49 protein-coding genes (2 of these 49 only partly in view) are annotated in these 56,297 nt (G+C 68.5%); 15 read left to right on the top strand and 34 right to left on the bottom strand.

The genetic code is table 11. The features are described 5' to 3' along the window. The 7 genes from infB to ACOYR3_RS10595 form a co-directional block, all read right to left on the bottom strand. On the bottom strand, positions 1-1,849 hold the 5' portion of the coding sequence (infB, locus tag ACOYR3_RS10625) for a translation initiation factor IF-2 (RefSeq protein WP_422846391.1). It extends 1,022 nt beyond the left edge of the window; 1,849 of the gene's 2,871 nt are visible here — the first part of the coding sequence; its start codon is at positions 1,847-1,849; its stop codon lies beyond the left edge, outside the window. Positions 1,850-1,873: 24 nt separating this feature from the next. Further along, the gene (nusA, locus tag ACOYR3_RS10620; protein ID WP_422846390.1) at positions 1,874-3,358 is read right to left on the bottom strand and encodes a transcription termination factor NusA; all 1,485 of its coding nucleotides are present in this window, start codon (positions 3,356-3,358) and stop codon (positions 1,874-1,876) included. Between the two features lie 85 nt (positions 3,359-3,443). Continuing rightward, positions 3,444-4,046 carry a ribosome maturation factor RimP gene (gene rimP / locus ACOYR3_RS10615; RefSeq protein ID WP_422846389.1) on the bottom strand — a complete coding sequence of 201 codons (603 nt, stop codon included), beginning with the start codon at positions 4,044-4,046 and terminating at the stop codon, positions 3,444-3,446. Positions 4,047-4,376: 330 nt separating this feature from the next. After that, positions 4,377-7,754, bottom strand: coding sequence for an SNF2-related protein (locus tag ACOYR3_RS10610; protein WP_422846569.1), 3,378 nt, complete (start codon positions 7,752-7,754; stop codon positions 4,377-4,379). A gap of 157 nt (positions 7,755-7,911) precedes the next feature. Further along, positions 7,912-8,313: a thioredoxin family protein gene (locus tag ACOYR3_RS10605; protein WP_422846388.1), complete on the bottom strand. Its 402-nt coding sequence runs from the start codon at positions 8,311-8,313 to the stop codon at positions 7,912-7,914. A gap of 47 nt (positions 8,314-8,360) precedes the next feature. After that, the gene (locus ACOYR3_RS10600; protein WP_422846387.1) at positions 8,361-9,641 is read right to left on the bottom strand and encodes a c-type cytochrome; all 1,281 of its coding nucleotides are present in this window, start codon (positions 9,639-9,641) and stop codon (positions 8,361-8,363) included. A 15-nt stretch (positions 9,642-9,656) separates the two neighbouring features. Beyond that, on the bottom strand, positions 9,657-10,439 hold the full coding sequence (locus tag ACOYR3_RS10595) for a c-type cytochrome (RefSeq protein WP_422846386.1): 783 nt from the start codon (positions 10,437-10,439) through the stop codon (positions 9,657-9,659). Between the two features lie 165 nt (positions 10,440-10,604). Here ACOYR3_RS10595 and ACOYR3_RS10590 point away from each other — a divergent pair, with 165 nt between their 5' ends. Together ACOYR3_RS10590 and ACOYR3_RS10585 are read left to right on the top strand one after the other, a co-directional pair. After that, the gene (locus ACOYR3_RS10590; RefSeq protein WP_422846385.1) at positions 10,605-12,074 is read left to right on the top strand and encodes a PLP-dependent aminotransferase family protein; all 1,470 of its coding nucleotides are present in this window, start codon (positions 10,605-10,607) and stop codon (positions 12,072-12,074) included. Between the two features lie 211 nt (positions 12,075-12,285). Continuing rightward, complete coding sequence (locus ACOYR3_RS10585; RefSeq protein WP_422846384.1) at positions 12,286-12,642, top strand: hypothetical protein; 357 nt, start codon at positions 12,286-12,288, stop codon at positions 12,640-12,642. Positions 12,643-12,673: 31 nt separating this feature from the next. Here the strand turns inward: ACOYR3_RS10585 and ACOYR3_RS10580 are convergent, their stop codons facing one another. The 9 genes from ACOYR3_RS10580 to ACOYR3_RS10540 all read right to left on the bottom strand — a co-directional run bounded on the left by ACOYR3_RS10580 (position 12,674) and on the right by ACOYR3_RS10540 (position 23,072). Further along, positions 12,674-13,243: a sugar O-acetyltransferase gene (locus tag ACOYR3_RS10580; protein WP_422846383.1), complete on the bottom strand. Its 570-nt coding sequence runs from the start codon at positions 13,241-13,243 to the stop codon at positions 12,674-12,676. Between the two features lie 82 nt (positions 13,244-13,325). Next, positions 13,326-14,489, bottom strand: a complete 1,164-nt coding sequence (locus tag ACOYR3_RS10575; protein WP_422846382.1) for a Gfo/Idh/MocA family protein — start codon at positions 14,487-14,489, stop codon at positions 13,326-13,328. A 52-nt stretch (positions 14,490-14,541) separates the two neighbouring features. Next, positions 14,542-15,552, bottom strand: coding sequence for a sugar phosphate isomerase/epimerase family protein (locus tag ACOYR3_RS10570; protein ID WP_422846381.1), 1,011 nt, complete (start codon positions 15,550-15,552; stop codon positions 14,542-14,544). Between the two features lie 250 nt (positions 15,553-15,802). Beyond that, entirely contained in the window at positions 15,803-16,786 is a 984-nt protein-coding gene (locus tag ACOYR3_RS10565; RefSeq protein ID WP_422846380.1) for a substrate-binding domain-containing protein, read from the bottom strand. Positions 16,787-16,988: 202 nt separating this feature from the next. Next, positions 16,989-18,050, bottom strand: coding sequence for an ABC transporter permease (locus ACOYR3_RS10560; protein ID WP_422846379.1), 1,062 nt, complete (start codon positions 18,048-18,050; stop codon positions 16,989-16,991). After that, positions 18,031-19,608: a sugar ABC transporter ATP-binding protein gene (locus ACOYR3_RS10555; RefSeq protein ID WP_422846378.1), complete on the bottom strand. Its 1,578-nt coding sequence runs from the start codon at positions 19,606-19,608 to the stop codon at positions 18,031-18,033. Before ACOYR3_RS10555 ends, ACOYR3_RS10560 begins: the two co-directional genes overlap by 20 nt. Continuing rightward, positions 19,605-20,843: an ROK family transcriptional regulator gene (locus ACOYR3_RS10550; protein ID WP_422846377.1), complete on the bottom strand. Its 1,239-nt coding sequence runs from the start codon at positions 20,841-20,843 to the stop codon at positions 19,605-19,607. The genes ACOYR3_RS10555 and ACOYR3_RS10550 overlap by 4 nt, the downstream gene beginning before the upstream one ends. A gap of 168 nt (positions 20,844-21,011) precedes the next feature. Next, a complete protein-coding gene (locus ACOYR3_RS10545) occupies positions 21,012-22,226 on the bottom strand; it encodes a protein kinase domain-containing protein (protein ID WP_422846376.1) in 1,215 nt (404 codons plus the stop codon). Positions 22,227-22,346: 120 nt separating this feature from the next. Then, positions 22,347-23,072, bottom strand: a complete 726-nt coding sequence (locus ACOYR3_RS10540) for a class I SAM-dependent methyltransferase (RefSeq protein WP_422846375.1) — start codon at positions 23,070-23,072, stop codon at positions 22,347-22,349. A 255-nt stretch (positions 23,073-23,327) separates the two neighbouring features. On the opposite strand from ACOYR3_RS10540, the gene ACOYR3_RS10535 reads away from it, so the two are divergent. The 5 genes from ACOYR3_RS10535 (at position 23,328) to ACOYR3_RS10515 (ending at position 27,629) form a co-directional block, all read left to right on the top strand. Beyond that, on the top strand, positions 23,328-23,816 hold the full coding sequence (locus ACOYR3_RS10535) for an Rrf2 family transcriptional regulator (protein WP_422846374.1): 489 nt from the start codon (positions 23,328-23,330) through the stop codon (positions 23,814-23,816). Beyond that, positions 23,779-24,741, top strand: coding sequence for an NAD(P)/FAD-dependent oxidoreductase (locus ACOYR3_RS10530; RefSeq protein WP_422846373.1), 963 nt, complete (start codon positions 23,779-23,781; stop codon positions 24,739-24,741). The genes ACOYR3_RS10535 and ACOYR3_RS10530 overlap by 38 nt, the downstream gene beginning before the upstream one ends. A 228-nt stretch (positions 24,742-24,969) precedes the next feature. Further along, a complete protein-coding gene (locus tag ACOYR3_RS10525) occupies positions 24,970-25,842 on the top strand; it encodes an AraC family transcriptional regulator (protein ID WP_422846372.1) in 873 nt (290 codons plus the stop codon). Then, the gene (locus tag ACOYR3_RS10520) at positions 25,839-26,843 is read left to right on the top strand and encodes an alpha/beta hydrolase family protein (protein ID WP_422846371.1); all 1,005 of its coding nucleotides are present in this window, start codon (positions 25,839-25,841) and stop codon (positions 26,841-26,843) included. The genes ACOYR3_RS10525 and ACOYR3_RS10520 overlap by 4 nt, the downstream gene beginning before the upstream one ends. 213 nt (positions 26,844-27,056) lie before the next feature. After that, entirely contained in the window at positions 27,057-27,629 is a 573-nt protein-coding gene (locus tag ACOYR3_RS10515) for an AAA family ATPase (RefSeq protein WP_422846370.1), read from the top strand. A gap of 15 nt (positions 27,630-27,644) precedes the next feature. Here the strand turns inward: ACOYR3_RS10515 and ACOYR3_RS10510 are convergent, their stop codons facing one another. After that, the gene (locus tag ACOYR3_RS10510; protein ID WP_422846369.1) at positions 27,645-28,598 is read right to left on the bottom strand and encodes a DMT family transporter; all 954 of its coding nucleotides are present in this window, start codon (positions 28,596-28,598) and stop codon (positions 27,645-27,647) included. Between the two features lie 297 nt (positions 28,599-28,895). Between ACOYR3_RS10510 and ACOYR3_RS10505 the strand changes: the two genes are divergently transcribed. The 3 genes from ACOYR3_RS10505 (at position 28,896) to ACOYR3_RS10495 (ending at position 31,530) form a co-directional block, all read left to right on the top strand. Further along, positions 28,896-29,243: a putative quinol monooxygenase gene (locus tag ACOYR3_RS10505; RefSeq protein ID WP_422846368.1), complete on the top strand. Its 348-nt coding sequence runs from the start codon at positions 28,896-28,898 to the stop codon at positions 29,241-29,243. Between the two features lie 90 nt (positions 29,244-29,333). Next, entirely contained in the window at positions 29,334-30,215 is an 882-nt protein-coding gene (locus ACOYR3_RS10500) for a LysR family transcriptional regulator (protein WP_422846367.1), read from the top strand. Between the two features lie 157 nt (positions 30,216-30,372). After that, positions 30,373-31,530 (top strand): zinc-binding dehydrogenase, encoded by a 1,158-nt coding sequence (locus ACOYR3_RS10495; RefSeq protein WP_422846366.1) that lies wholly within the window; start codon positions 30,373-30,375, stop codon positions 31,528-31,530. A 189-nt stretch (positions 31,531-31,719) separates the two neighbouring features. On the opposite strand, the gene ACOYR3_RS10490 is transcribed toward ACOYR3_RS10495, so the two are convergent. From ACOYR3_RS10490 to ACOYR3_RS10480, 3 genes are read right to left on the bottom strand one after another with little or no spacing between them, the layout of a single operon-like run. Beyond that, entirely contained in the window at positions 31,720-32,373 is a 654-nt protein-coding gene (locus tag ACOYR3_RS10490) for a DsbA family protein (protein WP_422846365.1), read from the bottom strand. A 3-nt stretch (positions 32,374-32,376) separates the two neighbouring features. Continuing rightward, on the bottom strand, positions 32,377-32,652 hold the full coding sequence (locus ACOYR3_RS10485) for a hypothetical protein (protein ID WP_422846364.1): 276 nt from the start codon (positions 32,650-32,652) through the stop codon (positions 32,377-32,379). Between the two features lie 18 nt (positions 32,653-32,670). Then, complete coding sequence (locus ACOYR3_RS10480; RefSeq protein WP_422846363.1) at positions 32,671-33,117, bottom strand: nuclear transport factor 2 family protein; 447 nt, start codon at positions 33,115-33,117, stop codon at positions 32,671-32,673. Between the two features lie 178 nt (positions 33,118-33,295). Here ACOYR3_RS10480 and ACOYR3_RS10475 point away from each other — a divergent pair, with 178 nt between their 5' ends. Continuing rightward, positions 33,296-34,189, top strand: coding sequence for a LysR family transcriptional regulator (locus tag ACOYR3_RS10475; protein ID WP_422846362.1), 894 nt, complete (start codon positions 33,296-33,298; stop codon positions 34,187-34,189). Positions 34,190-34,475: 286 nt separating this feature from the next. On the opposite strand, the gene ACOYR3_RS10470 is transcribed toward ACOYR3_RS10475, so the two are convergent. The 4 genes from ACOYR3_RS10470 to ACOYR3_RS10455 form a co-directional block, all read right to left on the bottom strand. Beyond that, positions 34,476-36,599, bottom strand: a complete 2,124-nt coding sequence (locus tag ACOYR3_RS10470; protein ID WP_422846361.1) for an alpha/beta hydrolase domain-containing protein — start codon at positions 36,597-36,599, stop codon at positions 34,476-34,478. 179 nt (positions 36,600-36,778) lie between these two features. Then, entirely contained in the window at positions 36,779-37,771 is a 993-nt protein-coding gene (locus tag ACOYR3_RS10465) for a Bug family tripartite tricarboxylate transporter substrate binding protein (RefSeq protein WP_422846360.1), read from the bottom strand. Between the two features lie 45 nt (positions 37,772-37,816). Then, positions 37,817-38,179: an AtuA-related protein gene (locus ACOYR3_RS10460; RefSeq protein WP_422846359.1), complete on the bottom strand. Its 363-nt coding sequence runs from the start codon at positions 38,177-38,179 to the stop codon at positions 37,817-37,819. A 176-nt stretch (positions 38,180-38,355) separates the two neighbouring features. Then, positions 38,356-39,720, bottom strand: a complete 1,365-nt coding sequence (locus ACOYR3_RS10455) for an acyclic terpene utilization AtuA family protein (protein ID WP_422846358.1) — start codon at positions 39,718-39,720, stop codon at positions 38,356-38,358. A 104-nt stretch (positions 39,721-39,824) separates the two neighbouring features. On the opposite strand from ACOYR3_RS10455, the gene ACOYR3_RS10450 reads away from it, so the two are divergent. Further along, a complete protein-coding gene (locus ACOYR3_RS10450; protein ID WP_422846357.1) occupies positions 39,825-40,718 on the top strand; it encodes a LysR family transcriptional regulator in 894 nt (297 codons plus the stop codon). Between the two features lie 81 nt (positions 40,719-40,799). Here ACOYR3_RS10450 and ACOYR3_RS10445 read toward each other — a convergent pair whose 3' ends face one another. The 4 genes from ACOYR3_RS10445 to ACOYR3_RS10430 form a co-directional block, all read right to left on the bottom strand. Next, on the bottom strand, positions 40,800-42,446 hold the full coding sequence (locus tag ACOYR3_RS10445) for an ankyrin repeat domain-containing protein (RefSeq protein WP_422846356.1): 1,647 nt from the start codon (positions 42,444-42,446) through the stop codon (positions 40,800-40,802). A gap of 61 nt (positions 42,447-42,507) precedes the next feature. Beyond that, complete coding sequence (locus ACOYR3_RS10440) at positions 42,508-43,938, bottom strand: ankyrin repeat domain-containing protein (RefSeq protein ID WP_422846355.1); 1,431 nt, start codon at positions 43,936-43,938, stop codon at positions 42,508-42,510. Between the two features lie 36 nt (positions 43,939-43,974). Then, entirely contained in the window at positions 43,975-46,164 is a 2,190-nt protein-coding gene (locus ACOYR3_RS10435; protein ID WP_422846354.1) for an ATP-binding protein, read from the bottom strand. Beyond that, entirely contained in the window at positions 46,161-47,390 is a 1,230-nt protein-coding gene (locus tag ACOYR3_RS10430; protein ID WP_422846353.1) for a hypothetical protein, read from the bottom strand. The genes ACOYR3_RS10435 and ACOYR3_RS10430 overlap by 4 nt, the downstream gene beginning before the upstream one ends. A gap of 434 nt (positions 47,391-47,824) precedes the next feature. Between ACOYR3_RS10430 and ACOYR3_RS10425 the strand changes: the two genes are divergently transcribed. Further along, positions 47,825-48,448, top strand: a complete 624-nt coding sequence (locus ACOYR3_RS10425; protein WP_422846352.1) for a lipocalin family protein — start codon at positions 47,825-47,827, stop codon at positions 48,446-48,448. 65 nt (positions 48,449-48,513) lie between these two features. On the opposite strand, the gene ACOYR3_RS10420 is transcribed toward ACOYR3_RS10425, so the two are convergent. The 6 genes from ACOYR3_RS10420 to ACOYR3_RS10395 are packed head-to-tail and all read right to left on the bottom strand — an operon-like array spanning position 48,514 to position 54,986. Next, the gene (locus ACOYR3_RS10420; RefSeq protein ID WP_422846351.1) at positions 48,514-50,154 is read right to left on the bottom strand and encodes an ABC transporter ATP-binding protein; all 1,641 of its coding nucleotides are present in this window, start codon (positions 50,152-50,154) and stop codon (positions 48,514-48,516) included. After that, positions 50,151-51,236: an ABC transporter permease gene (locus ACOYR3_RS10415; RefSeq protein ID WP_422846350.1), complete on the bottom strand. Its 1,086-nt coding sequence runs from the start codon at positions 51,234-51,236 to the stop codon at positions 50,151-50,153. Before ACOYR3_RS10415 ends, ACOYR3_RS10420 begins: the two co-directional genes overlap by 4 nt. Positions 51,237-51,261: 25 nt before the next feature. Continuing rightward, the gene (hepT, locus tag ACOYR3_RS10410) at positions 51,262-51,678 is read right to left on the bottom strand and encodes a type VII toxin-antitoxin system HepT family RNase toxin (RefSeq protein WP_422846349.1); all 417 of its coding nucleotides are present in this window, start codon (positions 51,676-51,678) and stop codon (positions 51,262-51,264) included. Further along, positions 51,668-52,087 carry a type VII toxin-antitoxin system MntA family adenylyltransferase antitoxin gene (mntA, locus tag ACOYR3_RS10405; protein ID WP_422846348.1) on the bottom strand — a complete coding sequence of 140 codons (420 nt, stop codon included), beginning with the start codon at positions 52,085-52,087 and terminating at the stop codon, positions 51,668-51,670. Before mntA ends, hepT begins: the two co-directional genes overlap by 11 nt. A 16-nt stretch (positions 52,088-52,103) precedes the next feature. Continuing rightward, positions 52,104-53,135: a microcin C ABC transporter permease YejB gene (locus ACOYR3_RS10400; RefSeq protein WP_422846347.1), complete on the bottom strand. Its 1,032-nt coding sequence runs from the start codon at positions 53,133-53,135 to the stop codon at positions 52,104-52,106. 45 nt (positions 53,136-53,180) lie between these two features. Continuing rightward, positions 53,181-54,986, bottom strand: coding sequence for an extracellular solute-binding protein (locus ACOYR3_RS10395; RefSeq protein WP_422846346.1), 1,806 nt, complete (start codon positions 54,984-54,986; stop codon positions 53,181-53,183). Between the two features lie 72 nt (positions 54,987-55,058). On the opposite strand from ACOYR3_RS10395, the gene fabI reads away from it, so the two are divergent. Next, entirely contained in the window at positions 55,059-55,859 is an 801-nt protein-coding gene (gene fabI, locus ACOYR3_RS10390; RefSeq protein WP_422846345.1) for an enoyl-ACP reductase FabI, read from the top strand. 6 nt (positions 55,860-55,865) lie between these two features. Beyond that, positions 55,866-56,297 carry the 5' end (the start) of a DNA ligase gene (locus ACOYR3_RS10385; RefSeq protein WP_422846344.1) on the top strand. The gene runs 498 nt beyond the window's last position, so the window shows 432 of its 930 coding nt (coding positions 1-432); the start codon lies at positions 55,866-55,868; its stop codon lies beyond the right edge, outside the window.

Raw genomic sequence — 56,297 nt, 5'->3', positions numbered from 1 at the left:
GCAGCACCTGCTCCAACAGTTCGTCGATGCCCATGCCGGTCTTGGACGACACGGCCACGAAGGGCGAATCACCGCCGTATTCTTCGGGCACCACTTCCTCGACCACCAGCTCCTGCTTCACGCGCTCGGGGTTGGCATCGGGCTTGTCGGCCTTGGTGATGGCGACCACGATGGGCACGCCAGCCGCCTTCGCGTGCTTGATGGCTTCCTTGGTCTGGGGCATGACGCCGTCGTCAGCCGCCACCACCAGGATGACGATGTCGGTGGCCTGCGCACCGCGGGCCCGCATGGCCGTGAAGGCCTCGTGACCGGGGGTATCCAGGAACGACACCATGCCGCGCGGCGTTTCCACGTGGTAGGCACCGATGTGCTGGGTGATGCCGCCGGCTTCGCCCGCAGCGACCTTGGCGCGGCGGATGTAGTCCAGCAGCGAGGTCTTGCCGTGGTCCACGTGGCCCATGACGGTAACCACGGGAGCGCGGGGCAGCACCTCGGCGTCCTGTTGGCCCACTTCGTCGTCGGTAAAGGCTTCCGGATCGTCCAGCGCCGCCACCACGGCCTTGTGGCCCATTTCTTCCACCACGATCATCGCGGTGTCCTGGTCCAGCGGCTGGTTGATGGTGACCATCTGGCCCATCTTCATCAGGGCCTTGATGACCTCGGAGGCCTTGATGGACATCTTGTGCGCCAGTTCGGCCACGGTGATGGTCTCGGGCACATGCACTTCCAGCACGCGCGCTTCCACCGGCGCGGATGCGTGGTGGTCGTCGCGCTGGTCGCGGTCGTTGCCGCGGCGGCCACGCGGGCCGGCGCGCCAGTTGTTGCGCCCCACGCCACCGCTGCTGTCGCCGCGGGTCTTGATTTCCTTTTTCTTGGCCGTGTCGTTGGCCCAGCTGGACGACAGCTTGGCCGACTTGACTTCCTTGCCGCTGCCGGGCGCACCACCGGTGCCGGCAGGGGCCGCCGTACGGCCGGTGCCCGTGCCCACGGCAGGCTTGTGCAGCGTGCCCTTCTTCGCGTCGCCCGCTGCGGCAGGCTTGGCGGCCGGCTTGGGCTCTTCGGGCTTCTTGGCCACCATGACCGACTTCTTGGGCGCGGCCATCATGGCGCGGATGGCCTCGGCCTCCGCCAGGGCCTTGCGGCGGCGCTCTTCCAGGTCGCGGGCGCGGGCGGCTTCCTCTTCGGCGCGGGTCTTGGCCTCGGCGGCGGCCTTTTCACGGGCCTCGGCCTGGGCGGCGGCGCGTGCGGCGGCTTCGGCAGCCTGCTCACGCGTCTGCTCTTCCTTCACGGCGGAGGCCTGGGCCTTCTTCTCGGCTTCCTGGGCTGCGTAGGCGGCCGCGCGCTCTTCGGCTTCGCGCTCGCGCTTTTCGCGCGCTTCGCGTTCCGCGCGCTTCTCGGCCAGCTCCGCCTCCTGGCGGCGGATCAGCTCGGCCTGGCGGCGGGCTTCTTCCTCGCGGCGGGCCAGGTCCTGGTCTTCGCTCGACACCATGGGCTCCTCCACGGCGGCTTCACGCGCTTGCGCTGCAGGCGAGGACGCCTCGGCGCCCTCATCGCGCTGGATGAACGTGCGCTTCTTGCGCACTTCCACCTGGATGGTGCGCGCCTTGCCGGTGGCATCCGCCTGCTTGATCTCGCTCGTGGACTTCTTCACCAGCGTGATCTTCTTGCGGTCTGCGGACGCCGTGCCGTGGCTGGCTTGCAGGTAAGCCAGCAGCTTCTGCTTGTCCGACTCGGTCAAGGCGTCGGAAGGGGCGGCCTTGCCCACGCCAGCGGCCTTGAGCTGGTCGAGCAGGGTTTCAGGCGATTTCTTGAGTTCGCTGGCGAACTCGGCGACAGTATTACTGGACATATATGGTTCGTGCCTCCCTGACCTTTACTCTTGCCCTGCGAACCAGTGTTCGCGCGCCTTCATGATCAAGGCCTTGGCATCCTCAGGAGACTGTCCGGTCAGGTCGGTCAGCTCATCAATGGCCAGATCGGCCAGGTCGTCACGCGTGTGCACTCCGCCCTCGGCCAGCTTGGTAATCAGCTCGGGGGTCAGGCCTTCCAGGTCCCGCAGGTCCTGGGAAACCGCGTCCACGCTTTCCTCGCGTGCGATTTCCATCGTCAGCAGGGCATCCTTGGCGCGGGCGCGCAGCTCGTTGACGGTGTCTTCATCGAACGCTTCGATCTCCAGCATTTCCTGCAGCGGCACATAGGCCACTTCTTCCAGGCTGGTAAAGCCTTCGGAAATCAGGATGTCGGCGATTTCCTCGTCCACATCCAGCTTTTCCATGAACAGCTTGCGGGCCGTGTCGGTCTCGTTGGCCTGCTTCTGGGCGCTCTCGGCGGCGTCCATGATGTTGATCTTCCAGCCCGTCAGGTCGGACGCCAGGCGCACGTTCTGCCCGCCGCGGCCGATGGCGATGGCCAGGTTTTCCTCGTCCACCACCACGTCCATGGCGTGCTTTTCTTCATCGACCACGATGGAGGACACGTTGGCCGGGGCCAGCGCACCGATCACGAACTGCGCCGGGTCCTCGGACCACAGCACGATGTCCACGCGCTCGCCGGCGAGCTCGTTGGTCACCGCATTCACGCGGGTGCCGCGCACGCCCACGCAGGTGCCGATGGGGTCCACGCGCTTGTCGTGCGAGAGCACGGCGATCTTGGCGCGCGAGCCGGGGTCGCGGGCGCAGGACTTGATCTCCAGCAGGCCCTGCTCGATCTCGGGCACTTCGTTGCGGAAGAGCTCGATCATGAATTCAGGCGCCGAGCGCGACAGGATGATGGGCGCGCCGCGCAGGGTCAGGTCCACTTCCATGATCATGGCCCGCACGCGGTCGCCGCTGCGCAGGTTTTCCTTGGGGATCATCTCGGAGCGGCGCAGGCGGCCTTCCACGCGGCCGGATTCGACAATGATGTCGCCCTTGTCCATGCGCTTGACGGTGCCGGTGAAGATCTTCTCGCCGCGCGACATGAAGTCGTTGAGCAGCATTTCGCGCTCGGCGTCGCGGATCTTCTGCAGGATGACCTGCTTGGCGGCCATGGCGCCGATGCGGCCGATGGGAACCGACTCGACGCCTTCCTCGATGTACTCGCCCACCTCGATGTCAGGGATGCGCTCTTTGGCATCCATGAGCAGCTCTTCGGCGTCGGGGTTTTGCAGGCCCGCATCGTCGGGCACCACCAGCCAGCGGCGGAAAGTCTCGTAGTTGCCGCTGTCGCGGTCGATGGACACGCGGATGTCCACATCGCCCTGGTAGAGCTTCTTGGTAGCCTGGGCCAGGGCGGACTCCACGGCGCCCAAGACCACATCACGCTCCACGTTCTTCTCGCGCGAAATGGCCTCAACCAACATCAACAATTCGCGATTCATGCGACGACTCTCCTGTTTCAATCACCTGAGGGCAGTGGCGGCATCCCGCAGCCCCACCCCGTCTATTCAGCAGCTCAAGCCAGGCTCAGGCCGGGGCTGGCCCCGCCTTGCCTGCACGTCCCTTGAAGTCCACGATGGGCGCCAGCCGGGCGTCCTTGAGCTCATCCAGGGTGAAGCCCAGCGCCTGCAACGGTGCGGGCACGCGCTTCTTGCTCACTCTTTGGCCGGGTTTCACCGGGGGCTCGTCGCTCCAGACGATCTGCCAGCCGCCGGTTTCGGCACGCTCGAGCGTGCCGCGAAATTTCTTGCGCGTGGCATTGACCTGCCCCGCCGCTGCGGCGCCAATGGGCGCCTTCAGGGTGATGTCGATGACCGAGCCCGCGAAGCGCACGAAGTCCTGTTCGTGGCGCAGGGGGCGGTCGATGCCGGGGGAGGACACCTCCAGGCGCTTGTACTCGACGCCGTCCACCTCCAGCGCAAACTGCAGCTGGCGTGTGACCTTCTCGCAGTCTTCCACCGTGACGAACTGTTCCAGGAGGGGCGCGGCAGGGGCTGCGGCCTCGGCAGCCGGCGGCGCCCACGGCAAATCGATGGTGATGCGCAGCAAGCCTCCGGCAGAGCGCTCGATCTCCACCAGGTCATACCCCAGGCCCGTCACGGTTTGTTCAACGATTTGCTGCAATGCCACTTACTTGCGTTCCGTCCCGAAAAATCACACAACTTGCGCCCACGGGCCCCAGGCCCACACGTTTGCGCAAATCCAAAACAAAAAACCCGATAACCCCCGGAGACCCGTCCCCGACAGCTTCGAGCTCCAAAAGATTGCGACCAAAAAAAACGGGCGGTTGGTACCCGCCCGTTTGGTCGTGAGGCTCTTATTGTAGCGCGTAACGCATTGATTTGCAAAGACAGTGCGCACTGCGAGCGCCGCAGGCTGTTGTTAACACGCCAGTGGGGCGGGCTCGCTGGCATGGGGCCAAGAGCCAAACGCCCGCGCGGGGTCTGCCAGGGCTTGTTGCTACAGCGACGATAGGGGCTGCAGCAGTTCGGCCAGGTCGCTTTCGGTAAACAAGGGCTCCTTGCGCGCCGCAGCCTCTCTGTAGAGGCTGCCCGCGAGCTGCGCCTTGCGCTCCTGCAGCGCCAGGATGCGCTCCTCGATCGTGCCCTGGGCCACCAGTTTCACCACCCACACGCTCTGCGTCTGGCCAATGCGATGGGCACGGTCGGTGGCCTGGCTTTCCACCGCCGGGTTCCACCAGGGGTCGAAATGGATCACGGTGTCGGCCTGCGGCAGGTTCAGCCCCACTCCGCCCGCCTTGAGGCTGATGAGGAACAGCGGCACCTGCCCGCTGGTGAACCGCTCGATGATCGCGTCGCGCTTTTGGCTCTGCCCCGTGAGCTTGACCCAGGGCATGCCCTGCTTCTTCAGCTCGGCCTCGATCAGCGTGAGCATGCTGGTGAACTGCGAGAACAGCAGGATGCGCCGCCCCTCGGCCAGCATCTCGGGCAGCAGGGCCATGAGCTGTTCCAGCTTGGCCGATGCCTTGACCTTCTTGGCGGCATCCAGCGGCACCAGCGCGGGATGGCAGCACACCTGGCGCAGCTTGAGCAAGGCGTCCAGGATGGTGATCTGCGACTTGGCAAGGCCCTTGGTCTGCAGCGCCTCGCGCACGGTTTTTTCCGTGCCCAGGCGGATGGTTTCGTACAGGTCGGCCTGGGCGCCGGCCAGCTCCACGAGCATCACCGATTCCACCTTGGGGGGCAGTTCGCCGGCCACCAGATCCTTGGTCCGCCGCAGCATGAAGGGCGTCACGCGGGCGCGCAGCTGCGCCAGGCGGGCGGTGTCGCCCTGCTTTTCGATGGGGTTGCGAAACAGCTCCTTGAAGCGCTGCTCGCTGCCCAGAAAGCCGGGCATCAGGAAGTGGAACAGGCTCCAGATTTCGCCCAGGTGGTTTTCCATGGGCGTGCCCGACAGGCACAGGCGGTGGCGCGCCTTCAGCGCGCCCACCACCTGCGCGGCCTGGGTGCTGGCGTTCTTGATGTTCTGGGCCTCGTCCAGCACCACCAGGTGCCAGGGCTGCGCCAGCCAGCGTTCGCGGTCGCGCTGCAGCAGCGAATAGGGGGCGATGACGAGGTCGTGCTCGGCCACCGCATCGGCCACGGCGTGGCGGTCCGCGCCGTGCAGCACCATGCAACGCAGGCCGGGGCAAAAGCGCGCGGCCTCGCGCTGCCAATTGCCCATCAGGCTCACGGGTGCGATCACCAGGGCCGGGTCGCTCAGGCGGCCCGCGTCTTTTTCGACCTGGATGTGGGCCAGCGTCTGCAGCGTCTTGCCCAGGCCCATGTCGTCGGCCAGCACCCCGGCCAGGCCGTGGGCGCGCAGGAACTGCAACCAGTTCAGGCCCTGCTGCTGGTATGGCCGCAAGGTGGCCTTCACGCCCGCAGGCACGGGCACTGTGGGCAGCGCCCGGGCGCCGCGCAGCTGCGCCACCAGGGCCTGCAGCGCATCGGCGCCCCGCCATGCCACGCCCTCGCCCCGCGCGCCCTCCCCCACTGCGGCGCTGGTGCGCAGCGCATCCATGCGCGAGAGCTGGAGGCTGTCGCTGCTGAAGTCGTGCGCGCGATCACCCACCAGGTCCAGCAGGGCCGCCATCCAGGGGCGCAGCACGTCGGTCGGCACCCGCACAAAACCCGGTGCGCCCACACCTGGCAGGTAGGCAAACGGCGGCAGCTGCGGCAGGCCCGTGGCGGGGTCGGGCGGCTGCTGGGCGGCGGCGGCGATCAGCATGGGCAGCAGCGGCAGGATGTTGTGGCGCACACCATGGACTTCGATGCCCAGCGAGAGCGCAAACCAGGGCGAGGCGGCCTCGTCCTCAGCTTCGCCACCGGGCTGCAGCGTCACCTCCAGGGTGTCGGCATGGGCGATCCAGCCATTCAATGCGCCATCCAGCGTCAGCTCAAAACCGGCCTCGCGCAACACCGAGAAGCCGTTGTCACACCAGCGCAGCCAGTCTTCCTGCGATGCGTCGCCGGGGATGCCGAACAGGCCGTCGTCCGTCCCCAGGAGGCCCAGGTCCATCAGGCGCTCGATGGCGTCCAGCTCCGCCGCCGCATCGCGCTGCAGCAGCACCTGGCCGCCATCGGCGCCCGGCACCAGCACCCGCAGGTCCTGCCCGGCCCACCAGCCCGCGTGGCCCTGGTAGTCAAAGCGCAGCTGCGCGGTGATGAGACCCAGGTCCGGCACCTCGGCCTCGGGCACAGGCGCCAGGTACAGGCGTGCCAGGGGCTTCACGCCCTGCACCCGCGTGAGGGGGCTGAGCACCGGCGGCAAGGGCAGCCAGCCGCCCAGGCGGCTGGCCACATCGGCATGGTGCTTTTGCAGCGCGGCGGTGCCCAAAGGCGGCGCTTGCAGGAGCAGTTGCAGCTGTGCGGCGCTCAGGCCCTCGGCCAGCACGGGGCCGCACAGGCCCAGGTCGGTGTCCAGGTACAGCGGCGGGTCGTTGGCGCACAGCGTGGCGCTGTGGCTGGGCAGGCGGGCGTGCAGGCGCCAGGCACTGTCGCCTGCTGCCTGGGGGGCCGGAGCCTCGTGCCAGGTCCAGGCAACGGACAGCGGCTCGCCCCAGCGCAACGGCGCGCCCACGGTGGAGCCGCCCGCATCGGCAAACAGACGGCCAGCGGCGGACGCCTGCTGCAGCGCCAGCAGGCCCACGGCGCCCTCCAGCACGCCCGACGGCGCGCCGCTGTAGGCCGAGTAATAGCCCACGCTGCGCGGCATGGCGCGCAGCAGTTGCAGCAGCTGGCGGTCGGCGTCGGTGGCGCGGTCGTACACCGCCTGGCCGGGGCCGGGCTGGGTGCGGATGGCCTTGGGCTTGGCCCAGCCGCCGGTGCGCTTGGGATAGGAGACGACGGCCTCGATCTGCAGCTGCGGCGCACCGGAGCGCGACCGGCCCACCGTCGAAAGCAGGTAGAGGTAGCGCTCCGGCGGGTGTGACCGCGCGCCCAGCGCGGACGGCGTGGCGTTGTCAACGGCAACGTCCCAATCGTTCAACCAGCGCAGCAGCCGGGCCTCTGCCTCGGCGCGCGGCTGGGCTGCCACGCGCTCCTGCATGGCCTGCAGCGCCCGCGCTGTCTGGGGCGAAGGCGAGGTTGCCGGATCTGGACGCAGTTGCGCGGCCTTCAGCGTCAGGGCGACGGCGTGCTTGCAGTCCTCTCCCACCGGGCAGGTGCAGTTGCCCGACCAGGACCGGACCTGGCCGTTGGGCGCCAGCACCAGCTCCACCGACGACTCGTACGGCTCAGGCGCGGTCCCCTGCACTTCGCCGCCGATGCGCCACACCCCTTCGCCGTCCGCATCCACCGTGATGCTGACAACGGCGGACTGCCGGAAAAGGCCCATGCCGCGCGACCAGGCGCCTTTGTCGCAGTGGGCCTGCAGCGAACCGATGGAAAGGGAAGGAGCGGAGGAGGCGGTCACCAATGCAAGAAAAAATGCCGCCAGCGCTTTAGCATAAAGCGCCGGCAGCTATCAAAAAATGAGCATTCAAGCCGCGGTGTTACCTACTGCGCGCGGCGCGCACCCGCTCGAACACGCCCTGCGCCTCGCCCCCCAACCCTGCGCCGCCCGGAGCGGCCGCCCGCAGGCTGGCCAGCAGCCGCTCCAGCACCGGCGCCTGCGGCAGCAGTGGGCCCAGGAACCGTGCGCGCTGGCCGTCGGCGATCAGCAGCGTGGGGAAGGTCTCCACGTCCAGGTCGCCCGCCAGGTCCGATTCATCCTCGATGTCCACCCATTCAAAACGCACCTCGGGATGCGCGCGGGCCAGTTCGTCGAACAGGGGACGATAGATGCCGCAGGTGCCGCACCAGGCCGCGCACAGGCATACAGCCCACCAGCCGCCGGGCGGGGTGGCCGCGGGGCTTGAGGGGGCGGACGGGGGCAGTGCGGCGGGGCTGGACATCAAACGGGCTCCTGGGGCGAACACGGCGGGCCCTTGCGCAAGGCCCGCTACAAGCCGCGCCGTTCCCGGGCGCGGTAGACCTCGATGGTACCCACCCCGGGCGCCTGGTTGCCCCACTGGTTGCGCACAAAGGTGGCGACGGCGGCGATCTCCTCGTCCGACAGCACCTGCTGGAAGGGCGGCATGCCGTGCGGGCGCGGGTTGCCCGCCGTGGCCGGCAGGTACCCGCCCTGCAGCACCACGCGCACCAGATTGGTCGGGTCGGCCAGGGTCACGGCGCGGTTGCCGGCCAGCGCAGGGAAGGCCCCGGGCTCGCCCTGCCCCTGCGCGCCGTGGCAGGCGGCGCAGCGCTGCTCGTACACCTTGGCGCCCCGTGCCATCGCCGCGGCGGGTGGCGCGGGCGGCGGCGCGCGCTCCGCCGGCGGCTGCTGCGGCAGGGCCTGCAGGTACACGGCCATGGCGCGGGCGTCGGCATCGGTCAGGTACTGCGTGCTGCGGAACACCACCTCGGCCATGGGGCCCAGCACCGCGCCCTGCGGGGCCACGCCGGTCTGCAGCAGCGCGGCCACGTCTTCGGTGCGCCAGTCCTTCACGCCGGCCTCATGCGCGGCGTTCAGCGCGGGGGCATACCAGTTCTGCACGGGGATCAGGCCGCCGCTGAAGGCCCGCGCGTCGCTGGTGGCGCCCAGCGCGTTGCGCGGCGTGTGGCAGGCGGTGCAGTGGCCCAGGCCGTTGACCAGGTACGCGCCGCGGTTGACTTCGGCCGTCTGCGTGGGCTCGTGCCTGGGAGCCCCGGGCGCGAAGAACAGTGCACGCCACACCCCTAGCGCCGCCTGCGTGCTGTACGGAAAGCGCAGCGCATGCGGCCGGTTGGGCTCGGCCACGGGCGGCAGGCTTTGCAGGTAGGCAAAGATGGCGTCCGCGTCCTCGCGCGTGACCTGGGTGTAGTTGGGGTACGGAAAGGCAGGGTACAGCAGCCGCCCGTCCTTGCTGCGGCCGTGGTGCAGCGCGCGCCAGAACTCGGCGGAGGTCCAGTCGCCCAGGCCGTGCGCCTTGTCGGGCGTGAGGTTGGAGCTGTGCACCACGCCAAACGGCGTTTCGATGCCGCGCCCGCCCGCATAGGGCGCGCCGCCCTGCGCGGTGTGGCAGGCCATGCAGTTGCCCACGCGGGCCAGGTATTCGCCGCGCTGCACCAGCGCGGGCGTGGACTGCAGGGTTTCGGTGGCGGGCAGTGGCTCCTCGCCGCGCAGGTTCAGCGTGACCAGCGCGGCGGCCGCGACGCCCAGGGCCGCCAGCACGGAAGAGATCGTCCAGAAGATGCGTTGCATTCCAGCCCCCCTCCCTCAGCGCGCCGCCACGGGCACATCGGCCACGCCGCCGCAGCGGGCGGGCATGGCGGCGGGGAGATGGTTCGCGGGCTTGCCGCCGGCCGGCACCGGCTGGGCCGCCAGCCAGGCGGACGCGGCACTGACCTCCTCGGGCGTGAGCTGGCGCGCAATGGCGGCCATGCAGTCGGGCGGCTGGGTGCGGCGCTGGCCGGTCTTCCAGGCGCCGAGCTGGCTGTTGAGGTAGTCGCGCGGCAGCCCCAGCAGGCCCGGGATGGACGGCGCCACGCCCGTCATCGCCGCGCCGTGGCAGGCCACGCAGGCCGGGAGCTTGCGGGCGGCGTCGCCCTGTTGCACCAGCTTGCGGCCCTGCTCCAGCATGGCGGGCGGGGCCTGCGGCGGCGGGGGCGGCGGATAGGGCAGGTCCAGCGCGGCAAAGTGCTCGGCCATCTCGCGCAGGTAGTCGTCGGTCAGGTGCTCGATGAGGTAGCCCATCTGCGGGTAGCTGCGCCGCCCGTCGCGGAAGTTGAGCAACTGGTTGGCCAGGTAGCCGGCCGGCTTGCCGGCAATGCGGGGGAAGTAGCCGTCGGGCGTGGCCCGGCCTTCCTTGCCGTGGCACACGGTGCAGGCCAGCACGCGCGAAGCCATGCCGCTGCCCACCGGCACCGCGGGCGCAGGCGCGCCCGCCGGCGACGGCGAAGACGGGGATGCGGACGAACCCGCCGGGGGCGCGGCCAGGGCCGCCGCTGCGGCCGTGGCCGCCAGGCCCAGGGCCAGCCAGCGGCACAGGAAATCGATCATGGGCAACAAAAAAGTTGGGGGCTAGGAGGACAAGAAAAGCCAGCCCGCACTCTACGCTGCCCCTCCAACCCAGTACAGATTCAGTTTCGAACTAAAAATACGGATCAGTTGCGCCCTGCCGTCCTACCCCCTCTTCTCCCTCCTCCCCGCCTTGCCCCACTTGCCATGAAGCGCTACGAACGCCACGCCGACGCGCTGGCCCAGCTCATCCACAGCGGCGCCCTGCGCCCGGGCGACCGCATGCCCTCGGTGCGCGAGGCCAGCCGCACGCGCGGCATCAGCCCGTCCACCGTGTTCGCGGCGTACTACCTGCTGGAGGCGCAGGGGCTGATCCACGCACGCCCCCGCTCGGGCTACTACGTCAACGGCAGCAACGCCCTGCCCGGTGCGGCCGGCGGCGAGCGCCCGGCCGAGCCGCTGCCTTCGCAGCCCGCCAGCACCTCCACCGGCGTGGCGATCAGCGACCTGGTGTTCGAGGTGCTGGGCCAGGCCCGCGACAGCGCCCTGGTGCCGCTGGGCTCGGCCTTCCCGGGGCCGGAGCTGTTTCCGCTGGAGCGGCTGGCGCGGTGCCTGTCCGGCGGCATGCGCCGGCTGGACCCAGCGAGCATCGTGCAGAGCCTGCCGCCCGGCGATGAGCGCCTGCGCCAGCAGATTGCGCGGCGCTACGGCCTGCACGGCACGCCGGTGGAGGTGGACGAGATCCTCATCACCAACGGCGCCATGGAAGCGCTGAACCTGTGCCTGGAGGCCGTCACCCAGCCGGGGGACGTGGTGGTGGTGGAATCGCCCACCTTCTACGCCGCGCTGCAGGCGCTGGAGCGGCTGAACCTGCAGGCGCTGGAGATCGCCACCCACCCGCGCGACGGCATCGACCTGGCCGCGCTGGCCGAGGCACTGCAGCGCCAGCCGCCCCGGCAGCCCATCAAGGCCTGCTGGCTGATGCCCAGCTTCCAGAACCCGCTGGGCAGCCTGATGCCGGAGGGCAAGAAGCGCGAGCTGGTCGCCCTGCTGGCGCGCCACGGCGTGCCGCTGATCGAGGACGACGTGTACGGCGAGCTGCACTACGGCCCCCAGCGCCCGCTGCCCGCCAAGGCATTCGACACCCAGGGGCTGGTGATGCACTGCAGCTCCTTCAGCAAAAGCCTGGCGCCCGGCTACCGTGTGGGCTGGGTGGCGGCGGGCCGGCAGGCCACGGCGGTGCAGCGCCTGAAGCTCATGACCACGCTCTCGGCCGCCACGCCCTCGCAGCTGGCGCTGTCCGAATACCTGGCCCAGGGCGGCTACGACCGGCACCTGCGCCAGCTGCGCCGCAGCCTGGCCGAGCAGCAGGCCACCGCCCTGGCCGCGGTGGCGGCGCACTTTCCGCCCGGCACGCGGGTGTCGCGGCCCGAGGGCGGCTACTTCCTGTGGGTGGAGCTGCCGCCCGCCCTCAACGCACTGCACCTGCACCGCCACGCGCTGCAGCACGGCATCAGCCTGGCGCCGGGGCAGCTCTTTTCGGCCGACCAGCGCTTTGCCCATTGCGTGCGCATCAACTACGGCCACCCGGCCCAGGGCCGCCTGGTGCCCGCGCTGGAGTGCGTGGGCCGGCTGGCGTCGGCGCTCCTGAAAGAGGAGCTGCCAGCGCTTGACTGATAAGCGCTAGCGCCCGTTTTTGACCAAAATCAACGCCTGCCACACAACGGCTTGCACCCCGCTGACAAAGCCCCGCCCTGTTGGTTGCGCCCAACCTCGGGTTCTCCCGGCTTTGGCATGCGGCTTGCAACGGCATACTGGCGCGCGCCCACCGGACGGACCCGCGCCCCCGCAGTGCACCGCTCCGCCCCTTCTCCTTGCCGTAATTTCAATGGCCCACCCGCCCCACTCCGTGCCGTTCCTGACCGTGGAAGACGAAGACGACTGGGTCGTCTCGTTCGCGCTGGGTCCGCTGGGCGCGCCGCGCCTCACGCTGGTGCGCACGCCGCACCTCGAATTCATGCTGCGCCCGGAGCAGCGCGGCGTGTCGGTGGGCGGCGTGGAAGCCGGCCAGCGCCCTGCCCTGCTGGTGGCCGTGCAGTGGGGCGCGCACCGCGTGGACGTGGTGTCCACCGCCCGGCGCTACAGCCTGGACATCAGCCGGGTGGACGGCGCCGCGCGCGCGGCCGCACTGCGCGTGCTGGGCAAGATGAACTTCGACCAGCGGTTCCAGCTCGGCAGCGCCTGAGCCGGCACCCGCACCAGCTCACACCCCCCACTCACACCACCAGCGCATCCAGCGGCCGCACCACCCGGCACGGATTGCCCGCCGCAAACACCCGCGCCGGCACATCGCGCGTGACCACGCTGCCCGCGCCGATCACCGCGCCATCCCCAATCGTCACGCCCGGGCAGACGATGGCGCCGCCGCCAATCCACACGTCCTCGCCGATGGTGATGGGCACGCCGAACTCCAGGCCCTTGGCGCGCTCCTGGGGCGACAAGGGGTGCGACGCGGTGTAGACCTGCACCCCGGGGCCCAGCAGCGTGCGTGCGCCGATGCGCACCGGCGCCACATCGAGCACCACGCAGTTGAAGTTGAAATACGCCCCTTCGCCGAGCGTGATGTTGTAGCCGTAGTCGCAATGAAAGGGCGGCGTGATGTACGCGCTGGCCGGCGCGCCGGGAACCAGCCGGCCGACCAGGTCCTGCAGGTAGCCGGGCGAATCGGCCCGCGCATGGTTGATGTCATGGCAAACCTGCCGCGCGCGCAGGCGGTCGGCGACGAGCTCCGGGTCGTTGGCGTTGTACAGCTCGCCGGCAATCATCTTGGATTTCTCGGTGGTCAAGGCAGGTCTCCCCGTTGCGCAGACAGGCCAGTGTCGTCCTCCCGCTGGCGCTGCGGCGTAGGACGCTGCCGCTGCCCGCCGGTTACCCCAGCGCCGTCCACTTGCGCTCGCTCGCGGCCGACTCCACCACCTTCTCGATGAAGTGCACGCCCAGTGCGCCGTCTTCCACGCGCGGGTAGTCGGCCGCCAGCGGGTCTGCAGCCACGCCCGATTGGCGCGCGCGGATGTCCGCCGCCACGCCCAGGTAGACGTTGGCAAAGGCCTCGATGAACGCCTCGGGGTGCCCCGCGGGAATGCGCCCGGCACGCAAGGCCGCCGGGCTGAGCCAGGGCGCGCCGCGGGTGAGGATGCGGCGCGGGCCGTCCACCGGCGAATGCACCAGGTGGTTGGGGTCTTCCTGCCGCCAGGTCAGCGTGCCCAGCGTGCCGGAGATTTGCAGCCGCAGGTCGTTCTCCAGCCCCGCCGCCACCTGCGACGCCACGATCATGCCGCGCGCCCCGCTGGCGTAGCGCAGCAGCAGCTGCGCGTCGTCGTCCAGCTGGCGGCCCGCGCCAAAGCGGGTGAGGTCGGCGCACAGCGCCTCCGGCCGCTGGCCGGTGACGGTGGCGGCCAGGTTCTCGGCGTGCGAGCCGATGTCGCCCATGGTGCCCACCGCGCCGCTGCGCGCCGGGTCCAGCCGCCAGTCGGCCTGCTTGTTGGCGCCGCCCTGCTCCACGGCCGTGGCCAGCCAGCCCTGGTTGTATTCGACGGTGATCTTGCGGATGGTGCCCAAAGCGCCGCTGTGCACCAGGTGGCGCGCCTCGCGCACCATGGGGTAGCCGGTGTAGTTGTAGGTGACGCCGAACACGGTGCCCTCCTTCTTCACCGCCGCCACCAGCTCATCGGCCTGTGCGCGGGTGTGCACCAGCGGCTTGTCGCACACCACGTGGAAGCCCGCCTGCACAAACGCCACCGCCACCGGGTGGTGCATGTGGTTGGGCGTGACGATGCTCACCAGGTCGATGCGTTCATGGGCGGGGCGGCGCAGCTCGTCGGCCAGCAGCTCTTGCCAGGTGCCGTGGTTGCGGCCATCCGCCAGGCCCAGTTCAGCGCCGGATGCGCGGGCCCGCTCGGGCGAGGACGACAGCGCGCCCGCCACCAGCTCGAACTGGCCGTCAAGCGCCATCGCCTTGCGGTGCACCGCGCCGATAAAGGCGCCCTGCCCGCCGCCGACCATGGCGTAGCGGAGCTTTCTTTCACTGGACATACGAAAAAGCCTTTGCTCGCTGTGTGTTGTGGTTGCCGGCTTGAGGGCGTGGCTAGGCCTGCTGGTCACGGGCGAACACAGCGTCAAACGCGCCGGCCGCCGGCTTGAAGTCGAGCCGCTTGCAGAACGCCGCGCTCTCCGTGGCGCCGTGCACACGGTCCATGCGGCTGTCTTCCCACTCCACCGAGAGGGGCCCCTGGTAGCCGATGTCGTTGAGCGCGACGATGACGGATTCGAAGTCGATCATCCCGCGCCCCACGCTGCGAAAGTCCCAGTGGCGCCGCGCGTCGCCAAAGCTGGTGTGCCCGCCAAACACGCCCACCGTGCCGTCGCCCTTGCCCCACCACACGTCCTTCATGTGGGCGTTGTAGATGCGATGGCCGAACTGGCGGATGAACCTGACGTAGTCCACGCCCTGGTAGGCCAGGTGGCTGGGGTCGAAGTTGAAGCCGAAGCGCTGGTGGCCGCCCACCGCCGCAACCGCGCGCTCCGCCGATGCAATGTCGAACGCGATCTCGGTGGGGTGCACTTCCAGCGCAAAGTTGATGCCGTGCTCCTCGAACACATCCAGGATGGGGCCGAAGCGCCGGGCGAAGTCCGCAAAGCCCTTGTCCCAGTATTCCTGCGTGGTGGGCGGGAAGGCATAGATCGAGTGCCACACCGACGAGCCCGTGAAGCCCGTCACCGTCTTCACGCCGAACTTTGCCGCCGCACGCGCCGTGTCGGCCAGCTCGGCCGCGGCGCGCTGGCGCACGCCTTCGGGCTCGCCATCGCCCCACACATGGGGCGGCAGGATAGACTGGTGGCGCTCGTCGATCCGGTCGCACACGGCCTGGCCGACCAGGTGGTTGCCGATGGCAAAGCACGTGAGGCCGTGCTGGGCCAGCAGCGCGTGCTTGTCCTTCACGTACCGGGGCGACGCCAGCGCCTCCTGCACGTTGAAATGGTCGCCCCAGCAGGCCAGCTCCAGGCCGTCATAGCCCATGCTGTGGGCCAGGGGCGCGAGTTCGGCCAGCGGCAGGTCGGCCCACTGGCCGGTGAAGAGGGTGACGGGTCTTGGCATGGGGACTCCAAGGGGCGTAGGTTGCGGGTTGGAAGCGGCCAGAAGCTATATTTTTAATAGCTGCTAGCGCTTTCTGGATAAGCGCCAGAGGCCAATTTGGCTTGAATCGGCACACATCTCAGAGGGCTCCTCACTCCCTCTCCCCTGGTGGGAGAGGGCCGGGGAGAGGGGGCGATTCGGGCGCGGGCAGCACCCTCTCCCCCACCCTCTCCCGCGAGGGGAGAGGGAGTAACCCCAAGCCGCCCCGCTCTTAGAACGGCGAATCGGGGAAGTAGAAGTCCTTCGCGTTGTCCTTGGTGATCAGCACCGACGGAATGATGGTCTTGGCCGGCAGCTTCTCGCCCTTGATGCGCGCCTCGGCCGTGAGCTTGATCGAGTCGTAGATGAACTTGGGGCTGTACGACACGTTGGCCTGGATCAGCGGGTTGCTGCCGTCCATCAGCGTCTTGACCATGCCCTTGGCGCCCGCGCCGCCGAACACCAGCTTGATGTCCTTGCGCTTGGCCTGCTCGATGGCCTTGAGCACGCCCACGGCCATGTCGTCGTCCGCGGCCCACACGGCGTCGATCTGCGGGAAGCGGGTCAGGTAGTCCTGCATCACCTTGAAGGCGTCGTCGCGGTTCCAGTTGGCGTATTTCGCGTCCAGCAGCTTGATGTCGGGGTGGTTCTTCAGCACCGCGTTGAACGCATCCATGCGCTCGTTGTCCAGCGTGGTGGCAATGCCGCGCAGGGCCACCACGTTGCCCTTGCCGTTCAGCGCCTTGGCGATGTACTCGGCGGGGACCCGGCCGAAGGCCGTGTTGTCGCCCGCCACGTACGCGTCCTGCGCGCTGGTGTCCGTGAGGCCGCGGTCCACCACCGTCACGTACACGCCCTTGGCCTTGACCTGCGCCACGGGCTTGGTCAGCGCGGCGGATTCAAACGGGAAGATGACCAGCGCGTTGATCTTGTTCACCGTCACCAAATCCTGCAGCTGGTTGGCCTGCTCGGGTGCGCCGCCTGCCGTCTTCACGATGACCTGCAGGCCGGGGTGGGCCTTCTCCAGGTCCTTCTTGGCCTGGTTGGCCCAGTACACGATGCCGCCCGTAAAGCCGTGCGTGGCCGAGGGAATGGCCACACCCACCACCGTCTTGTTGGCCTGCGCCATGGCCGGGCCGGCCAGCGCCAGCGCGGCGGCGCCCACGGCCGACAGGGCCAGGCGGCGGGTGAAAGAAGAAAGTTGGCTGCTGTTCATGCGTTGTCTCCTGTTGCTTTGGAATATGGCCAGGGAAGCTGGCCGGCTGGGAACACCTCGAAAAACAAGTGCGCGCAAAGAGTGGCTGGAAAACTCAGCGAAGCGGTCCTGGCTAGGCGCTGTGTCGCAGACAGTGCGACTGACACGGCGATATACAAGCGCAGACAGCAACAACGCCAGGAGAGTTGTTCCGGCCACTCCGTCACCTGCGGCCGCGCTGCATGAACGCCACGGCGATGATCACGAAGCCCTGCACCGCCGCATTCAGGTACACGCTGATGATGCTGGTGAGGTTGAGGATGTTGCTGATGACCGACAGCAGGATCGCGCCCACCACCGTGCCGGTGATGCTGCCCGCCCCGCCCTTCAAGACCGTGCCGCCCACGATGACAGCAGCAATCGCCTCCAACTCCCACAGCAAACCCGTGGTGGGCGATGCAGAGCCCAGGCGCGGCACGTACAGCAGCGTGGCAATGCCCACGCACACGCCCAGCAGCATGTACGTGAGGATCTTGATCTTGTGCACATCCACCGCCGCGTACTGCGCCACCTGCTCGTTGGAGCCGATGGCCTGCACATAGCGGCCATAGGCCGTGCGGTTCAGGATGACGCCGCCCACCACCGCCACCAGCAGAAAGACCCACACCGGAATCGGCACGCCCAGCAGGTTGGCGTAATACACCGGGCTGTAGAGGTCCGACAGGTCGTTCTCCAACGTGATCGCGCCGCCGTTGGAGAAGTACGTGAGGTACGCGCGGAAGATGCCCAGCGTGCCCAGCGTGACGATGAAAGGCTCGATGCGCCCCTTGGTGATGAGCAGCCCATGCACCAGCCCGAACACCGCGCCCAACACCACCGCCAGCAGCATGCCCACCACCACGGCCGCCAGGGGCGAGCCCAGCACGGGCGCCATGGCGTTCATGAACAGGATGACCGAGCCCGCAATCAGCGCCGCCATCGACCCCACCGACAAATCGATGCCGCCCGAGATGATGACAAAGCACATGCCCACCGCGATGATGCCGATGAAGGCCGTGCGCGTGAGCACGTTCATCACGTTGTCGTACGTGGCGAAGTTGCTATTGAGCAGCGTGCCCGCAATGCACAGCAGCACCAGGCCGATGACCGGGCCCAGGCCGTGCAGCTTGCCCCACCAGGCGCTGACGCCGGTGGCGGCCGCAGCGCTGGCGGCAGCATGGCGGCCGCCGCCTGCCTGCGGGGCTGCGGCGTTTTCGGCCGGTACGTTAACGGGTGCCTGTGGCATGGGCGATCAACTCCTCTTCGGTCAAATGCGGCGCTTGCAGCGTGGTCTGCAGCCGCCCGGCGCGCATCACCGCCACGCGGTGGCACAGGCCGATCAGCTCCATCAGTTCGGACGAAATCACCACCACCGCAAGCCCCTGCGCTGCCAGGCGCTGCACCAGGTGATAAATCTCGCGCTTGGCGCCCACGTCCACGCCGCGCGTGGGCTCGTCCAGCACCACCACGCTGGGGCCGGGGTGCAGCACCTTGGCCAGCGCCAGCTTTTGCTGGTTGCCACCCGACAGCGACGACGCGCGCACGTCCAGCGAGCCGGTGCGGATGCCGAACTCCTGCACCGCACCACGCAGCGCGGCCTGCTCGGCCGCCGGGTCGAGCCAGGGCTTGGCATAGCGCTCCAGCGCCATCAGGGTCAGGTTGGGCCGCAGGCCAAAGTGCACATGCAGGCCCTTGCCTTTGCGGTCTTCGCTCAGATAGGTCAGGCCGTGGCGCGCCGCATCGCGCGGGCTTTTGAGTTGCACGGGCTGGCCTGCAATCTCCACCGTGCCCGCTGTGCGCGGGCGCAGGCCCAGCAAGCCTTCAAACAGCTCCGTGCGCCCGGCACCCACCAGCCCGGCAAAGCCCAGAATCTCGCCGCGCCGCACCTCAAAACCAATGTCCTCGGCCCACCCCGGCACCGTGAGGCCTCGCACCTGGATGGCCGGTGCGCCACCCTCCGGCGCAGGCAGCTTGGGCGGGAACAAGTCCGACAGCTCGCGCCCCACCATCAGGTTGGCCATCTGCCGCCGCGTCACGCTGGCCGTGGGCTCGCGCGCCACCAGCAGGCCGTCGCGCATCACCACCACCTCGTCGGTGGTGCGCTCCACCTCGTCGAGTTTGTGCGATATGTAGATGATGGTCACGCCCGCGGCCTTCAGCCCGGCCATCAGCGCAAACAGGCGCTCCGTCTCGCCGGGGGTCAGCGTGGCGGTGGGCTCGTCCATGATGAGCAGGCGCGCATTGCGGGCCAGCGCACGGGCAATCTCCACCAGCTGCTTTTCAGCCACGATGAGCTTGCGAACGCGCGTGTCGGGGTCCAGCGGCAGGCCCACTTTGGCAAGCGCCTCGCGCGTCTTTTCGCGCATCGCCTTGTCGTCGAGAAACCATGGCCCCCACGGTCGCGCACTGCGTGTCGCTCCCTGCCCCCCAAGGGGGCCGCTTTCTGCCTTGGGGCGGCCCGGCGGCAGAAAAAGCCCGCGCTTGATCTCGTGCCCCAGAAAGATGTTCTGCGCAATCGTCAGGTCGTCCGCCAGGTTGAACTCCTGGTGGATCAGCACAATGCCCTGCGCCTCGGCCGCGCGCGATCCGCCACCCGGCGCACGCACGCCACCGTCCACCACCACCTCGCCGGTGGTCGGGCTCTCGTACCCCGCCAGAATCTTCATCAGCGTGGACTTGCCCGCGCCGTTCTCGCCCAGCAGGCCATAGACGCGGCCCGGCTGCAGTGCAAAGCTCACGCCGTGCAGCACGCGCACGGGGCCAAACGCCTTGGTCACATTGCGGAACTCGACGGCCACGCTCATCGCGCTGTCCCTACGCTAGCGCCCGTACCCGCCACCGAGCCCGCACGCGACAGGCTCTCCTGCATCGCCAACACACCCGCGCCCACCACACCCGCATCGTCGGCCAGCGGCGCGTATTGAATCTCCAGATGCCGCGTAGACAGCGCCAACGACCGGTGGTACACGCTCTGCCGCACCGACGCCAGGAACAGCGGCCCCATGTCCGTCACCCGCCCCGCAATGAACACATGCGAGGGGTTGAAGAAGTTGACGATGGACGCCAGCATCTGCCCCACCAGGCTCCCCGCGCGCTGGATGATCGCGTTGGCCGCCACATCGCCCGCACGGCTGGCCTGGGCCACGTCCTCAATGGTCAGCGTGCCGGTGCTTTGCAGCCGCTCCGCCAGCAGCGCGCTTTCGCCGCGCTGCGCGGCCTCAGTGGCCATGCGCGCCATGGCGGGCGCTGCGGCCATCGCCTCCACACAGCCCTGGTTGCCGCAGTGGCAGCGCCGGCCGTGCTGGTCCACACAGATGTGGCCCACATCGCCCGCCGAGCCATTGGCGCCCCGGTACACCTGCCCGTGGCACACGATGCCGCAGCCAATGCCCGTGCCCACCTTGATCACCAGGAAGTTGGGCAGATTGCGCTGAAGCCGGTACATCTCGCCCAGCGCCATCAGGTTCACGTCGTTGTCCACAAACACCGGCGCGGCAAACGCCTCGCGCAGGTAGTCGCGGATGGAAAAGCCGTCCCAATCGGGCATCAGCGGCGGGTTGACGAGCTGCCCGCTTTCAAAATCCACCGGCCCCGGCACGCCCATGCCAATGGCAATCACCTGGTTCGGCGCCAGCCCGCAGCGCGCCAACAACTCGCGCATCAGCCCCCGCACCCGCGCCAGGATCACGCCCGGCCCTTGGCGCACATCAATGGGCTCGCGGTGCCGCGCCAGCACCGTCATGTCGGGCCGCATCACCGCTATCTGCATGCTCGTGGCGCCCAAGTCAGCGCCAATCACCACGCCCAGGGTTTCGCTCAAACGCAGGGTTTCGGCCCGCCGGCCGCCAGAGGATTCCTGCAGGCCCACCTCGTCGAGCAGGCCTTCGTCCAGCAGCGCCGCCACCATGGCGTTGGCCTTGCTCTTGGAATAAGCCAGGCGCTGCGCCAGCGCATTGCGCGACGCGCCCGCGGACCAGAAGATGGTCTGCAAGACGCTCAGGTCTTCGGCGCCGCAGTGACTCCAGCGGGTGGATGGCAAGGCTTGTCTCCTGTCGTTTTCATACGCAGCACCTCATGGGGGTGGGTGTTTGACAGGGATGCTATGCGGTCAGCTTTGGCCGGGCAAGACTGAACTTCGACCCAACTTAGGTTCAACTAGGCAAAGTTGAGTCCCGCCAGCGCAGATGAATGAAACGCGGGGAAACCTCTAGAAAGGGATGTCATCTTCCATGTCATCAAAGTTGGAGGACTTCGCGGGAAGTGTTCTGCGCGATCTATCTTTGCACTTAGAACAGCCCGCAATTCCCTTTGAATCCATGTACTCACGCTTTAACCAAGATCCGCACAACTTGCACTCTGGAACGGAATAAATCTCAGCGCCACAGCCTCCACAGAAGGGGGTTTCGGTCACTGACGATCCGCAGTTACTGCACATGTAGACCAAAGGTTTTCCGCAGCTTGTGCAGAACGAACCCGTAGCGTCAGGTACGACTCGAGGCCCCCGGTAGTAACCCTGCGACGACCAGTTTGCATCTGCGCACTTATGGTTTGTGCAAAGTGCCAATGCGGGCGCGAGCGAAGGGATAGATAAACGGTGCTGTCTACCGACAGCGCGGATAAAGTCATCGGCGGTTTGATGACGTTCTGCTGGATTGGCGGCACAGGCTTTCTCAATGGCGTCCACAAGGTCCCTTGGAAACGCTGAAAGAGTACGGGCAAGATTGGTAACTTCAGCTCTACCAGTAAGCATCTCGATCAACATGACACCAACGCCGTAGAGGTCACTTCGACTGTCGATTGACCCGGCATCAATCATTTGCTCAGGCGACGCATACGGAGGCGAGCCCAGCATTTCGCCCTTAGTGGTAGCGCGAGTGACGCCGACTTGATATTCGAAGCTGACACCGATGGAAAAGTCGATAAGAAAGCAACGCTGCCTCGAATCCATCATGATGTTGGAGGGTTTAACGTCACGGTGAACGATCTGATGTGCATGAGCACAACTAAGAGCTTCGAGAATCTGCGTGCTGACATCAATAGCCAAGTTTGGCTCCAACGTCTTCTTCTCGCGCAGAATTTCTTGAATAGTGTTCCCGTGGACGTACTCCATGACGAAGTAAGGCGTCTCTCCAAACTGCGTATCGACAATGCCCTCTGTCAGCACGTAAGGGATATTCGGATGCTGAAATCTCGCGAGGAGCTTAGCTTCCCGGACGAAACGCTTGCGCATTGCGGGTTCGGTGCGCACAAATGCGCTGTCAAAAAACTTTACGGCAACACGCCTGTTCAAACTTCGCTGCTCCGCTACGTAGACGCTTCCACTGAGTCCATGCCCAAGAGTTTCAATTAAATGAAATCCTTGTTTAGCTAGGTGCTTCACATACTCATCTGGCACCGGCGCGGGGTTCTTCCGAGAGGTCAAGGTTTGGTCTTCCTGAGGAGGCATTCAATTTGAGAATTGTGGCGCCTAGTTTGAAGCAAGGACAACACAAAGTGACCTCAGCGGCATCCCGTGGTAGCTGCCCGTGTCAGTCGCTCATTGTTAGGCTCGCGCTACCCACCCGCGAAACGCAAACCCCATGTAGAACATGCGCACATCGCTGAACCCAGCCTCGCGCAGAATCGCCTCGTCTTCCTCCGGCGTCAGCACCGTCAGCTCTGCAGCCACCTTGTCCCGCGCCTTGGCCGCATGCTCTGGCGCCACGCCGGACGCCACCTGAAACGCGGCATAGCGCGACAGCCACCGATCGCGCTCCCCTGCCCCGCCCTCGCCACCGGGGCCTGCACCATCCGCCACGCTCAGATGCGCTACCACCAGCGGTGCCCCGGGCTTCAAACGCCGCCGAATCTCCGCCAGCATGGGCACCCGCTCCTCGCGCGGCACAAAGTGAAAAGTCAGCAGGCACGTCGCGCCATCAAACGGCCCGGCCGGTGCGCTTTGCACGTAGCCGTGGTGCAGCGCCACGCGGTTGCCTGATATGCCCGCGCTTTGCAGCCGCTGCGCCGCCAGGTCCAGCATGGGCTGGCTGGGGTCCACGCCGTCAAAGCGCCAGCCGGGGTGCGCCAGCGCCATGTCTTCCAGTTCCAGCCCGCCGCCTGCGCCCACCACCAGCACGCGGCCGTGGGCGGGCACGCGCTCGGCCAGCAGGATGCGGGACATGCGCAGCAGGCCGTCGAAGCCGGGCACGTTGCGGCGGGGGCCTTCGGCGTAGCGGGCGATGGCGGCGGGGTCGGTGAAGTGGGATGCGGCGGTGGTGCTTTGGGTCATGGCTGTGCGGGGTGGTCGCGCTGGGTACGGCGTTTTACGGTGGGCTTTGCGAACGGGTTGGCCAGGTCAGCGCAGGGTTTCGACAGGCTCAACCCGAACGGTTGGGAGTGGGCGAAGGGTCGCCAAAACTCCAAGCCAAATTGGCCTCTAGCTCTTATCCAGCAAGCGCAAGCAGCTATCAATTCAGTAGTTCCGCATTTCCCTGGCAGCACGGTTGTGAGACCCATGCTACCATCACGCAACTTTTAATGTTTCATGAAAAGAGATAGCCGACTTTCTAACGTTCTCCACGCGCTGCTGCACATGGCAGAGATGGAGGGGCCCGCCACGTCGGAGGCGATGGCTCAGGCCATGCAGACCAACCCGGTGGTGGTGCGCCGCCTGATGGCGGGGCTGCGGTATGCGGGCTTTGTCACATCGGCCAAGGGGCATGGCGGGGGGTGGGTGCTGTCGTGCCCGCTCACCGAGATCACGCTGCGCGACATTTACGAGGCACTGGGCGCGCCCACGCTGCTGGCGGTGGGCAACAGGGTAGAGAGCCCCGGCTGCATCGTCGAACAAGCGGTGAACCGCGCGCTGACTGGCGCCTACCAGGCGGCCGAAGAGGCGCTGCTGGCGCGGCTGGGCGAGGTGACGCTGGCGCAGTTGTCGGCCGAGTTTCATGAACGCAGGGTGGCCGGGTGCCACGGACACAAGGAGATGGAGCATGGCGACAGCAGCAGTGACAACCACCCAGGCGTTTGATGTGATCGTGGTGGGCGGCAGCTTTGCCGGCCTGTCGGCCGCGATGCAGCTGGCGCGCGCCCGGCGGCGGGTGTGCGTGGTGGACGCAGGCCAGCCGCGCAACCGGTTTGCGGCGGCGTCGCACGGCTTCTTTGGGCAAGACGGCGCGCCGCCGCTGGCGATGATCGAGCAGGCACGGCGCAAGCTGGCGGCCTACCCCACGGTGACACTGAGGCAGGGCTCGGTGGTGTCTGCCACGCCGCAGCACATTGCGGGGTCACCCGAGAACGGGTTTGAAGTGGTGCTGGACGATGGCGCCACCATGGAGGCCCACAAGCTGGTGCTGGCGTTTGGCGTGCAAGACGGTTTGCCCGAGATTGCGGGCCTGCGCGAGCGCTGGGGCGCCTCTGTTTTGCACTGCCCGTATTGCCATGGCTGCGAATTTGCGGGCCAGCGGCTGGGCGTGCTGTACCACTCGGCAGGCTCAGCCCTGCACGCGCAGCTGATTGCCGACTGGGGCCCGACCACCCTCTTCCTGAACGGCGACACCACGCTGGAGACCGCCGAGCGCGAGCGGCTGCAGGCGCTGGGCATTGCCATCGAGCCCGCGCCCATCGCCGCGCTGGAAGGCCCGGGCCAGGCACTGCAGGGCGTGCGGCTGCAAGCCAGTGGCGGCGGCGGTGCCCGCCTGGTGCCGCTGGCTGCGCTGTATGTGGCCGCCACCACCCGCCCCGCCAGCCCGCTGGCCGAGCAGCTGGGCTGCGCGTTGGACGAAGGCCCTATGGGCCCGTACCTCCGCACCGACGCAAACACCCGAATGACCACCGTGCCCGGCGTGTATGCCGCAGGCGACCTGACGCTGATGCGGCACAACGCCACGCTGGCGTCGGCCGAAGGCGTGCTGGCGGGCGTGGGGGCGCACCAGGCGCTGGTGTTTGGGCAGTAGGCTCCGCAGGGTAGCAGCCGGCTGCCGAGGCCCTCGCCCTGGTATTCGAATGTTCCGGCCTGGAAAGACCGTTCGGGCTGAGCTTGGCGAAGCCTTGCGCAGCGCTTCGCCAGGCTCAGCGTGAACGGTTCAGGGGATGGATACCGAGCCAACCATCGCCGCTCGCAGACTTCAAAGTAGCAAGATCGGCTAAGTACCCGCGCGCAAGCTGCGGCACACTCTGCGGCCATGACGAGCCTGGACCCGCGCGCAGAACAGAACTACCGCGACCGCGTGGCCCGCGTGGTCGCCCACATCGTGGCGCACCCGCTGGCAGCGCACCGGCTGGAGGACCTGGCCGCCATTGCCCACTTCTCCCCTTTCCACTTCCACCGCGTCTATAGCAGCATCGCGGGCGAAACCGTGGCCGCCACGGTGCGCCGCGTGCGCCTGGCCTTGGCCACGCGGTTGCTGGAGCAAGGCGGGCAAAGCATCACGCAGGTGGCGCTGGAGGTGGGCTACGACAGCCCGCAGGCCTTCACCCGCGCGTTCAGCCAGTTCACAGGGCAGTCGCCACGCGCCTTTCAGCGCGACATGCACCGCGTGGCGTTGGATGCGCACGCCGGGCCAGCCGACAGCGGCAGTGCCTATGCCCCAACAGCGCTGGCGGTGCAGCTGGTGGAGCGGCCGGCGCAGCATGTGCAGGCGCTGCGCCACACGGGTCCGCCCGCCACCATCCCCCACACGCAGCGGCGGCTGTACCTGCAATGCGGCGCCCGCGCCACCGAACGGCTAGGTGCCTCGTACGGCGACCCGGACGACCCCGCGGGTTTTCGCTATTACGCGGCAGCGGTGGTCGATGGCGGCGGCGCCCTGGGTGGCGGACTGGAGACGCTGCACATTCCCGCCGGGCTGTACGCCCGCCACACACTGGCGGGGCCCTATGCGCGCATCAACGCAGCACTCACGGCACTGCACACGCGCTGGCTGCCTGCCAGTGGCTACGAGCCGGACGACCGGCCCGTGCTGGAGCACTACCTGAACTCGCCCCGCGATGCGGCGCCGCAGGCGCTGCGCACCGACCTGCTCATTCCCGTCCGCCCCGCGGGCCGCACAGCATGATGATTTTTTGCACGACGCCGGACTGGCGCCACCTCCTTTGCAGGCTTGTGCTGGCCGCCTGCTGCCTGGCGGGCACTACGGCCCACGCGACGGGCGTCAGCTTCATCAACGTGCCGGCAGGCCCGGACGGGCCCGCGCTGCGCGGCGCCGTGTGGTCGCCCTGCAGGGCCGCGGCAGAGCGGCTGGTGCTGGCGCCGCTGGTCATCGAGGGCACGCGCGACTGCCCCGTGGACGGCACGCAGCTGCCGCTGGTGCTGGTGTCGCATGGCTCGGGCGGCTCGGCCCTGGGCCATCACGACACGGCGGCGGCACTGGCCGATGCGGGCTATGTGGTGGCGGCCATCAACCATCCTGGCGACAGCTTCCAGGATGCAAGCCGCCAAGGCCACCTCTCGGCCTTTGCCACGCGGCCGGTGGACATGAAGCGGCTGGCGGACTACATGCTGGGCACCTGGCCCCAGCGTGCGCAGCTGGACGCGGGCAAGGTGGGCTTTTTTGGCTATTCGCGCGGCGGCTACACGGGCCTGGTGGCCCTGGGCGCGGTGCCGGACTGGACACTGCGACCAGACCTGTGTCCACCCCTCTCCACGCGGCCCTTGTGCGGGGAGATCCGGCGCAACGAAATCCCTGCCACGCCTGCGCCCGACCCGCGCATCCGGGCGGCGGTCATCGTGGACCCGTTGAGCGTGTTCGACGCCAAGGGGCTAGGGAAAGTCAGCACGCCCGTGCAGCTGTGGGCCTCGGAGCTGGGTGGAGACGGCGTGACGCTGCCAAGCGTGCAGGCCGCGCGCGACGGCCTGCCGCAGCCGCCCGAATGGCATGTGGCAGCGGGCGCGGGGCACTTTGCCTTTCTGGCGCCCTGCTCACCGGCCTTGGCCGATGCTGCGCCCGATATCTGCCGCGACGCCCCGGGCTTCGACCGGGTGGCGTTTCACCAGACGTTCAATGCACACGTGGTGGCGTTCTTTCTGCGGCACATCCCGGCACCCAAAGCGCCCTGAGCGCAGGCCGGCATACGCCGCAATCCGCAACGTATGACCCGCGGGTTGACGCAGCCCGCACCGCGCACCTACACTGCCTCATCGCGTTCGACCCTTTGGGTCGGAGCGAACCGCAAAGCCCTCCGCCACCGTCGAGGGCTTTTTTTCGTCCGTCGCATGGAAAGCTCTCTCTGCTAGCAGGGAGGGCTTTTTGCATTTTGGGAGCCCTTTCGCATGCACACCGCTTCAGACCGCGCAACCCCCGCAGCCATGGCCCGCACGGGCCCTCGCATCCACCTGGTCATCGGGCCCGTGGGCGCGGGCAAGTCCACCTTTGTCCGCCAACTGGTGCAGCAGCACAGTGCCGTTCCACTGAACCTGGACGACTGGATGGCCACGCTGTTCTCGCCTGACCGGCCGGACGTGCCTGCCGCCGAGCTGATGGCTTGGTACGTCGCGCGCACCCAGCGCTGCCTCTCGCAGATCTGGAAGACCGCCGAAGCCGTTCTGCGCGCTGGCACCCAGGTGGTGCTGGAGATCGGCCTCATTCAGCAGCGGGAGCGGGACGCGTTCTACAACCGCATGGGGCCTTGGGCCGATGCCATGACGGTATACGTTCTGGACGCCCCGCGCGAGCTGCGCCGTGAGCGTGTGAACCAGCGCAATACCGAGAAGGGTGAGACGTTTTCGATGGTCGTCCCGCCCCACATTTTTGAACTGGCCAGCGACCTGTGGCAACCACCGGACCCGGCAGAGTGCGACGCACGCACAGTGGTGTTCGTGCCACCGGCACATCCGCCGCAGTGACGGAGACGGCGCAGATCACCCGGTGCGGGCAGCTGCCTTGGCCGGCCGCCGCAGCGTCCACAGCGCTGCCGCCATCAACGCCACACCCGCCAGCTGCACGGCGCTGAGCGTGCGGCCGTACACGGCCCAGTCCACCAGCACGGCGGTGAGCGGGTACACAAACTGCAGCACCGCTATGCGCCCCAGCCCCAGGCGCGCCATGCCCGCGAACAGCACCACGTACGCCAGCCCCGTGTGCAGCACCCCCAGGCCCAGCAGCCAGCCCCAGGCGGCGCCCAGCGGCGGCCAGCCGAGCACCCAGGGCGCCCACGCCAGCGCCACCGTGCCCACCAGGCATTGCCACATGGCCATGGCATAGGGGCTGATGGCCTTTTGCGTGTTGGCCAGCAGCGTGACGCCCGCGTAGCACAGCGACCCGCCCAGGCACAGCAACACGCCGGCCACGTAGTCCCCTCCGTGGCTTGCGCCAGCTGCCGCACCGTCGACCAGCCCGGTGGTCAGCACCAAGCCACCCAGCGCGGCCAGTGTGGCCAGCCACTGCGCGGGCGCGACGGCCTCGCGCAAAAACAGCGCGCCGATCACGATGACCCAGATGGGCTGGATGTGGAAGACCACCGTGGCCACGGCAATCGACGTGCGGGGAATGGCGGCAAAGAACATGGCCCAGTTCATGACCATGAGCACCCCGGTGGCGCAAGCCACCCAGCGGGCGCGCCCTTGCAAGAGCAGTTCACGCCCGCGCCCGGTGGCCAGGCACCACGCCAGCAGCGCCAGCGCGCCAAACGCGCAGCGGAACCACACGGTGACCAGCGGGTGCTGGCCCGCCTCTTCCACAAACACGCCAATGGTGCCCAGCAGCACGCCCCCGGCAATGAGGAGCCACTGGCCGTCGCGCTCGCGCACGGGCGCTGGCAGCGGTGCGGCGGCGAGGGGCTGGGGCGTGGCTGCGCTGGCTTGGGATGAGTTCATGGGGTCGATGTTCGCGGTTTGTCGCAGCCGTGTAAAACGGATAAAACAAACAGATACCATTCGATAATCGAATTTTTGGCGACCTGGCCCCCACCGCCGGCAGGAAAGGACGCCGCCGCGTCTCGGCCGACGCTGTGGCGGCATGGCACAGGCGCTGATACCCCCCGAACAATCCGCTTGACCTCAATCGCACTTGAGCTTCTAGACTCCGCGGCACCGCCCCTTCGAGTCCGTTGGCAACCTTGCGAGAGCCGCCAACGGGCTCCTGGGATCTGTTCACCCCCTGAGGACTCCTGCATGTCAAACACACCCGCCCAAGACCACCCCGCCACCACCCCGCTCTATCGCGTCGACAAGTTCGCCGTGCCGGCCCACGCGGTGGACGCGCTCGTTGCCCAGATGAAGCACCTGCAAGCCACGCTGCAGGCCCAGCCGGGTTGCCTCCAAGCCATGGTGCTGACCCAGCGGGGCGGGCCGGGCCGGTTCAACGTGCTGACCTGGGTGGAATGGACAGACCAGGCCTCGGTGGACCAGGCCGCAGCCGCCATGCAGCGCCAGTTTGCGGCCGAGGGTTTTGACCCCAAGGCCTTCTTGCAGCGGCTGGGGGCAGAGGCGGATCTGGGCCTGTACCACGCAGCGGCGTAGCCGGCCCGGCCGCGCGCCCGCGGTTTCGGGCGCGGCGGGCCGGCGCTGAAAATCCCCCCTGCCCTCGCTCCCTTTTCCCTCGTTGCGCCCATGAACTACCCCGATTTTCAAATCGACTGGCTGCGCGCCTTTGTGGCCGTGGTGGATGCGGGCTCGCTCTCGGGCGCGGCGCCGCTGGTGCACCGCTCGCAGTCGGCCGTGAGCATGCAGATCAAGAAGCTGGAGACGGCGCTGGGCCGCCCCGTGCTGCTGCGCGGGCCGCGCCACCTGGAGGTGACGCCCGCCGGGGCCGAGCTGCTGTCGTACGCGCGCCGCGTGCTGGACCTGCAGGCCGAGGCGCACGCGGCGCTGTTTGGCCCGCAGCTGGCGGGCCGGGTGCGGCTGGGGGTGCCGGACGACTACGCCAGCGCCTACCTCACGCCGGTGCTGCGCAGCTTTGCGCACCGGTACCAGGGGGTGGAGATCGAGCTGACGTGCGAGCAGTCCACCTCGCTGATTCCGCGCCTGGCGCGGGGCGAGCTGGACCTGGCCCTGATCTCGCAGGACAAGCCGCAGCGCGGGCGCTTTCTGTTTGACGAGCCGCTGGTGTGGGTGGGCTCACCGCAGTTCGAGGTGTGGCGGCGCGACCCGCTGCCGATTGCGGTGTACGAATCCGCCAGCATGGCGCGGCGGGCCACCCTGGCCGCGCTGGGCACGCGGCGGCGCGGCTACCACCTCGTGTACCACAGTCCCAGCCTGGCGGGCCAGCTGGCCGCCGTGGAAAGCGGCCTGGCCGTGGCCGTGCTCACGCGCTGCAGCGTTCCGGCGCATTTGCAGATCCTGCAGAACCTGCCGGCGGAGTTTGAACTGCCGCCACTCGACGCCATGCAGGTGGCGGTGCTGCGCAGCAAGGTGTCGCAGCGCTCGCCCGCGGTGGATGCGATGTACGAGCAGATGGTCCGGACGCTGGGCGGACTGGGCGCGCGCAGCTGAGCCTGCCTTGCGCTGCGCGCCGCCGCCCTGCCCAGCACGGCGCAAGGCCACCCAGAACCGCCCAGAACCGCCAGAGACCCCCTCAAGCCACCTGTGCGACCGTGGCGATGGAGCGCACCGGTTCTAATGGGCGGGCTTGTTTCAACGGATGCAAACCATGACCTCCAGCCCGACCATCGCCAACATCCCTTCCGCCGCGCTGCAGTTGCGCTCCCTCGTCACTGCGGACGGCACCTTGCAGATCAGCCTGGAGCCCACGCCCGTGCCCACGCCAGGGCCCGACGAGGTGCTGATCCAGGTGCAGGCCACGCCCATCAACCCGTCGGACATCGGCCTGCTGCTGGGCCCGGCCGATCTGTCCACGGTGCAGGTCACCGGCACCGCCGAGCGGCCGGTGGCCACGGCCCGCATCCCCGAGCGCGCGATGCCCGGCTTGGCCGCGCGCATCGGGCAGAGCATGCCGGTGGGCAACGAGGGCGCAGGCCTGGTGGTGGCGGCTGGCACTTCGCCCGCCGCGCAGGCGCTGCTGGGGCGCACGGTGGCGGTGATTGGCGGCGCCATGTACGCGCAGTACCGCGCCCTGCCTGCGGCGCAGTGCCTGCCGCTGCCGCAGGGCACCACGGCGGCCGAAGGCGCGTCGTGCTTCGTCAACCCGCTGACGGCGCTGAGCATGGTGGAGGCGATGAAGCGCGAAGGCCACACCGCGCTGGTGCACACCGCCGCGGCCAGCAACCTGGGCCAGATGCTGCTCAAGATTTGCCAGAAGGACGGCATCGGCCTCGTCAACATCGTGCGCAAGCCGGAGCAGGCGGCGCTTCTGCGCGCGCTGGGCGCCCAGTACGTGTGTGACAGCAGTGCGCCCTCGTTCATGGCCGACCTGACCGACGCGCTGGCCGCCACGGGCGCCACCATTGCGTTTGATGCCACGGGTGGCGGCACGCTGGCGGGGCAGATCCTGCAGTGCATGGAAGCCGCCATCAACCGCAAGGCCCCGGAATACAGCCGCTACGGATCGGCTGTGCACAAGCAGGTGTACTTGTACGGCCACCTGGACACGCGGCCCACCGAAGTCCACCGCACCTTTGGCATGGCCTGGGGCATGGGCGGATGGCTGCTGTTCCCGTTCCTGCAGAAGATTGGCGAAGAGGCCACCCAGGCGCTGCGCCAGCGCGTGGCGGCCGAGCTGAAGACCACGTTCGCCAGCCACTATGCGCGCACGGTATCGCTGGCGGGGGCGTTGAGCGCCGAGGCCATCGCCTTCTACGGCCCGCGCAACACCGGGGCCAAGGTGCTGATTGATCCGTCGATGGCGTGAGCAAGAGGCCGCTCAAGCAAGGCTGCTGCAGGCCTGGCCGCGCTTCGACAAGCTCAGCGTGAACGGGTTGGGTGACCCTACCTTCAATCCCACGGAACCGTTCGGGCTGAGCCTGTCGAAGCCTTACACCGCTCTTCGACAAACTCAGCGTGAACGGATTGGTGATGTTGGAAAGCGATCAGGCTGCATTCAAGCCGCAGCCGCCGCGCGCACCAGCGCCACCAGTTGCTCACGCGGCCCCAGCAGGGCATCGCCGCCCAGCAGGCGCAGCGCCCCGCCCTGGGCCGTCACCACCAGCTGCGGCACGCCGCGTGCGCCCACGGCGCGCAGGGTGGCCTGGGCCTGCGCCACGCGCTCGGCGGTGCGGCTGCGCAGCGTGGGGTCGGGGGCCACCACCCGGGCTGCGGCATCCGCCAGGCCCAACGCACGCAGCACCTCGGCAATCACCGCAGGGGCGGCGTTGTCGCGGCCGTCCACATAGCGGGCCTGCTGCAGGGCGTGCAGCGCCTCCAGCTCGCGTGCAGGGTCGGCCTGCGCCACGGCCGTGAGGGCGAGCGTGGCAGGGCCGGAGTCAAAGCGGCCGCCCTCGGCGCCCAGGATGCGGTCGCGGTAGGCCTGGGTGAAGGGCTGGCCGGTGAGCTGCTGGATGCGCTGGTCATTGGCCCAGGCGTAGGCGGCGAACTGCGCGTCCATGGGGCGCGCACCGGCACCGGCGAACAGGCCGGTGGGGGCCAGCACCACCCGGAGGCCGTCCACACCCTGCAGGTACTTCAGCGCGGGCGCGGCGGCGTAGCACCAGCCGCACAGGGGGTCGAACAGATAGGTGACGGTGGTGGTGGACATGGGTCAGGGTCTTTCTTTTTCAGGGTCGGGGAAAGCGGCAGCCGCCAGTGCGGCTTCAAAAGCGGCAATTTCTTCGACCAGCGTGCCGCGACTGCGGAAGTGGCGGGCGGCGCGGTCGTACCAGTTTTCGGCATCCTCCAAATCGCCTTCTTGCAAATGGAGGATGCCGTGCAGCCAGGCGCCCAGCAGGGAGCCGTCGTGCTGCACCAGATCGTGCGCCGCGTTCCAGCGCCCGGCGTGCAGGTGCTGCAGTACGGTGTGCAATGAGCTCGCGGACATGACCGGCGGCTCCTGCGTTCAACGGGCGGGCTGGGTGAACATGGGGTTGCCGCTGGCGGTCGGGGTGACCTCTTCCTGCAGCACGTCCCAGTGCTCGACGATCTTGCCGCCGGACAGGCGGAAGATGTCCACCCCCACCATGGGCCTGGGGCCCATGCCGGAGTAGCGGCCATGCACCATGACCAGGTCGCCTTCGGCCACCGCCATGCCGGGCTCGTACTGGAAGCCGGGCGGCAGGCTCTGGATCCACCCGCGCAGCACCTCGGCCCCATTGGGCACGGCGGGGTTGTGCTGGATGTAGCCGGGCGACCAGTACTTGTCGATGACCGAGGCGTCACGCGTGATGAACAGGCCTTTCATGCCGGCCACCACGATGTCTTTGTTGGTGGTCTGGGCAACGGCACTGGCGCAGGCAAAGGCTGACACGAGCGATGCGGCAACGAACACGGTCTTGAGGGGCTTCATGGGGACTCCTTGGGTTAGCGGGAGGGCGTGGCGGCGGCGCTCCGCGTGGTGCGGGCCACGGCATCTTTTCCAGAGCGGCTTGGAGCAGCCCGATTGCGCACGAAGGGCAGTTTATTTGCACCATTCGATCCAATAAACGCCTTAAACTGCGCATATTTGTTGCACTAATAGAGCAAATATGGACCGTCTGACGGCCATGCGCGTGTTTGTGGAAGTGGCCACCAGCGGCAGCTTCAGCGCCACGGCCGAGCGGCTGGAGATGTCGCGCGCCATGGTCACGCGCTATGTGGGCGAAATGGAGCAGTGGCTGCAGGCGCGCCTGTTGCAGCGCACCACCCGCAGCGTGACGCTGACGGACGCCGGCGAGCACGCGCTGCGCCGCTGCCAGCAGATGCTGGCGCTGTCGCAGGACCTGGAGGAAGAAACCGCGCACACCGCCGAGGGCGCGCTGCGCGGGCAACTGCGCGTCACCTGCAGCGTGTCGTTCGCGTTCGCGCAGATGGGGGCGGCGATCGCGGACTTTCTGGCGCTGCACCCGCAGCTCAAGATCGACCTGGACGCGAGCGAGGGGTCCTTGAACCTGGTGGAACGGCGCATTGACCTGGCCATCCGCATCAGCGCCGAGCCCGACCCGCTGCTCGTTGGCCGGCCGCTGGCGCGCTGCGACTCGGCCCTGGTCGCCGCGCCCGCCTACCTGGCCGCGCACGGCGTACCCCAGCAGCCGGCCGACCTGGCACAGCACCGCTGCCTGCGCTACGCCAACTTTGGCAAGAGCGTGTGGGAGCTGGCCCGCGGTGGCGTGACGGAGCGCGTGGGGGTCTCAGGGCACTTCAGCGCCAACGAGGCCACCACACTCATGCGCGCGGCGCTGGCGGGCGGCGGCATTGCGATGCAGCCGACCTACCTGGCGAACCCCCTGCTGCGCACCGGCGAGCTCCAGGCCGTGCTGCCGGACTGGAGCCTGCCGGTGATGACCATCCACGCGCTGTACCCGTCGCGCAGGCACCTGTCGCCGGCGGTGCGGGCGTTGCTGGATTTTCTGGTGGCGCGGTTTGCGGGCGCGCCGTGGTAGGGGCGAAGGGCGGCAGGCAAATGCTCCATTTTTGATAGCTTCCTGCGCTTGCTGATCAAGCACTGCGAGCTGTTTTTGCTTCAAGTTCCCGCCAACGCCCCGCCATGCGGCTGTCTGGCCCCCTCTCCCCTCGCGGGAGAGGGTTGGGGAGAGGGGGGGCTGGCCATAGGCGCAGTGCTTGGTCACCCCCCTCTCCCCGGCCCTCTCCCGCGAGGGGAGAGGGAGTGAAAGCCGGGGGATTGTCCCGCGGCCCCCGGCCGGCCGCCCCGCCCCGCCCCTCACGACCTCACGGCAGTACAGCCGCTGCCTTGGCCCGCGCGATCTGCAGGTCCGCGTCACGCGGCAGCAGCAGGCGCTGGGCCACCAGTTCCTCGGCGGCCTGGGTTACGGCAGCCACGTAGCCCTCTTGCGTGCCATACAGCTCCTCCAGCGAAGGCCGCGCATCGCCCGCCGCCAGCCGCGCGGCGCGCGTCTTGTGGAAGGGGATGAAGCTGCCCGTGAGATTGGCCAGGTCGGTGATGCCGGGCGTGGCCACGTAGTTGAACTCGATGCTGGTGCCCAGCGGTGCACGCGCTTCCACGCTGCGGATGCCTGCGCGGGTGAGGCCTGTGGAGGCGTCGACCTGCGGCACGAGGATGGCGTAGTCGCGGCCCAGGTTGCGCGGGGGCAGCACGGTGGCGATGCCTGCTTCGTCCTGCGGGATGTACTGCGGGCCAAAGTCGAACAACGGGAAGTTGTTGTACAGGCCCCGGTAGCTGAAGTCCGGGATGGGCGTCTGCACGCCGCCCACCGCCCAGGTCAGCCCCTTCATGGCGGGAAAGCTCAGCGCCTCGGGCCGCACCAGCGTTCCGTCCGCCAGCTTGGGCACCTGGCTGGCTGGCGGCAGCGTGCCGCGCACCACCCAGTCTTCCAGGTTCAGGAACAGCGCGCGGAAGGTGTCGTTGAACTGCACCACCGTGCCCGTGGGGTACGTGGCGCGCGTGGGCGCATAGGCAATGCTGGCCGTGCCCCCTGCCCCGCCGTGCTGGGTGCTGGCGTAGTAGTAGATGCGTGCGTTGTCGGGCTGGGCCAGGTCCTTGGTGCCCTTGGCGTCGGTCAGCACGGGCGAGCCCTGCAGCTGCCAGAACTCGGTGCCCGAGAGGCCCAGGAAGAACTTCGGGCAGGTGTTGGTGGCGGTGCAGCGCTTCATCACGCCGCCCTGGCGGCCGCTGATGTCGTCCATGTAGTCCTTGTCCAGCCCGCGCGGTGCCGTCTGGCCGAAGGCGGTGTGGTCGGTGCGCAGGCCACCGCCACCACCGGGCACGGCAAAGCGGGTGTTGATGTGGGTCTGGCGTGCCGCCACGTGGGCGTACATGCCGTCAAACACCTTGCCGCCATCCAGCGCCTGGTTGAAGCCCAGGTGCAAAAAGGTCTTCATGGCGTTGCCCGACTGCGAGGTGCCCTGCCCCAGCGTGTGCGTGATGCGCCCGGCCACGGGGTTCGGCGTGCCGTTCGAATCGGCCGCCTTGCTGCGGAAGAAGCTCACCGTGTCGCGCAGCGCGGCCAGGCCCACGCCCATCACCTTGGGGTCCTTGGCCACGTAGACCAGCTCGTACAGGTAGGCCGGGTCGAACCCGCCCTTCAGGCACACGCTGGTGGGGCTGGGCGTGCCGGGGAAGGCGTTGGTGCCCGTATCGCAGGTGGCAAATTTCCAGTCGCTCGCGGGCACAGGCACGCGCGCATCCGTCTCGTTGGCACGGCGGGTGAGCGAGTAGCCGGGCTGGGTGTTGTCCAGGCTCGCGGGCTCGTACGGAATCATGGTGCCGTTGAACACGCCGCCGGGCAGCGTCATTGCAGGGCTGGCGGCCGTGGGCACCAGCTCGGCACGGTAGGGGCCGGTGATGCTGCTGCCGTCCTTGTTCTTCGCCACCGGCACCGTCACCGTCAGGCGCGCGGCGGTGCTCTTGGGCACGTCGCCCTGCCAGGCGGAATACAGCAGCACGTAGCCGCGCTCCAGGTACACGGCATCGCTGGGCGTGGCGGTGGGGTTGAGCAAGGTCAGGATGTTGCCCCGGTTGGGTGCGTCGTAGCGCAGCACCCCACTCGCTTTCGCCATGTTCTTGGGCTTGAGCATGACGAAGTCGGCCTGGTACTCGACCATGCCGTTGGCGTTGGTGGGCGCCAGGGCCAGGTCCTGGATGATGGCGTTCTTGGGGTCCTTGGGGTCCACTTCGCCGCTCACGGTGCCGGTCACGCGCTCGTACTCGCCCACGTCGCCGTAGGTGCCGGGGAAGGCTTCCGTGGCGGTGATCTGGAGCTTGAGGGCCGGGCCCTTGGGCGCGTCGTCGCTGCTGCTGCCGCCACAAGCGGCCAGGGCGGCCGCCGCGGCGGCCGTGAGGGCGAGTTTGCCGAATGCACGAAGGGGTTGCATGGTGTCTCCTGTCCTGGGATGGATGGGGGGTGGCGGCCGCTGAAGCGGCTCTGCGGGGAAAAGCGGCAGCATCCGGTGCGCTGCGCGCGGCAAGGCTCCGCCTGCGCCTGCCAGGGACGGGCAGGCGGGCAACAGCGGAGCCCGGAACGAAGAAACGGCCCGGTACGCGGGCCTGCGGCTTACTCGGCCTCGATACCCGCGGCCTTGATCACCTTGCCCCACTTCTGGGTTTCGGCGGCCTGGAACTTGGCGAGTTCATCGGGCGTGGTGGTCCAGGCTTCGGAGCCTGCGTTGTCGTAAAAGCTCTTGGCCGCTGCGCTCTTGGTGGCGGCCGTGAGCAGTTCGTTGAGGCGCGCCACCACGGGCGCGGGCGTGCCTGCGGGCACGTAGGCCGCAAACCAGTAGCCCATGTCGTAGCCCTTCACGCCCGCTTCGTCCAGCGTGGGCACATCGGGCAGCTGTGCGCTGCGCTTTTGCGTGGAATAGCCCAGCGCACGCAGCTTGCCCGCCTTGACCTGGGGCACGCCGGTGGAGGTGTCAGTGATCATCAGGTCGATCTGCCCGCCCAGCAGGTCGGTGATGGCCAGCGGGTTGCTCTTGTAGGGCACGTGCAGGATGTCCACGCCTGCCAGCTGCTTGAGCATTTCGCCCGCCATGCGGCTCGATGAGCTGCCGCTGCCAAAGCTGAGCTTGCCGGGGTTCTTCTTGGCAAAGGCCAGCAGCTCGCCCACGTTCTTGTACGGTGCGCTGGCGTTGACCACCAGCACTTGCCCGCCCTTGCCCAGGCCGGTGACGGGGGCGAAGTCCTTCACCGGGTCGTACGAGAGCTTTTTGTACAGGTGCTCGTTGGCGGCGTGGGTGGTGTTGGTGGTGATGAGCACGCTGTAGCCATCGGCCGCCGACTTGGCCACGGCCGACGCGGCGATCATGCCGCTGGCGCCTGCCTTGTTGTCGATGACCACGGGCTGCTTGGTGTCGTTGGTGATGGACTGGCCCAGCGCGCGCGCCAGCTGGTCGGTGGCGCTGCCTGCGGCAAAGGGCACGACGAAGGTGATGGCCTTGGCGGGGTAGGCGCCGGCCGCCTGGGCCAGCGCAGCGGGGGCGTGCAGTGCGCCCAGCGCCAGCACGGCGGCGGTGGCGAGCAGAGCGCGGCGGGGGGATGAAGGGGTCATGTTGTCTCCTGGTGTTGGTATGGATAAAAAAGCGAAATCAAAGGTCTAGGCCGTGGGGCCGCCAAAGTGCGGCGCCAGGTGGGCAGGCACGGTGACGGGCAAATCGAGCAGCAGGTAGCTCAGCGCCTTGCCATGGCTGTCGAGGTTGAGCGAGTCGTTCACGCCGCCGTCGAGCACATCGTCCAGCACGAGGTTCATGGCCTGCAGCTGAGGCAGCAGGTAGCGCGTGACCTGGCGCGGGCGGCGCTGGGCAAACTGCTGCGCTACTGCGGCCTCGGTGACCTGATCAACCAGCACATCCCACAGCGCGGGGTGCCAGGCGATGACGCTGATGTTGGAGCGGTTGCCTTTGTCGCCGGTGCGGCTGTGGGCCAGGCGGTACAGGGGAACAGTGAGGGTGGTTGTCATGGTGTGTGTACTCCTCAGAAGCTGTGAATGAATCCGGCGTGGCCGAGCGGGCAGCACAAACGTGCGCCATCAAGGCGCAAAGCACAGCCATAGCTCGGGCTATGGCGAGCATTTGCAACGCCGAGGGCGTGCGTTTTTGCGGCACGAGCGGGCATGAGGGATTCGTTCACAGCTTCTTAGCCCACCATCTCGAAGCGCACAGCCACGGCCTCGCGCGGCACCAGGCACGACACGGTGCCCAGGCGTTGCCGCATGGCGGTGCGCACGCCGCCGCCGCCTGCGGGGCCACAGGTGTAGAGCGCGGTCACCTCGCGCACCAGGCGCTGGGCGCTGGCGTGGTCGCGGTGCTGCAGGGCCACGCGCAGGCGCACATCGCGGGCTTCTCCGTCGCCGTAGGCGGGTGCATCCAACCAGCGGCTGGTGTCGTCGCCAAAGACGCTGGTCACGCCGATCAGGTCGATGCGCAGCGGGCCCAGGCCCTGCAAGCGCTCGCGCAGCACCTCGCCCGCCAGCCGCGCGCGGGCTTCGGCGCGCGGGCCGGCGTAGGAGATATCGCCCTCGGCAAACCAGCCGGATTCAAAACACACGTTGACCTTGAGCATGGCGGGCCGCGCGTGGCCCTGCACGCCTTCCAGCCGCACGGCGTCAGGGCCCACGGGGGTCACCCGCGCGGTGGTGATGTCGGCCACCACGTCGGGCGTGAGGTAGGCGGCCGGGTCGTGCAGCTCGTACAGCAGCTGTTCCTTCACGGTGCGTTCGGTGATGCAGCCGCCGGTACCGGGGGGCTTGGTGACGGTGCAGTGGCCGTCGGCGTCGATCTCGGCAATGGGGTAGCCCAGGTGCGCCAGGCCCGGCACGTCCTTGTAGCCCGGGTCGGCAAAGTAGCCGCCCGTGACCTGCGCGCCGCATTCGAGAAGGTGCCCTGCCATGGTGGCGCGGGCCAGCCGGTCCCAATCGTCCAGCACCCAGCCGTAGTGCGCGAGCGCCGGGCCCAGCACCAGCGACGGGTCGGCCACGCGCCCGCACACCACGACGTCGGCACCTGCGCGCAGCGCATCGGCAATGGCCTGCGCGCCGATGTAGGCATTGGCGCTGACGATGGGCTCCGTGGGCATGGCATCGCCCAGGGCGCCCTGCAGCAGCGCGCGGTGTTCGGGGCCGCTCAGGTCGTCGCCCTGCAGCACGGCAATGCGCGGGCGGCGAAGGCCCAGCTCGGCCGCCAGAGCGTGGATGCGGCGCGCGGCGCCGTGGGGGTTAGCCGCGCCAAAGTTGCTGACGATGCGCACGCCGTGGGCCAGGCACCGTGCCAGCACGGGGCGCAGCAGGTCCACCAGCAGCGGCTCGTATCCTGCATCGGGGTCGGTGCGGCGGGCCAGCTGCGCCAGGGCCAGCGTGCGCTCGGCCAGGGTCTCGAAGATGAGCACCGACGGCTGGCCGCTGGCGACGAGCGCCTGCACCACAGGCAGGGCCGCGTCGGTGCGGTCGCCCGAGAAGCCGGCGGCGCAGCCCACCAGCAGGTTTTTGTCAGCGTTGTTCGCCATGAATCCTTGTCTCCTGCGCCCACTGTAGGCAGGCTGCTGTATTCTGTGAAATCGATTGTTAAGATGAATCCATCTGAAATGCAGATGAATCAAACCGCCCCGCCATGAGCGCCCCCCACCTCTCCAGCCGCCAGCTCGACGCCTTCCTCGCGCTGGCCGAGCAGCGCAGCTTCACGCGCGCCGCTACGTTGTGCCACCTGTCGCAACCCGCGTTCAGCGCCCTCATCCGCGCTCTGGAGGACGACCTGGGCCTGCGCCTGTTCGACCGCAGCACGCGGCATGTGGACCTGACGCCCGAGGGGCAGAACTTTCTGGAGTCGGCCCGCCGCATCCGCGCCGAAATCACCGGCGCCCTGGCGGCAATGCGCAGTGCCGCCACGCTGCAGCGCGGGCGTGTGGCCGTGGCGCTGCTGCCGTCGCTCGCGGCGGGCTGGCTGCCGGGCGCGCTGGCACAGTACCGCGCGGCGCACCCGGGCATCGAGATCGACATTGCGGACGTGCTGTCCGAGCCCTGCATCGACCGCGTGGCCAGCGGCCATGCCGACTTTGCGCTGGCCGCCATCCGCGCCGACACGCCCGCGCTGCAGGCCGAGCCGTTCTGCAGCGATGACTTCTACCTGGTGTGCCCGGCCGGCCACCCGCTGGCGCGCCGCCGCAAGGCCATCACCGCGCAGGACCTGGCCGCCTGGCCCTTCATCCACCTGGCGCGCACCAGCAGCGTGCGCCAGTACCTGGAGGCCGCCCTGCATCCGCAGGCCATGCATACGCTGATGGAGGTGGAGCAGTTGGCCACCGTGATGGGCATGGTGCGCGCGGGGCTGGGCATCAGCGTGGTGCCCGCGCTCACGCTGTTCCACTTCGAGCAGCCGGGCCTGGTCACGCGGCCGCTGTCGCTACCGGGGCTGACGCGGCAGATCTACCTGGTGCGGCGGCGGGACGAGAGCCTGTCGGTGGCCGCGCAAGCGCTGTATGCGCTGGTGATGGCGCAGCGGCCGTGATGAGCATCGGATGTTTTTGCTACTTTTTTGATAGCTTCTAGCGCTTGCTAGCAAAGCGCCACATCCGGATTTGGCTCAGAGTCAGGCTGCAAGCAGCTTCTGGGCCGTCTTATTGCGCTTGACCACCGCCAGCTGCAGCGGCGTGCGGCCTTGGCTGTCGCAGAAGGTGCGGTCCGCCCCCGCCTGCAGCAGCAGGGGAATGCAACCGTTCGCCTTGTGCTGCACCGCCCCATGCAAGGCATTACCACCGTAGTACAGCGCTCGGTTGGGGTTGGCACCATGGGCCAACAGCAGCGTCACCTTGGCTTCAGACATGGCATCAATCGCGCCCTCCAAGGGGCTGCGCTGCGCATCGGTGGATGGATCGGCAGGCAGACCGAGTTGGAGCACCATCTCCAGCAGCTCCACAGGCCGGTCCACGATGCGGCTGGTGAAATCGAGCAGGCAGCTGTTGGCTGCATTCAGCCAGACGGCGTCGCGCGTGGGGAATGCCTCGGGGGCGCTGCGCAGCACCAGGTTTCGCAACGTGGCCACGTCCGTGCCTTCGTGCTTCGTGATGCCCTCCACCAGCAAGCGAGGCTCCGGGATTTTGTCGATGCACATCAGTGCGTGGTCTTGTGGCCGCCACAGACGGTCCAACGCATGGCAATTCCCAGCATCGACCGCACTGCTCAGCAACTGCTGCCGGTAGGCCTCGTCCGGCGGGGCCTGCGCCAGCAGTTCATCGAGGCGCGCATGGTCGTGGTACCAGATCGCGCTGCGTTGCTGCTCTGGGGTGTCGTACTCCAACGCGTATTGCGGCCAGATCACCCGGCCACCGTGTGCCACCAGAAGATCGCGCAGCGCCTGGTGCACGCCCCCGGCCAGGGCCGACTTTCCGAGCTGGCTCACGGCGTTCACCTCTGCGCCCCGCTCCAGCAGCCACTGCGCGGCCTGCACGGCCATGGACACGGGCTTGCTCAAATAGTGCGTTGCATCGGCCAGTTGCATCAAGGGCGTGCGCCCCTCGTCGTCCACCGCGTTCACATCCACGCCCGCGTCCACCAGCGCCTGCATCAGTGCAATGTCAAACGCGCGGGCAGCGCAATGCAGCGGGAACACCGGCAAGGTGTAGCTGGGCATGCGGGTGACCAGCGCCAGCGGGTCGGGCCGCGCACCGGCTTGCAGCAGTGCGACGATGGCTTCGGTGGGCAACACGCCGCTGGCCTTGCCTGCCTGCGGCGTGAGCAAGTGCACGATGAGCGGCCGGTGGTACAGCACCGTGTTGGGGTCCAGGCCATGGTGGTGTACCAGGTTCAAGACCTCGCCATATTGTTCTTTGGCAAGCAGCTGGTGCACTTCTTCCAGCGGGTCCAGCTTGCGCACGGCCGCCTCAAACTGCTTGCGCGTGACGGATTTGGAACCGATGAGAAAAAAGCCTTGCGCCTTGGGGCCGTCGTGCCATTCGCAGCTCAGCAGCTTGGCGCCCTGCTCCATCAGCCCGGGCGGCCATTCTTCCGCAGGCAGCAGGTTCCACGGCCCCAGCACGGCCAGCTCCGCGCACAACTGCGCAGCCCCCGCAAACTCAAAAGAGACCCCGGAGTCTTCGCCCAGGCCCAGCATGGTGCCCAGCACGCGGGCCTGCTCCTTCAGCGGAAGATCAGCGGTGGACTGGGCCTGAGCAGCCCAGGCGGCCGCCTGGGCTCGGGACTCAAAGTAAACGGTGTAGCGCAGGTGGGATTCGGACATGGCGTGGGTTCAAAAGCAGAGACAAATCATTGCGTTAGGGAAGGCCTTTGGACATGCGCCGTCAGGTCGGGGTATCGAGGTAGCGGGCGCACAGCTGGCCGACGGCGTCGCACAGCACATCGGTCGCAGGGGGCATGCTGGGCTCCATCGGAAACTCCATCGCTTCACGCAGCACCCAGTTGTCACCCTCCATCTGCGAGAAGCGGACGGTCATCTTTTTCCAATCCAATACCTGGGCTTCCATTTCCACCGCGCCACTGCGGCTGAGATAAGACTTGGTGCGGGACCACCGCAGGCTGCGGGAGTGCCCGTCGTACTCCAGGTACAACAGGCCGGGCGGCACGCGCGTGTCCACGCCGCAGCCCAGTTGGGCAATCACTGCCTTGAGGCAGGTGCGCAGCCAATCGGGGTATTGGCCGGGTCGCCAGTCGGTGGGGCCGTCGATCAGTGCGGGGGCGCGCTCCCAGGTGGCACGCTGGGCAGCGCCATCCGCAGCGGCCTTGGGCTTGGCGGGCTTTTGGGGTAATGCCGAGGGGGTCAACGCCGCCACGGCGGCCTCGTATTCAGTGCCCCGGAACAGGCGCACATCGGCCGCCACCAGCTTGCCTTGCGCCGCCAGGGCCTCGGCCAGAACGGCCGCCACGTCGAGGTTGCCAGCGCTGACCGCCAGGCGCAGCGGAGTGCGGCCCCGGGCATCGGCAGCAGAGGGGTGCAGGCCCCAGTCCAGCAGCTGGCGGGTGGTGGCCACCGGGTCGCCCTCGCGCTGCCACGCCACCGAGATGCCGGCGCGGCTCTGGTTCAGACCGTTGACGTCGCCTGCACAGTGCATGAGCGCATTGGTGCCTGCGGGCGTGGTGAACTGCACGTTGGCACCGCGGTCCTTCAAGAAGCGCAACAGCGGCACGCTGCCCATGGAGGCAGCCATGAGCACGGGGTTGTACAACCCACGGTGGTCCATGGCGTTGATGTCGGCCTCGGCTTTGAGCAGCAGATCGATGGCCTGGTAGACGGCCTCGGCATGCCCGGCCGGGGCGTCGTCGCGGAAGGGCATGCTGAAGATCTCGCCGCGCATGTCCCTCAGCCCGAGGGCAATGCAGATCGCGGGTTCCTGGGTCGTGCGGGGGTCGCCGCCGGCCGCCAGCACCAATCCAAGCCGCTCCACGGCGCGGTGTTCCGCGTAGCTTGAAAACTCCCTGCAGCACACGGCCAAGGGGGTGGAATTGCGGTTCTTGCGCCGGTTGGGGTCTGCGCCCTTCTCCAGCATCAGGCGCAGCAGCGCGAACTGCGCATCCACCCGATGGGGCACGCTGGCATCGTCCGGCCGGTCATAGCAGGCCCAGTAGGCTGTGCAGGCCCACTGCACGGCAGCGTCCCGGGACACGCTGATGCGATCCGGGTGCACGCCGGAGCGGACCAGCCGCTCCATCTCGGCGATGAGGGTGTCGAATCCGATGTCGTGTTCGAGGGTGACGGGGGAAGATGCTGTGGCCATGAAGAAAACTGAATCAGAGAAAGGAACACGGTCAGGCTAGGGATGGCCCGCGACGGCCAGCTCCTGGTGCAGCAGCAGCTCCACCTCGCTGGGTTCGAACTGGCCCTGCAGCAGCGGGATGGCAAAGCGGTATTCACCGCCCTCGTGCTTGCGCAACACATAGGCCAACTGCAGCCGGGCGAGCGACTGGCGCAGGGCTTGCGCGTCGGCCGTGGTGCCGTGGCTCTGCAGCAGTTGGGCCAGCGTCACCAGGCTGGCATGGCCGGCCTGCGCGGCGTGATAGACCACGATGCGGTCGAGCCGGCAGGCGGCTTCGTCGTGGCTCAGGCGGCCCCAGCCGGCCAGCGCGTCTTGCACGGCTTGGGAGGCCAGGGCCTGGTCCAGGTGGCGTTGTTCGATCACGCGCTCGCCGGGCTGCAGGGCTTCCAGGCATTCCTGGCACAGGATGGCAACGAGGTTGGCGCGCTGGCCGCTGGCGTCGACGAGCCGGTCCACCAGGCGCTCGTTGTCGAAGCCCAGGCGCAGGCGGCGCAGGGGCTCGGTGGCCAGCTCGCGGCAGGCCTCGCGCTCCAGGCCGCCGATGGCCAGCACCTCGCCAAAGTTGCGCAGGGGGCTTTGGTAGTCCAGCACGGCCGTGGCGTACAGGTCCCAGAAGCCGGCCAGCATGAACCAGCAGCGGCCCTCGTCGCTGAGCGCGCGCAGGGTGGACAGCTGCACGTAGCCGTGGAGCGACTCGTGGCGGAAGAACGGGTCGGCCTCGTCGATCAGCAGCACCAGGCGCCTGCCCTGGTACTGGGCTTGCAGGTGGTCCACGATGGCTTCGAGCGGCGTGTCGGCCGGCAGGCCGAACTGCAGCGCCATGCGCGGGGCCAGGCGGTGGTCGCGCAGCGAGACATACTGGCACACGGTGTGCGGGTGGCCCTGCAGGCGGCGCTGCACGGCCTTGAGCAGGCTGCTCTTGCCCAGCTGGCGCCCGCCCACCACCAGGTAGTTGGCGGGCTCGCGGTTGACCACGCGGGCCAGCAGTTGCGTGCGGCCGAAGAACGCACCTTCGCGCGTGATGCCGCCGCGCGTCTGGTACGGCGAGATGCGGGTGATGCGCAGCTGTCCGGCCAGCAGGCGCAGCAGCACCTGCAGCGACTGGCCGCCGACCAGCCATTCGGTCTGGCTGGCGCTGTCGACCAGCACATGCAGGTTGGCGCGGTCGCCGCCATGCGCCTGCAGCAGCGGCTGGGGCGTGTCCACGCTGTGCTGGCCCAGGACCAGCAGCACATCGCTGCCGGTCTGTGCGGCGCGCAGCTGCCGCAGCACGGCAGCCTCGTCCACGCCGGGCGTGGGCGCGAAGACCAGGCACCGGTCCAGCGAGACGGGCCAATCGGGCGGGAACTGCCATTCGAACACCAGCCCCGGCAGCTGCCAGCCGGTGCTGGCCTGGCTGCGGGCGGACACGCGCTCGGCCAGGGCACGCACCAGCTCCGCCGCCGCGTCCCGCGCGCCGGGCTGGGCGCATTGCACCGCACGGCGCCAGTCCACCGGGCGGATGCCGGCGGCCAGCAGGGTGGATTCGCGTCGGCCCGTCCACGCGAGCAGGCGGTCCAGCCGCGGCAGCCGCGCCAGTGGCGTGCGGCGCAGGCGCGCAGGCCGCAGCTGCGCGGGCCCGAGCAGCGGGTGGCGCGCCACCCAGAGCATGGCGCCGGCCCCGAAGATGGCGGCGCACCAGTAGATGAGCTGGCGCAGGCCGCCGAACGGGTCGCGCTCGGGCGCGGGCACGGGTGCGAAGTCGTCGGCCTGGCCTTCCAGGCAGTTGATGGGCAGGTAGCCGGCAGGGATGGGCGGGCGCCCGGGCCGGCAGCTCCAGGTGGTGGTGCCGGGCTGCAGCTGCACCAGCACCTGGGTGCCGGCGAGCTTGCCGAGATCGGGGTTGGCCGCGATGTCGGCCTGCAGCACATAGGGCCGCGGCGAAGTGACGCGCAGCTGCGGGTTGCCGATGGGCGGTGCGTATTGGGTGATGTCCTCAGGCCACGCGTCCAGCTCGTTGTGGGCCTGCATCATCGCCACGCGCCACTGCGCCAGCTCACCCCACACGGCACCCGCGCTCTCCGATGCCCGCACCGCATCGCGCGTGACGGGGTTGAGCTGGGGCGTGAGCAGCGCGCTGGCCACGAACAGCGTGACGGCCGCGATCAGCACCGCGCGGACCACGGCCTTGGAACGCAGCACGCTCATGCGGCGGACGGGGAAGACTCCAGCACCATCACGCCGGCCTCGCGGATGGTGGCGCTACGCCAGTGCAGCCGCGCCGCATCGCCCGTGCCGCGCACCTGCAGCAGGTTGCCCCAGAACAGGCGGCGCAGTTCGTCGTCCTGCAGGTAGGGGCGTGCGCGGCCCAGCTCGTCGGCCTGCAGCAGCTGGGCCAGGCGCTTGCGCGTGGCCGGCGCCTGGGCCAGCGGCAGGAAGGTCTGCCACAGGCGAGCGCTGCCGGCCAGGTGGCTGCGCAGCGCGGCCGAGCGGGCCTGCTCCTCATCCGCCCCATGGTCCACCAGCCACTGCAGCCCTTCCTCGAACAGCGCGGGATGGCCGCCGCTGAGCTCCTGCAGCGCGGCCAGCACGGGCTGCGTCCACGGCGGCTCGGGCCAGCGCTGGCGGGCCAGCGCGGTGAGGTCGTCCAGCGACGGGTCGGGCCAGTGGTGGACCTGCGCGATGTTGAGCAACGAGAGGTCGCCGCCGCGGTACTTGAGGTCGGCCAGCGCCTCGCCGCCGCACAGCAGCAGGTGCAGGCGGCCGCTGTGCATCTCGCTCAGGCTGCGCAGGATGCCGGCCAGGGTCTCGCGCAGCGCGGGCGTGCCCTGCTCGAAGCGGCTGACCAGGCAGAACAAGCGCTCGCCCGCCAGCAGGCGGCGTTCCAATGCGGACTCGAACTCGTAGTCGGAGGCCACCTCGCCCAGGCCGCACTGCCGGCCGATGGCGGCAAAGTACTCGGCCGGCACGGTGCTGACGCTGTAGGGCGGCTGGATGTGCAGCACGGCGCCGTCGCCGTACTGCGCCTTGGCGCGCGCCAGCAGTTCCTGGCGAAACGGCGGCTGGCCCCAGTGGGCGGGCGACAGCAGCAGCGAGATGGGGTACGGCACCGCCTGTGCCAGCTGTGCAAACAAGCGGTCGAGGAACGCGCCAAAGGGCTGCTGCGCCGCGCCCGCGGCTTCGGCCTGCAGCGGAAACTCCGGCTCGAAACCGGCGGCGCTGAGCAGGCGATTGGCCTCGGCCTCGGTCAGGCGGAGGTAGCGCGTACAGGCCACCACCTTGCCGCGCGAGCGCGGATTGGGCGCCGACAGGCCGTTGCGCCAGTTGTTCACGGCCTCGCGGCTGAGGCCGATTTCGGTGGCGACACCGGAAGCACTGGCGCGGATGCGCCGCATGTAGAGCGAAAGCAGATCGGAAAACGAATCTCTGGCCATGAAAAGGGGCGGTGCTCAGGGAGCGCCGTCGCGGGAGTCGTCAAAACAAAAGAGGTCGGATCGCCAGGGGGCAAGGGCCAGGCGGCAATTGTGAACTGTGAACCTGGCCGCAACAGCGGCACGCCGCCCGGTTCGGCAAAACTGCCACAGCCATCGCTGCCCCGGGCGGGGTCTCGCCGCACGGCCCGCCGGGCCGGCTTGTGCAGAGAGTGCCTGCATTCTTGCCAACCTGGCAGGCGCCGTCCCTCACGGACTTGTCCATGGCGGCTGCCATGCGCTTGACACGGCGTCCACCGCCCGGCCGTGGCGCTCCGTGCCGGGCCAGGCTGCCGACACGTTGTGCCAGCGGCAGCCTACACGGCCGCCCCGCCAGGGCACCTACAGTGGGCCGCGAGAGAAAGCACGCCCCACCCACCGCTTGAGGAGAAAACACCATGCGCAACCTTTCCCCGCGTCCCCTGGGCGCACCCTGGCACCTGGCGGCAGGCATCGCGGCGCTGGTGGCTGTACTGGCGCTCTCGGCATGCAGCACGCCCCGCACACCCGAGGGCATCCAGCCCGTCACCGGATTCGACGTGAACCGCTACACCGGCCACTGGCACGAGGTGGCTCGCATCGACCATGCGTTCGAGCGCGGCCTCACGCAGGCCAGCGCCACCTACACGCGCAACCCCGATGGCGAGTCCCTCCAGGTGGTGAACCGCGGCTACGACCCGGTGCGCAAGGAATGGAAAGAAGCCGTGGGCACGGCCCGCTTCCTGGGTGAGCCCACACGGGCCGCGCTCAAGGTCTCGTTCTTCGGGCCCTTCTACGGGGGCTACAACGTGGTGGCGCTGGACGAAAACTACCAGTGGGCGATGGTGATCGGCTCCAGCACGGACTACGTGTGGATCCTCTCGCGCACACCCACCCTGCCCGCGCACGTGCGGGAGCACCTGCTGGAGCGTGCACGGGCGATGGGCATCGACGTGAACCGCATCTTGTGGGCGCAGGAACCAGCCCCGCAGCCCAGCCGCACTTCAAGGGCGCCGCAGGCCCGCCGTGCCCCGATGACCTGAGCGCAGCGCAGCGCAGCGCAGAAACGCTATATTTTGAATAGCATCCTGCGCTTTACCCACAGGCGCTACAAGGCATTTTCATCAATACTTGTGGCCGCAGCCACCAGCCGCTGGGTGTAGGGGTGCTGCGGGGCGTCCAGCACGTCGGCCACGCTGCCGCTTTCCAGCACCACGCCGTCTTTCATCACCAGCACGCCGTGGGCCATGGCGCGGATGACCTCCACGTCGTGGGTGATGAGCAGGTAGCTCAACCCCTTTTCTTTCTGCAAGCGCTGCAGCAAGCCCAGCACCTGCTGCTGGATGGTCACGTCCAGCGCGCTGGTGGGTTCGTCCAGCACCAGCACCTGCGGCTGGACAATCAGGGCACGGGCCACGGCCAGCCGCTGGCGCTGGCCGCCGGAAAACTCGTGCGGGTAGCGCTCCAGCAGGCGCGGATACTGCGCCTCGGCGAGGCCTACTTCCGCCAGCACGGCTTCCACGCGGACGCGCCGCTGGGCCGGGGTCAAGGCCGGTTCGTGCACCTTCAGGCCCTCGCCCACGATCTCTTCGACCGTCAGGCGCGGCGAGAGCGACGAAAACGGGTCCTGGAAGACCACCTGCACACGGCGGCGCAGCCGTTGGTTGCCAGGGGTGTTGCGCATGGCGGGCGCCTGCCAGGCCTGGCCCGCCACCTGCAGCACGCCGGTGCTGGGCAGCAGGCCCAGAATGGCCTGGGCCAGGGTGGACTTGCCCGAGCCGGACTCACCCACCACGCCCAGCGTCTGCCCCGGCAGCAACTGCAGCGTGGCGCCCTGCACGGCCACGAATTCGCCCTTCTTGAACCAGCCGCGAACGCCGGGCAGCGGCGTGGGGTACACCACGCGCAGGTCCTGCGCCTTCACGACCGGAGCGGTGCCCGCCGGCGGCGGGGCCTCGACCACGTCGCGGCGGGGCTGGCTGGCAATCAGGCGGCGGGTGTAGGCATGCTGCGGCGCGCGGAACACCTCGGCCACGGGCCCCTGCTCCACCAGCACGCCCTGCTCCATCACCGCCACGCGGTCGGCGAAGCGGCGCACCAGGTTCAGGTCGTGCGTGATGAGCAGGACGGCCATGCCGCTCTTGCGCTGCAGTTCGGACAGCAGGTCGAGGATCTGGCCGCGCAGCGTCACGTCCAGCGCCGTGGTGGGTTCATCGGCCAGCAGCAGCTGCGGCTCGCTGGCCAGCGCCATGGCGATCATGGCCCGCTGGCGCTGGCCGCCCGAGAGCTGGTGCGGAAAGCTGTTGGCACGCCGCGCAGGTTCGGGGATGCCCGTCTGCGCCAGCAGCTCGATGGCCGCCTGTGCGCACTGCGCGCCCGTCAGGCCCCGCTTGAGCTGCAGCACCTCGGCAATCTGCGCGCCGATGGTCATCAGCGGGTTCAGCGCGGTCATGGGCTCCTGGAACACCATGGCGATTTTGCCACCGCGCACGCCGCGCATCTCGCGCTCCGGCAGCGCGAGCAGGTCGCGCTGGCCCCGCAGCACCGCCTGGCCCGTGATGGCCGCATCGCCCGCCAGGCGCAGCAGGCTGAGCGCCGTGATCGTCTTGCCCGAGCCCGACTCGCCCACCAGGGCAAGCTTTTCGCCCGGCGCGATGGAGAAGTTGACGCCGCGCACCACCGCTTTGGCGCCAAAACGCACGTGCAGGTCCTGCACCTGCAGCAAAGGGGTTGTCGCGGGGGCACTCACCGGTCGGCCTTTCGGGGGTCGAGGGCATCCCGCAGCGCGTCGCCCATGAAGGTCAGCAACAGCAGCGTGACCACCAGCACCGCAAAGGTGGACAGCGAAATCCACCATGCGTCGATGTTGTTCTTGCCCTGGCTCAGCAGTTCGCCCAGGGACGGCGTTCCGGGCGGCACGCCCAGGCCCAGGAAGTCCAGCGACGTCAGCGCCAGGATGGCCGCGCTCATGCGAAACGGCAGGAACGTGACCACGGGCGTAAGGCTGTTGGGCAGGATGTGGCGCCAGATGATCTGCGCATTGCCCACGCCCAGCGCGCGCGCGGCCTTCACGTAGTCCAGCTGCCGGTTGCGCAGGAACTCGGCGCGCACGTAGTCGGACAGCCCCATCCAGCCAAACAGGCTCAGCAGGATGAGCAGCAGCGCCACGCTGGGCGCAAACACGGCGCTGAAGATGATGAGCAGGTACAGCTCGGGCATGGAGCCCCAGATCTCGATGAAGCGCTGGAAGGCCAGGTCGGTCTTGCCGCCAAAGAACCCCTGGATGGCGCCGGTGACCACGCCCAGCACCACGCCCGTGGCCGTGAGCGCCAGCCCGAACAGCACGCTCACCCGAAAACCGTAGATCAGCTGGGCGAGCAGGTCGCGGCCCCGGTCGTCCGTGCCCAGCCAGTTCTCGGCCGTGGGGGCCGACGGGTTGGGCGACTTGGCGAAGTAGTTGAGCGTGTTGGGGCCATAGGTGTTGAGCGTGTAGAGCGCCCAGTTGCGGCCCTGGCTCAGCCGCTCCTGGATGAACGGGTCCAGGTAGTCGGTGGGGGTGTCGAAGTCGCCGCCGAAGGTGGTCTCGGGGTAGTCGCGCAGCATCGGGAAATAGGTCTGCCCTTCGTAGCGCACGATGAGCGGCCGGTCGTTGCTGATGAGCTCGGCCCCCAGGCTGATGAGCACCAGGGTGCTGAAGACCAGCAGGCTCCAGTAGCCCAGGCGGTTGCGCCGAAAGCGCAGCCAGGCGCGGCGCGCGGGGGAGAGCGATAGCGGCGCGGAAGCCGGAGCCATCGCCGCCGGACTGGGGGAAGTGGGAGAAGGCGAATCCATGACCTGTTGTTGCCGGAAGGATGGCCTAGGCAGCATCCTGTTGCAGGAGAGTCTTGCTGTACTGCAGGAATTCGTCGAGATGCTTCTCGATGATTGCCACGGTGATGGGCAGCTGCAGGCTCTGGTAGTCGTGCACCGCAATGTTGCGGAACCCGACCATGCGCTGGAGCCCCTCCGCCAGCGCGGCCTCGATGCGCCCGGCCCGGGCCAGCAGGGCAAACACATCCCGCGCGCTTTGCGGCAGGCCCAGCCGGTCCCGCCGCACCAGGTGCTGCCCCATGTCCAGCGCGGCTTCGCAGGCGCGCTGGATGTTCAGGATGGCCGCGTCCTGGCGGCTGAAGCTGGCGGCAAAGGTGGCCGGATCGCTGAAATACTCTTCGCGCGCCCGCTTCACGCAGCGTTCGATCGTGGCGGCCTTGTTGACCAGCACCTCATCCACCATACACAGTTCCTCGTTTCTGGATATCGGCCAACAGCCCGGCACGCGCGGTGTCCAGCGCCGTCTTCTCGCTGAGGATGGCGCTTTCAAACAATGCGGCCTGCACGTCGCGCGCCCACCAGCGCTCGCCCAGGGTGATGACCTGGTATTGCATGACCGTGGACGCGGCGCGCAGGTCCAGCAAGTCCACCGCGCAGCCCGCCAGGTCTGCCAGCTCGCCGGACAGATGCCACAGATGCGCGGCATCGGCGTACCCCGCCACCAGCACCGCCAGGTCCAGATCGCTGTCCGGCCCGGCCGTGCCCTGCACGCGGCTGCCAAAGGCATACACGGCCAGCAGGCCGGGGACCTGCCCCTGCAGCGTGCCAACGATACTGGCGCGGACCTGCGGCGCTATCGCCAACGGACTCATGTGCTGATGGCCTCCGTCAATCGAACTTCACGCGCGGGTCCACCCACACGTAGCACAGGTCGCTGATCAGCTTGGTCACCAGCCCGATCAGCGTGAAGAGATACAGCGTGCCCAGCACCACGGGGTAGTCGCGCCGGATCACGCTGTCGTAGCTCAGGAGGCCCAGGCCGTCGAGGGAGAACAGGGTCTCGATGAGCAGCGAGCCCGTGAAGAACGCGCCGATGAAGGCCGCCGGAAACCCGGTGATGATGGGGATGAGCGCATTGCGGAACACATGCTTCCACAGCACCTGCCGCTCGGACAGCCCCTTGGCGCGGGCCGTGAGCACATACTGCTTGCGGATCTCTTCCAGGAACGCATTCTTGGTGAGCATGGCCGTCACGGCGAAGCTGCCCAGCACCATGGCCGTGACGGGCAAGGTGATGTGCCACAGGTAGTCCACGATGCGCGCGCCCCAGGTCAGGGTCTCCCAATGGGACGACGTGAGCCCGCGCAGCGGGAACCACTGCAGCTGCCCGCCAAAGATCACCAGCAACGCCACGCCCAGCACGAAGCCGGGGATAGCGTAGCCCACCAGGATGATCAGCGTGGTGACCATGTCGAAGCGCGAGCCCGCCCGCACCGCCTTGGCCACGCCCAGCGGCACGGCCACCAGGTAGCTGATGAAGAAGGTCCACAGCCCCAGGCTGATGGAGACAGGCAGCTTCTCCTTGACCAGGCTCCACACGTCCTTGTTCTGGAAGAAGCTCCTGCCCAGGTCGAAGCGGGCAAACTGGCCCAGCATCTGGAAGAAGCGCTCGTGCGCGGGCTTGTCAAAGCCGTACAGCGCCTTGATCTGCTCCAGCCGCTTGGGGTCCACGCCCTGGTCGCCGCGGTAGGCCATGCCCCCGGTCTCCAGCCCGCCCTTGCCGGCTGCCGTGCGCGCCTCGGCCAGGTACTGCTCCACCGGGCCACCGGGCACGAACTGGATCACGGCAAAGGTCACGAGCAGCACGCCCAGCAAGGTGGGCAGCATGAGCAGCAGGCGTTTGGCGATGTAGGCAAACATGTCAGAGATCCATGGCGCTGCGCGGCCATCCGGGGAGGTGCTGTTTCATTCTTTGGCCCACCACGAGAACATCAGCCATTCCTCGGCCCTGGCATAGGGGGGCATGGGTTCCTTGTAGGCCAGGCGCTGCTGGTTGTAGACCACGCGGTGCGAGGCCAGCGTCCACTGCGGGATGAGGTAGTGGCTGTGCATGATCACCCGGTCCAGCGCGCGGCAGGCGGGCAGCATCCCGGCCTGGCTCTTCGCACGGGTGAGCGCCGTGACCAGCGCGTCCACGGCCGGGCTGTTCACGCCCGCGTGGTTGCTGGAGCCCTCCACCTTCACGCCCTGGCTGCCGAACAGTTCCTTCATCGCCTGCCCGGGGTTGTAGGTGCCGGGGTAGGCCAGGCTGATCATGTCGTAGTCGAACTTGTCCAGCCGCTGCAGGTACAGCGCAAAGTCCACGGCGGTGAAACGCAGGGTGATGCCGAGCTTCTCCAGGTTGCGGATCCACGGCGTGACGGTGCGCGCGCCGCCCTCCTTGCTGTCCAGGTATTCGATCACCATGGCCTGGCCCTCGGCATTGCGCAGCGCGCCGTCGCGGTAGGTCCAGCCGGCCTCGGCCAGCAGCTCGCGCGCACGGCGCAGGTTGGCGCGCAGCGAATGGCCCTCTCCCTCGGTGGTGGGCGGCGTGTACATGGGGCCGAAAACGGCGTCGGGCACCTTGCCGCGCCAGGGGCCGAGCAGGGCCAGCTCTTCAGGCGAAGGGTTGCCCTGGGCCTCGCACTGGGTGTTGCCAAACAGGTCTTTCACGCGCGGATAGCCGCCATAGAACATCTGGCGGTTCATCCATTCGTAGTCGATGGCCAGGCCCAGTGCCTCGCGCACGCGCACGTCCTGCAGCAGCGGGCGGCGGGTGTTGAGCACATAGCTCTGGAAGCCCGCGGGCAGCTGGTGCTTCATGTCCTTCTTGACGAGCACGCCCTTCTTGAATAGCTTGCCGTCGATGCGGCGGGCCCAGTCGCCGGCCGAGTAGATGGTCATGAAGTCGAACTCGCCGGCCTTCATGGCCTCGAGCCGGGCGGTGTTGTCCTTGTAGATCTTGACGGTGATGCGGTCGAAGTTGAAGGCGCCCTTCACCACATTGAGGTTGCGGCCCCAGTACTGCGGGTCGCGCTGGTAGGTGATGTCGCGGCCGAAGCTCACCTCGCCAATGCGGTAGGGACCGCTGCCGATGGGCATGTCCGTCACGATGTCGTCAAAGCGCTTGGCCTTGCCGTCCGGCCCGCGCCCCCAGGACCGGCTGAACACGGGCACGCCGCCCACGGTGATCGGCAGTTCGCGGTTGGGCTGCTTGAAGCGAAAGCGCACGGTGCGCTTGTCCAGCACGTCCACCCCCGCCACCTCCTGCAGCAGCGTGGCGTAGCTGGGCGAGGCGTAGGGCCCGATCAGCGTCTCGTAGCTGTACTTGACGTCGGCGGCCTCCACCGGGTCGCCGTTGTGAAAGCGCGCCTCGGGCCGCAGGCGGAAGGTGGCGCTCAGGCGGTCGTCGGCCACCTGCACGTCCTCGGCCAGCAGGCCGTAGGCCGAGGCCGTCTCGTCCATGGAGCCGGTGAGCAGGGACTCGAAGATCAGGTCGCTCAGGTACGCCGGGGCCGAGCCCTTCATGGTGAAGGGGTTGTACTTGTCGAAGGTGGAGTAGCGCAGGTTGCTCACCATGCGCAGTTCGCCGCCCTTGGGGGCGTCGGGGTTCACGTAGTCGAAGTGCGCGAACCCGGGCGGGTACTTCAGGTCGCCCCACAGCGCATAGCCATGGGCGGCCCAGGCAGGAGCCGCGCACACCGCCAGCAGGAAAGTCAGCCAAAACCGCATGCGACAATTCTGCCCTACGTTGCACGCCCCACGCGGGTGCCGCATTCCACACCATTCCAAGGAGAACAACACATGGGTTTTCTGACCGGCAAGAAGCTGCTCATCACGGGCGTGCTGTCCAACCGTTCCATCGCCTACGGCATCGCCCGGGCCTGCCACCAGCAGGGCGCCGAGCTGGCGTTCAGCTATGTGGGCGAGCGCTTCAAGGACCGCATCACCGAGTTCGCCGCCGAATTCGACTCCACGCTGGTGTTCGACTGCGACGTGGCCAGCGATGAGCAGATCGACCGCATGTTTGCCGACCTGTCCAAGGCCTGGCCCAAATTCGACGGCTTCGTGCACAGCATCGGCTTTGCGCCGCGCGAGGCGATTGCCGGCAACTTCCTGGACGGCCTCTCGCGCGAGGGCTTCCGCATCGCCCACGACATCAGCGCCTACAGCTTCCCGGCCATGGCCAAGGCCGCCCTGCCCTACCTGAACGACAAGTCCTCGCTGCTGACCCTGTCGTACCTGGGCGCGCTGCGCTCCATCCCCAACTACAACACCATGGGCCTGGCCAAGGCCAGCCTGGAAGCCAGCGTGCGCTACCTGGCCGAGGCCGTGGGCCGCACCGAGGACGGCCGCAGCATGCGCGCCAACGGCATCAGCGCCGGCCCCATCAAGACCCTGGCGGCCAGCGGCATCAAGGACTTCGGCAAGCTGCTCTCGCGCGTGGCCGACGCCGCGCCCCTGCGCCGCAACGTGACCATCGAGGACGTGGGCAACGTGGCGGCCTTCCTGCTGTCGGACCTGGCCTCGGGCGTGACGGCCGAGATCACGTACGTGGACGGCGGCTTCAGCCAGACGGCCGGCCTGAGCGCCGATCAGGTTTAAGAGAAAATGGGCTCCAGCGCTTATCCAGCAAGCGCTGGAAGCTATCAATTTGATAGTTCCAGCCGCCGCGGCTGGATTTTTGTCAGTGCGAGTTGGCTGGCGGTCGCTGCCGCAGCGGGCCTGGGCGCAGCCCCCCGCGCCGCGCAAGCGGCCGAGCCCCCGGCGCTGCTGCTGGCCAATGTCTACCGCCCCGGCCTGCCCCTGGCGGACTACTGGGTGAGCGAGAAATACGACGGCGTGCGCGGCTTCTGGGACGGCCAGCACCTGCGCACGCGTGGCGGCGAAACCATCCAGGCCCCGCCCTGGTTCACGGCCGGCTGGCCCGCCACGCCCATGGACGGCGAGCTGTGGGCCGGCCGTGGCCGTTTTGCCCATGCCCAGTCCACCGTGCGCCAGCAGCGGCCCGACGACGCCGCGTGGCGGCAGATGCGCTTCATG

This window comes from Acidovorax sp. M2(2025) (assembly GCF_049330835.1).
In the GTDB taxonomy this organism is placed as follows: Bacteria; Pseudomonadota; Gammaproteobacteria; order Burkholderiales; family Burkholderiaceae_C; genus Acidovorax.
This window is presented reverse-complemented; position numbering and strand designations above follow the sequence as displayed.

What these genes read in the sequence shown, in the direction of transcription:
- ACOYR3_RS10480 (WP_422846363.1), bottom strand. Translation starts at nt 33,117, where the DNA reads ATGAAGCCCCTCAAGACCGTGTTCGTTGCCGCATCGCTCGTGTCAGCC.
- ACOYR3_RS10455 (WP_422846358.1), bottom strand. Translation starts at nt 39,720, where the DNA reads ATGGCGAACAACGCTGACAAAAACCTGCTGGTGGGCTGCGCCGCCGGC.
- ACOYR3_RS10585 (WP_422846384.1), top strand. Translation starts at nt 12,286, where the DNA reads ATGGCCCACCCGCCCCACTCCGTGCCGTTCCTGACCGTGGAAGACGAA.
- nusA (WP_422846390.1), bottom strand. Translation starts at nt 3,358, where the DNA reads ATGAATCGCGAATTGTTGATGTTGGTTGAGGCCATTTCGCGCGAGAAG.
- ACOYR3_RS10485 (WP_422846364.1), bottom strand. Translation starts at nt 32,652, where the DNA reads ATGTCCGCGAGCTCATTGCACACCGTACTGCAGCACCTGCACGCCGGG.
- ACOYR3_RS10470 (WP_422846361.1), bottom strand. Translation starts at nt 36,599, where the DNA reads ATGCAACCCCTTCGTGCATTCGGCAAACTCGCCCTCACGGCCGCCGCG.
- ACOYR3_RS10565 (WP_422846380.1), bottom strand. Translation starts at nt 16,786, where the DNA reads ATGAACAGCAGCCAACTTTCTTCTTTCACCCGCCGCCTGGCCCTGTCG.
- ACOYR3_RS10445 (WP_422846356.1), bottom strand. Translation starts at nt 42,446, where the DNA reads ATGTCCGAATCCCACCTGCGCTACACCGTTTACTTTGAGTCCCGAGCC.
- ACOYR3_RS10500 (WP_422846367.1), top strand. Translation starts at nt 29,334, where the DNA reads ATGAACTACCCCGATTTTCAAATCGACTGGCTGCGCGCCTTTGTGGCC.
- fabI (WP_422846345.1), top strand. Translation starts at nt 55,059, where the DNA reads ATGGGTTTTCTGACCGGCAAGAAGCTGCTCATCACGGGCGTGCTGTCC.
- ACOYR3_RS10505 (WP_422846368.1), top strand. Translation starts at nt 28,896, where the DNA reads ATGTCAAACACACCCGCCCAAGACCACCCCGCCACCACCCCGCTCTAT.
- ACOYR3_RS10495 (WP_422846366.1), top strand. Translation starts at nt 30,373, where the DNA reads ATGACCTCCAGCCCGACCATCGCCAACATCCCTTCCGCCGCGCTGCAG.
- ACOYR3_RS10435 (WP_422846354.1), bottom strand. Translation starts at nt 46,164, where the DNA reads ATGAGCGTGCTGCGTTCCAAGGCCGTGGTCCGCGCGGTGCTGATCGCG.
- ACOYR3_RS10520 (WP_422846371.1), top strand. Translation starts at nt 25,839, where the DNA reads ATGATGATTTTTTGCACGACGCCGGACTGGCGCCACCTCCTTTGCAGG.
- ACOYR3_RS10595 (WP_422846386.1), bottom strand. Translation starts at nt 10,439, where the DNA reads ATGATCGATTTCCTGTGCCGCTGGCTGGCCCTGGGCCTGGCGGCCACG.
- hepT (WP_422846349.1), bottom strand. Translation starts at nt 51,678, where the DNA reads ATGGTGGATGAGGTGCTGGTCAACAAGGCCGCCACGATCGAACGCTGC.
- ACOYR3_RS10510 (WP_422846369.1), bottom strand. Translation starts at nt 28,598, where the DNA reads ATGAACTCATCCCAAGCCAGCGCAGCCACGCCCCAGCCCCTCGCCGCC.
- ACOYR3_RS10555 (WP_422846378.1), bottom strand. Translation starts at nt 19,608, where the DNA reads ATGAGCGTGGCCGTCGAGTTCCGCAATGTGACCAAGGCGTTTGGCCCC.
- ACOYR3_RS10515 (WP_422846370.1), top strand. Translation starts at nt 27,057, where the DNA reads ATGCACACCGCTTCAGACCGCGCAACCCCCGCAGCCATGGCCCGCACG.
- ACOYR3_RS10440 (WP_422846355.1), bottom strand. Translation starts at nt 43,938, where the DNA reads ATGGCCACAGCATCTTCCCCCGTCACCCTCGAACACGACATCGGATTC.
- ACOYR3_RS10460 (WP_422846359.1), bottom strand. Translation starts at nt 38,179, where the DNA reads ATGACAACCACCCTCACTGTTCCCCTGTACCGCCTGGCCCACAGCCGC.
- ACOYR3_RS10530 (WP_422846373.1), top strand. Translation starts at nt 23,779, where the DNA reads ATGGCGACAGCAGCAGTGACAACCACCCAGGCGTTTGATGTGATCGTG.
- ACOYR3_RS10560 (WP_422846379.1), bottom strand. Translation starts at nt 18,050, where the DNA reads ATGCCACAGGCACCCGTTAACGTACCGGCCGAAAACGCCGCAGCCCCG.
- ACOYR3_RS10415 (WP_422846350.1), bottom strand. Translation starts at nt 51,236, where the DNA reads ATGGATTCGCCTTCTCCCACTTCCCCCAGTCCGGCGGCGATGGCTCCG.
- ACOYR3_RS10450 (WP_422846357.1), top strand. Translation starts at nt 39,825, where the DNA reads ATGAGCGCCCCCCACCTCTCCAGCCGCCAGCTCGACGCCTTCCTCGCG.
- ACOYR3_RS10540 (WP_422846375.1), bottom strand. Translation starts at nt 23,072, where the DNA reads ATGACCCAAAGCACCACCGCCGCATCCCACTTCACCGACCCCGCCGCC.
- ACOYR3_RS10535 (WP_422846374.1), top strand. Translation starts at nt 23,328, where the DNA reads ATGAAAAGAGATAGCCGACTTTCTAACGTTCTCCACGCGCTGCTGCAC.
- mntA (WP_422846348.1), bottom strand. Translation starts at nt 52,087, where the DNA reads ATGAGTCCGTTGGCGATAGCGCCGCAGGTCCGCGCCAGTATCGTTGGC.
- ACOYR3_RS10430 (WP_422846353.1), bottom strand. Translation starts at nt 47,390, where the DNA reads ATGGCCAGAGATTCGTTTTCCGATCTGCTTTCGCTCTACATGCGGCGC.
- ACOYR3_RS10425 (WP_422846352.1), top strand. Translation starts at nt 47,825, where the DNA reads ATGCGCAACCTTTCCCCGCGTCCCCTGGGCGCACCCTGGCACCTGGCG.
- ACOYR3_RS10600 (WP_422846387.1), bottom strand. Translation starts at nt 9,641, where the DNA reads ATGCAACGCATCTTCTGGACGATCTCTTCCGTGCTGGCGGCCCTGGGC.
- ACOYR3_RS10575 (WP_422846382.1), bottom strand. Translation starts at nt 14,489, where the DNA reads ATGTCCAGTGAAAGAAAGCTCCGCTACGCCATGGTCGGCGGCGGGCAG.
- ACOYR3_RS10590 (WP_422846385.1), top strand. Translation starts at nt 10,605, where the DNA reads ATGAAGCGCTACGAACGCCACGCCGACGCGCTGGCCCAGCTCATCCAC.
- ACOYR3_RS10465 (WP_422846360.1), bottom strand. Translation starts at nt 37,771, where the DNA reads ATGACCCCTTCATCCCCCCGCCGCGCTCTGCTCGCCACCGCCGCCGTG.
- ACOYR3_RS10475 (WP_422846362.1), top strand. Translation starts at nt 33,296, where the DNA reads ATGGACCGTCTGACGGCCATGCGCGTGTTTGTGGAAGTGGCCACCAGC.
- ACOYR3_RS10610 (WP_422846569.1), bottom strand. Translation starts at nt 7,754, where the DNA reads ATGGGCCTTTTCCGGCAGTCCGCCGTTGTCAGCATCACGGTGGATGCG.
- ACOYR3_RS10605 (WP_422846388.1), bottom strand. Translation starts at nt 8,313, where the DNA reads ATGTCCAGCCCCGCCGCACTGCCCCCGTCCGCCCCCTCAAGCCCCGCG.
- ACOYR3_RS10400 (WP_422846347.1), bottom strand. Translation starts at nt 53,135, where the DNA reads ATGTTTGCCTACATCGCCAAACGCCTGCTGCTCATGCTGCCCACCTTG.
- ACOYR3_RS10490 (WP_422846365.1), bottom strand. Translation starts at nt 32,373, where the DNA reads ATGTCCACCACCACCGTCACCTATCTGTTCGACCCCCTGTGCGGCTGG.
- ACOYR3_RS10525 (WP_422846372.1), top strand. Translation starts at nt 24,970, where the DNA reads ATGACGAGCCTGGACCCGCGCGCAGAACAGAACTACCGCGACCGCGTG.
- ACOYR3_RS10395 (WP_422846346.1), bottom strand. Translation starts at nt 54,986, where the DNA reads ATGCGGTTTTGGCTGACTTTCCTGCTGGCGGTGTGCGCGGCTCCTGCC.
- ACOYR3_RS10570 (WP_422846381.1), bottom strand. Translation starts at nt 15,552, where the DNA reads ATGCCAAGACCCGTCACCCTCTTCACCGGCCAGTGGGCCGACCTGCCG.